At 65.2% G+C, this 57,671-nt stretch carries 46 protein-coding genes, 1 tRNA gene, 2 pseudogenes and 2 riboswitches (1 of these 51 running past the window's edge); of the genes and pseudogenes, 16 read left to right on the top strand and 33 right to left on the bottom strand.

Going from position 1 to position 57,671, the window contains the following annotated elements; translation table 11 throughout:
- Positions 1 to 1,679: the 5' portion of an aspartate-alanine antiporter gene (aspT, locus tag AC1DT6_RS05715; RefSeq protein ID WP_477114548.1), read on the bottom strand. 10 nt of this gene lie to the left of the window's left edge; the window shows 1,679 of its 1,689 coding nt (coding positions 1-1,679); its start codon is at positions 1,677 to 1,679; the stop codon falls past the left edge of the window.
- Between the two features lie 243 nt (positions 1,680 to 1,922).
- Here aspT and gad point away from each other — a divergent pair, with 243 nt between their 5' ends.
- Positions 1,923 to 3,296: a glutamate decarboxylase gene (gene gad, locus AC1DT6_RS05710; protein WP_441634516.1), complete on the top strand. Its 1,374-nt coding sequence runs from the start codon at positions 1,923 to 1,925 to the stop codon at positions 3,294 to 3,296.
- 213 nt (positions 3,297 to 3,509) lie between these two features.
- Positions 3,510 to 3,953, top strand: a pseudogene (locus AC1DT6_RS05705) (bifunctional aspartate transaminase/aspartate 4-decarboxylase); the annotation flags it as partial.
- A gap of 30 nt (positions 3,954 to 3,983) precedes the next feature.
- On the opposite strand, the gene AC1DT6_RS05700 reads toward AC1DT6_RS05705, so the two are convergent.
- Positions 3,984 to 4,059, bottom strand: a tRNA-Arg gene (locus AC1DT6_RS05700).
- Between the two features lie 387 nt (positions 4,060 to 4,446).
- Between AC1DT6_RS05700 and AC1DT6_RS05695 the strand changes: the two genes are divergently transcribed.
- Complete coding sequence (locus AC1DT6_RS05695; protein ID WP_441634518.1) at positions 4,447 to 5,319, top strand: c-type cytochrome; 873 nt, start codon at positions 4,447 to 4,449, stop codon at positions 5,317 to 5,319.
- Positions 5,320 to 5,435: 116 nt separating this feature from the next.
- On the opposite strand, the gene hemN is transcribed toward AC1DT6_RS05695, so the two are convergent.
- Positions 5,436 to 6,869, bottom strand: a complete 1,434-nt coding sequence (gene hemN, locus AC1DT6_RS05690) for an oxygen-independent coproporphyrinogen III oxidase (RefSeq protein WP_441634528.1) — start codon at positions 6,867 to 6,869, stop codon at positions 5,436 to 5,438.
- Positions 6,870 to 7,264: 395 nt separating this feature from the next.
- Between hemN and AC1DT6_RS05685 the strand changes: the two genes are divergently transcribed.
- Positions 7,265 to 8,416, top strand: a complete 1,152-nt coding sequence (locus tag AC1DT6_RS05685; protein ID WP_441634520.1) for an ABC transporter substrate-binding protein — start codon at positions 7,265 to 7,267, stop codon at positions 8,414 to 8,416.
- 28 nt (positions 8,417 to 8,444) lie between these two features.
- On the opposite strand, the gene AC1DT6_RS05680 is transcribed toward AC1DT6_RS05685, so the two are convergent.
- Together AC1DT6_RS05680 and AC1DT6_RS05675 are read right to left on the bottom strand one after the other, a co-directional pair.
- Entirely contained in the window at positions 8,445 to 9,608 is a 1,164-nt protein-coding gene (locus tag AC1DT6_RS05680; protein WP_477102464.1) for an ATP-binding protein, read from the bottom strand.
- The gene (locus tag AC1DT6_RS05675) at positions 9,580 to 10,311 is read right to left on the bottom strand and encodes a response regulator (RefSeq protein ID WP_441634524.1); all 732 of its coding nucleotides are present in this window, start codon (positions 10,309 to 10,311) and stop codon (positions 9,580 to 9,582) included. Before AC1DT6_RS05675 ends, AC1DT6_RS05680 begins: the two co-directional genes overlap by 29 nt.
- Positions 10,312 to 10,708: 397 nt before the next feature.
- Here AC1DT6_RS05675 and AC1DT6_RS05670 point away from each other — a divergent pair, with 397 nt between their 5' ends.
- Together AC1DT6_RS05670 and AC1DT6_RS05665 are read left to right on the top strand one after the other, a co-directional pair.
- Positions 10,709 to 11,341, top strand: coding sequence for a hypothetical protein (locus AC1DT6_RS05670; RefSeq protein WP_477102463.1), 633 nt, complete (start codon positions 10,709 to 10,711; stop codon positions 11,339 to 11,341).
- On the top strand, positions 11,331 to 12,032 hold the full coding sequence (locus AC1DT6_RS05665) for an intradiol ring-cleavage dioxygenase (protein WP_441632271.1): 702 nt from the start codon (positions 11,331 to 11,333) through the stop codon (positions 12,030 to 12,032). Before AC1DT6_RS05670 ends, AC1DT6_RS05665 begins: the two co-directional genes overlap by 11 nt.
- A gap of 248 nt (positions 12,033 to 12,280) precedes the next feature.
- On the opposite strand, the gene AC1DT6_RS05660 is transcribed toward AC1DT6_RS05665, so the two are convergent.
- Positions 12,281 to 14,374 (bottom strand): UvrD-helicase domain-containing protein, encoded by a 2,094-nt coding sequence (locus AC1DT6_RS05660; RefSeq protein WP_477114547.1) that lies wholly within the window; start codon positions 14,372 to 14,374, stop codon positions 12,281 to 12,283.
- Positions 14,375 to 14,597: 223 nt separating this feature from the next.
- A riboswitch (glycine riboswitch) is annotated at positions 14,598 to 14,685 on the top strand.
- A gap of 21 nt (positions 14,686 to 14,706) precedes the next feature.
- Positions 14,707 to 14,846, top strand: a riboswitch (glycine riboswitch).
- A gap of 99 nt (positions 14,847 to 14,945) precedes the next feature.
- Between AC1DT6_RS05660 and gcvT the strand changes: the two genes are divergently transcribed.
- The 9 genes from gcvT to AC1DT6_RS05615 all read left to right on the top strand — a co-directional run bounded on the left by gcvT (position 14,946) and on the right by AC1DT6_RS05615 (position 23,815).
- Complete coding sequence (gene gcvT, locus AC1DT6_RS05655) at positions 14,946 to 16,073, top strand: glycine cleavage system aminomethyltransferase GcvT (RefSeq protein WP_441632267.1); 1,128 nt, start codon at positions 14,946 to 14,948, stop codon at positions 16,071 to 16,073.
- A 110-nt stretch (positions 16,074 to 16,183) separates the two neighbouring features.
- The gene (gene gcvH / locus AC1DT6_RS05650; RefSeq protein ID WP_035873078.1) at positions 16,184 to 16,564 is read left to right on the top strand and encodes a glycine cleavage system protein GcvH; all 381 of its coding nucleotides are present in this window, start codon (positions 16,184 to 16,186) and stop codon (positions 16,562 to 16,564) included.
- A gap of 101 nt (positions 16,565 to 16,665) precedes the next feature.
- Positions 16,666 to 19,587 carry an aminomethyl-transferring glycine dehydrogenase gene (gene gcvP, locus AC1DT6_RS05645; RefSeq protein WP_477114546.1) on the top strand — a complete coding sequence of 974 codons (2,922 nt, stop codon included), beginning with the start codon at positions 16,666 to 16,668 and terminating at the stop codon, positions 19,585 to 19,587.
- A gap of 111 nt (positions 19,588 to 19,698) precedes the next feature.
- Entirely contained in the window at positions 19,699 to 20,241 is a 543-nt protein-coding gene (locus AC1DT6_RS05640; RefSeq protein WP_477114545.1) for a DUF421 domain-containing protein, read from the top strand.
- 31 nt (positions 20,242 to 20,272) lie between these two features.
- On the top strand, positions 20,273 to 21,649 hold the full coding sequence (locus tag AC1DT6_RS05635) for an L-serine ammonia-lyase (RefSeq protein WP_441632262.1): 1,377 nt from the start codon (positions 20,273 to 20,275) through the stop codon (positions 21,647 to 21,649).
- An 85-nt stretch (positions 21,650 to 21,734) separates the two neighbouring features.
- On the top strand, positions 21,735 to 22,058 hold the full coding sequence (locus AC1DT6_RS05630; protein WP_441632260.1) for an EthD family reductase: 324 nt from the start codon (positions 21,735 to 21,737) through the stop codon (positions 22,056 to 22,058).
- An 82-nt stretch (positions 22,059 to 22,140) separates the two neighbouring features.
- Positions 22,141 to 22,458 (top strand): hypothetical protein, encoded by a 318-nt coding sequence (locus AC1DT6_RS05625; protein ID WP_441632258.1) that lies wholly within the window; start codon positions 22,141 to 22,143, stop codon positions 22,456 to 22,458.
- 79 nt (positions 22,459 to 22,537) lie between these two features.
- Entirely contained in the window at positions 22,538 to 23,275 is a 738-nt protein-coding gene (locus AC1DT6_RS05620) for an MBL fold metallo-hydrolase (RefSeq protein WP_441632256.1), read from the top strand.
- A 60-nt stretch (positions 23,276 to 23,335) separates the two neighbouring features.
- Positions 23,336 to 23,815 carry an OsmC family protein gene (locus AC1DT6_RS05615; RefSeq protein WP_441632254.1) on the top strand — a complete coding sequence of 160 codons (480 nt, stop codon included), beginning with the start codon at positions 23,336 to 23,338 and terminating at the stop codon, positions 23,813 to 23,815.
- A gap of 116 nt (positions 23,816 to 23,931) precedes the next feature.
- Here AC1DT6_RS05615 and AC1DT6_RS05610 read toward each other — a convergent pair whose 3' ends face one another.
- From AC1DT6_RS05610 to AC1DT6_RS05485, 26 genes are all read right to left on the bottom strand, one after another.
- Positions 23,932 to 24,153 (bottom strand): hypothetical protein, encoded by a 222-nt coding sequence (locus AC1DT6_RS05610; RefSeq protein ID WP_441632252.1) that lies wholly within the window; start codon positions 24,151 to 24,153, stop codon positions 23,932 to 23,934.
- A gap of 100 nt (positions 24,154 to 24,253) precedes the next feature.
- Positions 24,254 to 25,369 carry a YbdK family carboxylate-amine ligase gene (locus tag AC1DT6_RS05605; RefSeq protein WP_441632251.1) on the bottom strand — a complete coding sequence of 372 codons (1,116 nt, stop codon included), beginning with the start codon at positions 25,367 to 25,369 and terminating at the stop codon, positions 24,254 to 24,256.
- Entirely contained in the window at positions 25,369 to 26,583 is a 1,215-nt protein-coding gene (locus AC1DT6_RS05600; RefSeq protein WP_441632249.1) for a cation:proton antiporter, read from the bottom strand. The genes AC1DT6_RS05605 and AC1DT6_RS05600 overlap by 1 nt, the downstream gene beginning before the upstream one ends.
- A 160-nt stretch (positions 26,584 to 26,743) precedes the next feature.
- Complete coding sequence (locus AC1DT6_RS05595; RefSeq protein ID WP_441632248.1) at positions 26,744 to 28,657, bottom strand: tetratricopeptide repeat protein; 1,914 nt, start codon at positions 28,655 to 28,657, stop codon at positions 26,744 to 26,746.
- 202 nt (positions 28,658 to 28,859) lie between these two features.
- Positions 28,860 to 30,011, bottom strand: a complete 1,152-nt coding sequence (locus AC1DT6_RS05590; protein ID WP_045242258.1) for a branched-chain amino acid ABC transporter substrate-binding protein — start codon at positions 30,009 to 30,011, stop codon at positions 28,860 to 28,862.
- A 144-nt stretch (positions 30,012 to 30,155) separates the two neighbouring features.
- Positions 30,156 to 34,157 (bottom strand): trifunctional transcriptional regulator/proline dehydrogenase/L-glutamate gamma-semialdehyde dehydrogenase, encoded by a 4,002-nt coding sequence (gene putA, locus AC1DT6_RS05585; protein ID WP_477114544.1) that lies wholly within the window; start codon positions 34,155 to 34,157, stop codon positions 30,156 to 30,158.
- Between the two features lie 183 nt (positions 34,158 to 34,340).
- Positions 34,341 to 36,659 carry a primosomal protein N' gene (locus tag AC1DT6_RS05580; protein ID WP_441632243.1) on the bottom strand — a complete coding sequence of 773 codons (2,319 nt, stop codon included), beginning with the start codon at positions 36,657 to 36,659 and terminating at the stop codon, positions 34,341 to 34,343.
- A gap of 574 nt (positions 36,660 to 37,233) precedes the next feature.
- Positions 37,234 to 38,331 (bottom strand): uroporphyrinogen decarboxylase, encoded by a 1,098-nt coding sequence (gene hemE, locus AC1DT6_RS05575; RefSeq protein ID WP_477114543.1) that lies wholly within the window; start codon positions 38,329 to 38,331, stop codon positions 37,234 to 37,236.
- 96 nt (positions 38,332 to 38,427) lie between these two features.
- On the bottom strand, positions 38,428 to 39,384 hold the full coding sequence (locus AC1DT6_RS05570) for an alpha/beta hydrolase (RefSeq protein WP_441632239.1): 957 nt from the start codon (positions 39,382 to 39,384) through the stop codon (positions 38,428 to 38,430).
- A 56-nt stretch (positions 39,385 to 39,440) separates the two neighbouring features.
- Positions 39,441 to 39,863 carry a CoA-binding protein gene (locus AC1DT6_RS05565; RefSeq protein WP_035873322.1) on the bottom strand — a complete coding sequence of 141 codons (423 nt, stop codon included), beginning with the start codon at positions 39,861 to 39,863 and terminating at the stop codon, positions 39,441 to 39,443.
- Between the two features lie 5 nt (positions 39,864 to 39,868).
- Entirely contained in the window at positions 39,869 to 40,846 is a 978-nt protein-coding gene (locus tag AC1DT6_RS05560) for an RsiV family protein (protein ID WP_477114542.1), read from the bottom strand.
- 787 nt (positions 40,847 to 41,633) lie between these two features.
- The gene (locus AC1DT6_RS05555; RefSeq protein WP_035873030.1) at positions 41,634 to 42,050 is read right to left on the bottom strand and encodes a F0F1 ATP synthase subunit epsilon; all 417 of its coding nucleotides are present in this window, start codon (positions 42,048 to 42,050) and stop codon (positions 41,634 to 41,636) included.
- A gap of 139 nt (positions 42,051 to 42,189) precedes the next feature.
- Positions 42,190 to 43,593 (bottom strand): F0F1 ATP synthase subunit beta, encoded by a 1,404-nt coding sequence (gene atpD, locus AC1DT6_RS05550; RefSeq protein ID WP_441632234.1) that lies wholly within the window; start codon positions 43,591 to 43,593, stop codon positions 42,190 to 42,192.
- Positions 43,594 to 43,626: 33 nt separating this feature from the next.
- On the bottom strand, positions 43,627 to 44,502 hold the full coding sequence (gene atpG / locus AC1DT6_RS05545) for a F0F1 ATP synthase subunit gamma (RefSeq protein WP_477114541.1): 876 nt from the start codon (positions 44,500 to 44,502) through the stop codon (positions 43,627 to 43,629).
- Between the two features lie 74 nt (positions 44,503 to 44,576).
- Positions 44,577 to 46,118, bottom strand: a complete 1,542-nt coding sequence (gene atpA / locus AC1DT6_RS05540; protein ID WP_276287619.1) for a F0F1 ATP synthase subunit alpha — start codon at positions 46,116 to 46,118, stop codon at positions 44,577 to 44,579.
- Positions 46,119 to 46,170: 52 nt separating this feature from the next.
- Entirely contained in the window at positions 46,171 to 46,710 is a 540-nt protein-coding gene (locus AC1DT6_RS05535; RefSeq protein ID WP_441632230.1) for a F0F1 ATP synthase subunit delta, read from the bottom strand.
- Positions 46,711 to 46,712: 2 nt separating this feature from the next.
- The gene (locus AC1DT6_RS05530; protein ID WP_441632228.1) at positions 46,713 to 47,183 is read right to left on the bottom strand and encodes a F0F1 ATP synthase subunit B; all 471 of its coding nucleotides are present in this window, start codon (positions 47,181 to 47,183) and stop codon (positions 46,713 to 46,715) included.
- Positions 47,184 to 47,282: 99 nt separating this feature from the next.
- On the bottom strand, positions 47,283 to 47,549 hold the full coding sequence (gene atpE, locus AC1DT6_RS05525; RefSeq protein ID WP_006157246.1) for a F0F1 ATP synthase subunit C: 267 nt from the start codon (positions 47,547 to 47,549) through the stop codon (positions 47,283 to 47,285).
- Between the two features lie 63 nt (positions 47,550 to 47,612).
- Positions 47,613 to 48,476 carry a F0F1 ATP synthase subunit A gene (gene atpB, locus AC1DT6_RS05520; RefSeq protein WP_441632227.1) on the bottom strand — a complete coding sequence of 288 codons (864 nt, stop codon included), beginning with the start codon at positions 48,474 to 48,476 and terminating at the stop codon, positions 47,613 to 47,615.
- Positions 48,477 to 48,722: 246 nt separating this feature from the next.
- Entirely contained in the window at positions 48,723 to 49,259 is a 537-nt protein-coding gene (locus tag AC1DT6_RS05515) for an ATP synthase subunit I (protein ID WP_441632225.1), read from the bottom strand.
- Between the two features lie 344 nt (positions 49,260 to 49,603).
- Positions 49,604 to 50,506: a ParB/RepB/Spo0J family partition protein gene (locus AC1DT6_RS05510; protein ID WP_441632223.1), complete on the bottom strand. Its 903-nt coding sequence runs from the start codon at positions 50,504 to 50,506 to the stop codon at positions 49,604 to 49,606.
- A 37-nt stretch (positions 50,507 to 50,543) separates the two neighbouring features.
- The gene (locus AC1DT6_RS05505; RefSeq protein WP_035873008.1) at positions 50,544 to 51,317 is read right to left on the bottom strand and encodes a ParA family protein; all 774 of its coding nucleotides are present in this window, start codon (positions 51,315 to 51,317) and stop codon (positions 50,544 to 50,546) included.
- A 68-nt stretch (positions 51,318 to 51,385) separates the two neighbouring features.
- On the bottom strand, positions 51,386 to 52,093 hold the full coding sequence (rsmG, locus tag AC1DT6_RS05500) for a 16S rRNA (guanine(527)-N(7))-methyltransferase RsmG (protein WP_441632221.1): 708 nt from the start codon (positions 52,091 to 52,093) through the stop codon (positions 51,386 to 51,388).
- The gene (gene mnmG / locus AC1DT6_RS05495; RefSeq protein ID WP_441632219.1) at positions 52,094 to 54,034 is read right to left on the bottom strand and encodes a tRNA uridine-5-carboxymethylaminomethyl(34) synthesis enzyme MnmG; all 1,941 of its coding nucleotides are present in this window, start codon (positions 54,032 to 54,034) and stop codon (positions 52,094 to 52,096) included.
- Positions 54,035 to 54,232: 198 nt separating this feature from the next.
- Positions 54,233 to 55,093, bottom strand: a complete 861-nt coding sequence (locus AC1DT6_RS05490) for an N-formylglutamate amidohydrolase (RefSeq protein WP_441632217.1) — start codon at positions 55,091 to 55,093, stop codon at positions 54,233 to 54,235.
- A 4-nt stretch (positions 55,094 to 55,097) separates the two neighbouring features.
- The gene (locus tag AC1DT6_RS05485) at positions 55,098 to 56,093 is read right to left on the bottom strand and encodes a tripartite tricarboxylate transporter substrate binding protein BugE (RefSeq protein WP_441632215.1); all 996 of its coding nucleotides are present in this window, start codon (positions 56,091 to 56,093) and stop codon (positions 55,098 to 55,100) included.
- Positions 56,094 to 56,216: 123 nt separating this feature from the next.
- On the opposite strand from AC1DT6_RS05485, the gene AC1DT6_RS05480 reads away from it, so the two are divergent.
- A complete protein-coding gene (locus AC1DT6_RS05480) occupies positions 56,217 to 57,161 on the top strand; it encodes a LysR substrate-binding domain-containing protein (protein WP_441632213.1) in 945 nt (314 codons plus the stop codon).
- 264 nt (positions 57,162 to 57,425) lie between these two features.
- Here AC1DT6_RS05480 and AC1DT6_RS05475 read toward each other — a convergent pair.
- A pseudogene (locus AC1DT6_RS05475) lies at positions 57,426 to 57,671 on the bottom strand (ABC transporter ATP-binding protein); the annotation flags it as partial.

Genomic DNA, 57,671 nt, shown 5'->3' with positions numbered 1-57,671 from the left:
ATCATGATGACCACCATGCCCGAGATCGTCAGCAGTGTATTGCCGACGGCATAGGGCACCGTGTACCCCAACCCAGGGACCTGGCTCTTGGCGCCATCGCAGATCATGCCCAGCGCTGCCGTGGTGGCACGCGCGCCTGCGCAGGCGCCGAGCAGGATCGCCGGGTGGAAGCGGAACACGAACTTGGCGAGGAGCATGCTAACGGCCAGCGGGATCGAGGTCGCAAGGATGCCCCACAGGAGAAGGCTGATGCCAAGCTTCTGCAAGCCGGCGATGAAACCCGGGCCCGCGGAGATGCCCACCACAGCGATGAAGACGTTGAGGCCGACCGAACTCATGAACCAGATCGTCGGCTCGGGGATGCGGCCGAACGTCGGGTGTATCGCCCGGAACCATCCGAAAATGATGCCCGCAATCAGCGTACCGCCTGCGGTGGAGATGGTTAGCGGAATACCGCCGACCTTCAACACGCTTGCACCGATCAGCGCACCGGCCATGATCGCCAGTGACATCAAAGCCACATCCGTCACGTTGGTTGGCCGGTCGACGTAGCCCAGATGCGTTGCGGTGGCGTTGATATCCTGGATACGGCCCACCAGCGTGATCACGTCGCCGCGATAGAGTTTCGTTTTCGGCAGCACCGGTATCACGGTTTCAGTCGGACCCCGCTTGATATTCTTGAGAAACACGCCACGTGCCCACGGCCAAGTTGCCAACTCCTTCAGTGAATGGTCATCGACCTCCTTGTTCGTGATGTAGATGTCGACGCCMTCTGTCTGCACATTGAGCAGTTCCGCATCGTCGACTTCCCTGCTGCTAGGACCCAAGCGTTCGATCAACTGATTGCGCTTACCGCCGATGGCGACAATATCGCCGGGCGCGAGGCTCGTGTTCAGGTGCGCCTCGATGATCTTGCCATCCCTGCGAATGCGTTCGATAAAGGCGCGATGTCCTTCCGGGGTGCTGGCCTCGATGTCCCCGACCGCCCTGCCGATAAAAGGACTGTCCGGCGCCAATGAATAGGCACGCAATTCGAACTCATGCCATTCCGTGCCAACTTCTCCCGACTCTCCCGCACCAAGTTGTCGCTCGTAATCCCTGCAAGCGGCTACCAGATCAATGCCCAGCAGCTTCGGGCCGATCTGGGCCAGGATGATCGCCGAACCCACGGTGCCGAAGATGTAAGTCACAGCGTAGGCAATCGGCATGCCTTCCAGCAGTTTCCTGGCCTCATCCGGCGGCAGCCCGAGCCGGTTGATCGCGTCAGTGGCAAGCCCCATCGATGCGGAAATCGTTTGCGACCCGGCGAAAAGCCCCGCCGCCGAACCCAGGTCGTATCCCGCCAGGATTGCCGCTCCGACCACCGCCGTCAGTGACAGCACGCAAGAGATCACTGCGAAGATAACCTGCGGTATCCCGTCCTTGGCGATGCCTCGCACGAACTGCGGTCCGACGCTATAGCCCACGGCGAACAGGAACATCAGGAAGAACACAGCTTTCACATTGACCGAGATCTTGACGCCCAGGGTCCCGATGACAATGGCTACGAGCAACGTTGAGGTTACCGCTCCCAGGCTGAAGCCCCTGAAGCTCTTCCCGCCCACCCAGTAACCGACCCCCAACGCAAGGAAAATGGCGATCTCAGGATAGGCTTTTAGCGTTGACACGAACCAGGACATGGCTACGGCTCCCGTTTGCTGCCAAACACGCGTTTTCAGGCATCGCGCTCGTCTTGGTTAAGCTAGCCCATACCGGCACTTGAACATTGATCCATGACAAGGAGCGGAGCGCGACCTCATCTATTGTGGAGTTGATCCGTCGCCTGTGCGCGTGAGAGACAGTCATACATGCGTGTTCTCGGGCGAAAACAATCTCCCACCGGACAAATCGGCCGATGGGTTAATCACTGCGAGAGGTGAATAATGGCCGCCAATCCGGATAAGGTTACTGCTTACGACGAGTTCAATATCAAGATCCCGGAGGATCACTTTCCTAAGTTGGGAATTTCCGCACGCGCCGCTGCGGCGCTCGTGGTCAGCGAGGAATGGACCGATGCGAACCCGATGCTGAACATGTCGTCCTTCGTGACGACCTGGGCCGAGCCAGAAGCCAGGGAGGTTGCCGCTCGAAACATCTTCAAGAACTATATCGATCACGATATGTATCCGCAGGTCTTCGAGATGGAGCAGCGGATGGTGCGCTGGCTGCACCAACTCTGGAACGGGCCCAAGGGCGTGGAGCCATATGGCACTGCAACAGTGGGCTCATCGGAAGCCTGCATGCTGGCTGGCCTGGCACACAAGTGGAACTGGCGGCAAAGGCGTCAGGCGGAGGGCAAAGATGTTTCGCGCCCTAATATGGTGACGGGTGGCAACGTTCAGATCGTCTGGAAGAAATTCCTGCGCTACTTCGATGTGGAACCGCGTATCGTGCCGCTCAAGCCGGGAAACTATCGGCTGACCGCCGAGGATCTCGACAGCTATGTAGACGAGAACACCATTGCCGTCGTCGCCATCGCCGGACAAACCTTTACCGGGGAAGATGACGACATCCAGGCGATTCACGACTGGCTGGATGACTATGAGAAGCGCACCGGAACTTCCGTCCCGATGCATATTGACGGCGCTTCCGGCGGCTTTGTGAACCCCTTCCTTTATCCCGACTACAAGTGGGACTTCAGCCTGCCACGCGTGTTATCCATCAATGCGTCCGGACATAAATACGGCCTGACGCCTCCCGGTCTGGGTTGGGTGATTTTCCGGGAGCGCAAGATTTTCAACGAGGATCTGGTGTTCTACGTGAATTACCTTGGCGGCGAAATGCCAACAGCCACGCTCAATTTCAGCCGCAACGCCTTTCAGGTTGCGGTGCAGTACTACCTGTTCCTGCATCTTGGCTTCGACGGCTACAAGAGAATCATGACGCACACGCTGGACAATGCGATCGCGCTGCGGAAGGTGCTGGTCGATAGTGGGTACTTCGACATCATGAACGAGACGCAACGTATCCCCGTGGTCGCAGTGACGCTGAACAAGAAGATCAAGAATTTCAACGAATTCGATGTCTCAAACAAGGTCCGCGAGCATGGCTGGGTTCTCTCCGCGTATTCCATGCCACCGAATGCCGAGACCGTGACCAGTCTTCGGGTTGTCATCCGGCCACATATCAATCAGACGGTGGCGATGTTGCTGGCAAACGATATTGTCAAAGCCTGTCAATACCTTGAGACGCACGGTGGTAACGCGACTCCTCCCGAACTCCATGCGAAAGAGAAGACCACTCAGGTCAAATGCTAGTTGTCAGCGCAATGTCCGGGCAAGCGTATTTGATTTGGCATGCCCGGGTATCGCCCCGTCTCATAGAGTAGGCCGGAGGCTCCGGCCGATTACTGGTGGGTGGTCCCCGTTGGATCCCGCCCGTATCCCCAGACGCGGCTTCAGGCCGGTGGATAACACCATCGCATGCCAGAACTCTTGCGTTGCGCGGTGCAATATTCTGGGCGATATGCCATGAGTCGACCGGATATGTCGAAGTTCGCAAACCTCTCGCCCTTTGAACTCAAGGACGAGCTGATCAAGCTGGCGGGCAGCGTTTCGAACCGGCTGATGCTCAACGCCGGGCGTGGCAATCCGAACTTCCTTGCAACGGTTCCACGCCACGGCTTTTGGCAGCTTGGGCTGTTTGCCATGATTGAATCGGAACGGTCATTTTCGTATCTCGCGGAAGGCGTCGGCGGCTTTCCCCGGCGCGCTGGCATTGCGGAGCGCTTCGATCTCTTCGCGCGCTATTACCGCGACGCCCCAGGAGTCAAGTTCCTGACCGGCGCCATCTCCTTCGTGCGCGACCAGCTTGGGCTGGATGGCGGAGATTTCCTCTATGAAATGTGCGAGGGCATCCTGGCTTGCAACTATCCGGTACCGGATCGCATGCTCAGGCTCAGCGAGAAAATCGTCTGCCGTGGCAGCAACTGCAAGGTGGAATCTTGGTGCGCCCGGCTGGGATCGAACCAGCAACCCCTGCCTTCGGAGGGCAGTACTCTATCCATTGAGCTACGGGCGCACAGGGTATGACGGGGTACTTCGCAGGCAGCGCGCGAGTGCCGCTGCCGGAAAGTCGCATAGGATACCGTGTTTGTCCGCGGACGTCCATGTCCGGCTCAATCAGGGTGGCGTGGTGACGTCTCTTCCAAGCCGCTTTTGCCTCATGCCATAGGCCTTTGAGGCTATAATCGCGAGTTATTTGTGTAAAAACGGGGCTGCGCAACGTCCACATCAGGTCGGTGGATGGCGGTGGCATACCCCGCTGGCTGGCCCCTTTGGGGACAGTTGACGCCGGATAACAGTCCGATGCACGCAATTGGCCAGGGGGAATTGGCCACCGAGCAAGCGGCCACATAAGCAGCCGATCGCGAGCGGCCACAGGTTTCCTGCAAATTGAGAGTTGAGTATGAGCGACGTCCACAACGCACACGACGAACACGAGTCTCCCATCAAGACCCCCAAGCAGCTGATCGCTGTGGTGATTGCCGCCTTCCTGGTGCCAATCATCGTGATCATCCTGCTGGTCAATTTTGTCGGACACGGCGCCAAGGAAGGCGCGGGCTCCACCGCTACCGTGGAAGCCGTCAATGACCGCATCAAGCCGGTCGCCTCGCTCGAACTGAAGGATCCGAATGCAGCGCGCGTCTATAAGACGGGCGAACAGGTCTACAAGGAAGTCTGCGCCGCCTGCCACGCCACCGGTGCTGCCGGTGCGCCCAAGTACGGCACCGCCGGCGACTGGGCTCCGCGTATCGGCCAGGGCTTCACCGGCCTGCTGAACTCCGTGCTGCACGGCAAGGGCGCCATGCAAGCCCGCGCCGGCACCACCGCCGACGATTACAGCGACTACGAACTGGGCCGTGCCGTGGTCTACATGGCCGACGCCGGCGGTGCCAAGTTCCCGGAGCCCGCAGCGCCCGCTGCTGCCGCTCCGGCTACCGCCGCTGCCTCGGATGCCGCTGCCGCGCCTGCCGCAGCAGCAGCCCCGGCAGCTCCCGCTGCTGCTGCCGCACCGGCTGCTGCTGCAGCGCCGGCTTCCGCCGAAGTGGGCAAGAAGGTCTACGACCAGGTCTGCGCCGCCTGCCACGCCGCCGGTGTTGCCGGCGCGCCGAAGCTGGGCGACAAGGCTGCCTGGGCGCCGCGCCTGAAGGAAGGCATGGACGCCGTTCACGCCTTCGCCCTGAAGGGCAAGGGCGTGATGCCGCCGAAGGGCGGCTACGCCGGCCCGGACGCCGACGTGATCGCAGCGGTCGACTACATGGCCAACGCGTCGAAGTAACCGGCCGGAAATCATCCCGGGGCCACCACGGCGCAAGCGGTGGAACGGACCCGGAGAACAAAAAGCCCGCGGCTCGCCGCGGGCTTTTTGTTTGCCTGCTGCCGGGCGTCAGTGGCTCAGACCACGCGCGAGTAGCGCAGTGGCGCCGGCAGCGGCGTACCTGCATCGGCGCCCGGGGTTCCCGCTGGTGCCACTGCCGGCACCGCGTCCGCAGCCCGCCGCGCGTCTTCACGCAGGAAGCCGTCGAAGACCATCGCCAGCCGGCGCACCAGCAAGCGGCCCAGCGGGGTCACTTCGATGCGGCCGGGCTCGCATCGCACAAGGCCTTCCCCGGCGAGCCGCCCCAGGTCCGCCATCTCGCCAGCGAAGTGCGCGGCAAAGTCGATGCGATGCCGGGCTTCCACCGCTGCAATATCGAGCACGCCGTTGCACATCAACGCACCGATGACTTCACGCCGCAAGTGATCCTCATCGCGCATGGCGAAGCCGCGCATCACCGGCAGCACGCCGCCGTCGAGCACGCGGTAATAATCGTCCAGCGTGCGCGCGTTCTGTACATAGCGGCCCGCCACCGCACCGATCGACGAGACGCCAAATCCAAGCTGGTCATGGCCGGCGTGGGTGGAATAGCCCTGAAAGTTGCGCTGCAGCCGGCCCTCGCGCTGGGCCACGGCCAGCGCGTCGTCCGGCAGCGCGAAATGATCCATGCCGATATAGACATAGCCCGCGGCGGTGAGCTGTTCGATGGTGCCGACCAGGATGTCGAGTTTTTCAGCGGGCGCCGGCAGCGCGCGCTCGTCGATGCGCCGCTGGGGCTTGAACACGTGCGGCAGGTGCGCATAGCTGTACACGGAGAGCCGGTCCGGGCGCATCGCCAGCACTTGCTCCACGGTGGCGGCGAAGCGCGCCGTGGTCTGGTGCGGCAGGCCGTAGATCAGGTCCATGCTGACCGAGCGGAAGCCGAGCCGGCGCGCGGCGTCGACCACTGCCCGGGTTTCGGCCTGCGATTGCACGCGGTGGATCGCTTGCTGCACCTCGGCGTCGAAATCCTGCACGCCCAGGCTGATGCGGTTGAAGCCGAGTTCGGCCAGCAGCGCCATCTGCGCGTCGCCGATCCGGCGCGGGTCGATCTCAATGGAGTGTTCGCCCTCGGGCAGCAGGTTGAAATGCTGGTGCAAGGCATCCATCACGCGGCGCATCTCCGCCGGGTCGAGGAAGGTCGGCGTACCGCCGCCCCAGTGCGATTGCACCACCTCGCGCCGCGCGCCGAGTTGTTGCGCTACCAGCGCCATCTCGCGCGCCAGGTAATCCACATAGCGGGCGCTGCGGCGATGGTCTTTGGTAATGATCTTGTTGCAGCCGCAGTAGTAGCAGATGTTCTCGCAAAACGGCACATGCACATAGAGCGACAAGGGCGGCTGCCGGCCGGCATCCACGCCAGCGCTGGCCGCGCAATCGGCCAGTGCTTGCCGGTAGTCCTGCTCGCCAAAACCGCCATGGAAGCGGTCCGCCGTGGGGTAGGAGGTGTAGCGCGGGCCGTTGATGTCCATGCGGCCGGCCAGCTCGCGGAAGTCCGACAAGGCATGCCGGTCCGGGGCCGAGGCGGCCCGGCCCAGTTGCTTGCTCTTGCAGGCGGCGCCGCAATTGCCGGAGCAGGTGTTCGGCGGACTGGCAATGGAAACGGGGACGGATGCGGTGGCGCGGGCGAGATCAGCCATGGGGCGGCCTTCGTGGTGGATTGGATGGCTCATCGTAGTGGGGGCCGCTCCTGCGCGCGTTGACCGGCGTCAAGTCGTGGCCCATGGCACCAGGGCCCTTGGCCGGCCACCAGCGGCCAGGCCGTCACCAGCGTGCGCCGCGTCATGCTAGCGTCACCTGGACCGGATAGGCTGCCCCGCGCTTGCCGGCTTTCCATCCACCAGCTCAATCCGTCCCTTCGGCCCCCATGCACGCTTCTCCCCTGATTGCGCAGGCGCATTGCGCGCCACAAATGCCGCGCCGCCGCCTGCTGGCCGCCCTCGGCAGCGCTCTGCTGGCGCCCGCCACGTTACTGGCGCAGTCACCCCCGCGACGCCCGCTGGTGATTGGCCACCTGGTGGATCGCGGCGGCGCGCAGGCCGATCTCGCGCGCGACTACCTGGCCGGCGCCAAGGTCATGTTCGACGCGGCCAACGCCGGCGCGCGCGAGCCGCGCGTGGTGCACGTGGTGCGGGAAGTCGAAACCGATCCGCGTGCGGCCACCGCGCAGGCGCTGTCGCTGGTCGACGGCGAGCGCGCCGAACTCCTGTTCGGTCCCAGCGACGCCTTGTTGCCGGTGCTGGCCGCCTCTCCCGAGCTGGCCCGGCGCGGCGTGCAGATCGTCGCGCCCTTATCGGGGCTGTCGCTCGCGGCCGATCATGTCTGGTACACGCGGGCCGACTACCGCGCCGAACTGGATGCGGCGATTCACCAGTTGCGCAGCTACGGGCTCAAGCAGCTGGTGTTGGCCGTGGCGCCGGATTTCGCTGCAGGAAGCCTGGCCGCAGGCACGCCGTGGCGGCGCCGGCTGGAGCAGGAGCCGGGCCTGCAAGCGCTGACGCTGGAAGCCGGCAAGGGCAGCGACAGCGGCGCGGCGGCGTCGCGCATCGCCGCGGCGCGCCCGGCGGCGGTGATCATGGCCGGCGACACGCTGGCCTACGGCAATCTCGGCCGTGCGCTGGCCGCGCGGGGGTGGTACGGCTTCCTAGTGGGCTTGTCCGCGGTCAACCCGCTGGCGGCGCGCGAGATCCTCGGCGCCGGCTATAACGGCGGCATCGTGCTGACGCAGATTGCGCCGGGTCCGCAGGACCTGACCCTGCGCGTGGTCAAGGAGCACGTGGGCCGGATGAAGCAGTTCCTGGACGAGCCCGCTTCACCCGCCACGCTGGCTGGCTACATCGGCGCGGCCTGGCTGGTGCGGGCTGCGTTGTCCGCGCCGCGCGCCGCCACGCCGGCCGACCTGCGGCGTGCCCTGCAGGCCCGCGTCGATGTGGGCGATTTCGTGCTGGATTTCACGCACGGATCGCGCGGCTCTCAATACGTGCAGCTCGCGGCGATGGGCAGCGGAACGGCCCGCTGAATGGTAGCGGCCGCGCACTAGCTGCCGCTCAGGCTCGCGGCAGCACGATCCGCACGCGCAGCCCGCCCTCCGGCCGGTTGGCCAGGCTCAGTTCGCCACCGTGGCGCGAGACGATATCCGCGGCGATCGACAGGCCCATGCCGACCCCGCCGGTGGCGCGGTTGCGCGAGGATTCGAGCCGGTAGAACGGCTCCAGCACGCGCGCCATTTCTTCCGGCGGAATGCCGGGGCCGTCGTCGCAGACGTCGATGACCACGCGCTCGGCGCTGTCGGCCAGCGCGATGCGCGCGCTGCCGCCGTAGCGGTGCGCGTTTTCCACCAGGTTGACCACGGCCCGGCGCAATTCGGCGGGATAGGCCAGCAAAGGCTCGGCGCCGCCGGACAGGCTGACGTCCTGTCCAATCTCCGTGGCGTCGTCCACCACCGCCTGCAACAGGGCATGCACATCCACCCGCTGGCGCGGCGCGGCGGCGCCGTCGCGCTCGCGCAGGTAATACAGCGTGGCATCGATCAGCCCGTTCATCTCGGCGAGGTCCTGGCGCAGGCGATAGCGCACCTGATTGTCGTCGACCCCTTCGATACGCAGGCTCATGCGTGTCAGCGGCGTGCGCAGGTCGTGGGACACCGCGGCCAGGAAACGCGATTGCTGCGCCAGCTGGGTGCGGATGCGCTGCTGCATATGGTTGAAGGCCTTGGCGGCGTCGCGGGCCTCGGCCGGGCCGCTGTCCTCATCCAGCGGCGGCGCGTGCACGTCCTGGGCCAGCCGGCCGGCGCTGCTGGCAAGGCGCTGGACGGGCCTGGCCAGCAGGCGCGCTCCCACCCACGACGCAGCCACGATGGCCGCAAGCTGGAACAGCAGCCCCAGCCGGGGCGGGCCAAAGCCACGGCTGCCGCGCGGCCGGCGTGGCGGCGGCGGACCGCCTTCGCTGCTGCCCGTGCCCGCTTCGGCGCCGGACGGGGGGACTCCCCCGCGGCCCGGTTCGCCCGGCGGTGGGGGCGGAGGCTCGTCGCCGGGGACGAAAGTGAATCCGCTGTGCCCGGGGTGAGGAAAGATGCTCTCGATGACCGTGACGCCGAGCAGGTGCACGGCCAGCATGATCGCCGCCATCACCAGGAACAGGCGGATGAACATGGAGTCATGGCGGGCCACCCAGGCCGGGCGCTCAGCCTTCGGCGGTGCCGGTAAAGACATAGCCTTCGCCTCGGACGGTACGGATCAGCGCCGGGTCGCGCGGGTCGTCGCGCAGCTTCTGGCGCAGGCGCGAGACCAGCAGGTCGATGCTGCGGTCGAAGACATCAAGATCGCGGCCACGCGCCTGGTTGATCAGCAGTTCGCGGTCGAGCACGCGGTTCGGGTGTTCGATAAAGGCCAGCAGCAGGCGGAACTCGGCATTGGACAAGGGCACCACGGTGTCCTCGCCGTCCACCAGTTGCCGCAGCGTGGTATTGAGGCGCCAGTGGCCGAAACGCAGCTCATGGCCGCCCACCGCCGGGGGGCGTTTCACGCCGCCGCCACGGCTGCGGCGCAGTACGGTGTGGATGCGCGCCACCAGTTCGCGCATCTCGAAGGGCTTGGTGACGTAGTCGTCGGCGCCCACTTCCAGCCCGACCACGCGGTCGGCCAGTTCGGTGCGCGCGGTGAGCATGATTACCGGCAAGTCGCCGCGCTCGCGGATTTCGCGGCAAAGCGCCAGGCCGTTTTCGCCGGGCAGGGAGAGGTCGAGCACCACCAGGTCGTAGTCGCGCACGGCCAGCGCGGCGCGCATGGCGGCACCACCCTCCGCGCCATCGGCTTCGATGCCGAAGGTGGCCAGGTACTCGGCCAGCATGGAGCGGATCTGCGGATCGTCGTCGACGATCAGCAAGTGCAAGGGCGTAGCGGGGGAAAGATCCATCGGGTTTCGCAGGAGGCTATTGCGGCGGTTTGCAGCGGAGTTCGCGGCAGGTTTGCGTCGAATCGGGGGGGAACCGGGCTCGGCCGGGCAGCGGCCGCCGCCAGGGATTCACTCTACCAGCCCGGCGTTGCGCCCTGATAGGCGCGTTGTGGCCGCTTTGTATCAGGCACGATACAAAGCCCGCCGCCCGGCGGCCCGCTTTGTACGGCATTGCTTCGGCGCGCTGACCAAGCGCTCAAGCAAACGGGGGCCTGGCTTTTTAAGATGGCATGTCGCCAACCCGCCGCTTTGCACCCGGCAGACCCGCACCGGCGGCCCGGCGCCCCGCTATGCTTGAGCCATCCGCATGGTATCGGCAGCCCGGACCTCTCCCCGCAAGACTTCCACGGAGATTCCCATGACCCAGCCACAAGCCTCGTTACCCCGCTTGTTACCCTCGATCCGTGCCCTGCTATCGCTTGCCGCGCTGTGCGCGGCGTGCGCGCTGGCCTTGCCTGCCCATGCGCTGCAGACCGGCGCGCCGGCCACGGCCGGGCCTGGCCGGCCAGGCCCGGCCGACTCGCTGCGTGACGCGCTGGCACTCACGCCGGCGCAGACAGCCCTCTGGCAAGCCGCCCGCGCCGCCGCGCGCGAGGCGCATGCGCATGCACTGGAACTGCGGGCGCGCTTTATCCGCGAGGAGGGACAGTCCGATGCCACCGGCACGGCCAATGCGCCGGAGCCGTCGCTGCGCGCCCGGGCGGCGCGCGAAGACCACCTGCACGACGCGCTCGACAAGGACCGCCGCGCCGTGCGCGACCGCTGGATCGCCTTTGACGAAAGCCTGGATGCCGGCCAGCGCAAACGCCTGCGCGCCATGCCGGAAGCGGGCCGCTGGCCGGGGCCGGGCGGGATGCCTGGCCTCTTCGCCGGCGGCGCGATGCCCCCGCATGGGCCCGCGCCCATGCCCTGCGCCTTCGGCGCGGACGGCCCGGGCAACGTACCCGGTGCTGCGGGACCTCACCGACAAGGAGCACACGATGCGCAGTAAGCTTGACTCCCCCGGCAGCCGCCGCCGCTTTCTCGGCGGTGTGCTGGGCGGCTCGCTCGGCGCGGGCCTGATCGGGCTGGCGGGCGATACCGCCGCGCAGTCCGCGCCGGCCGCCTGCCTGCTTACGCCGACACTGACCGAGGGCCCTTTCTATATTGACCAGGCGCTGATGCGCAGCGATATCCGCGATGGCCGGCCCGGCCAGTTGCTTCGACTGCGGCTGGTCGTGGTGGATACCGACCGCGGCTGCGCGCCGGTGGCCGGCGCGCTGGCCAGCATCTGGCACTGCGATGCCGGCGGCAGCTATAGCGGCTATGACCAGGCCGGCATGCACGCCGCGCCCACCAGTGCCGCTCGCTTCCTGCGGGGCGTGCAACCCACCGGAGCCGATGGCAGCGCGCAGTTCCTGACGATCTACCCCGGCTGGTACGCGTCGCGCGCGGTGCATATCCATCTGAAGATTCATGTCGGCAAGGAGGAAGTGCTGACCTCCCAGATGTTCTTTGACGAGGCGCTGAACCGCGAAGTGCTTCTCGGCCACCCCGCTTATCGCGCTCGCGGCGCCTCGCCGTACCGGAACAGCCAGGACCCGATTGCCGGCGCGCATCCCGGCCTGGTGCGGGTGCGCCGCTTGCAGGATGCGGCCGGCACGCTGGAGGGCGAGTTCACGATCGGTATCGCGCGAACCTGAGGCAGCCCCCGCTCCTGCCCATCAAAAAAACGCCCCCGGACACTAGAGTACGGAGGCGCGTAACAGGGAAGAAGTCGGGCATCACGGCCCGGCCACCCCGCTCCGAAGGGACGAAGCAGTGCGGCGCCCGGACCAGAACGACAGCCCAGGCACGATCCATGGTAATGAGGCATCAGGCCGGGGTCTTGTCCCGCTTGTAGGGCAATGTATCGGCAGTGTAGGTTCGGGCTTTGTACGTCCGGCGTCGGCTACGCCGCGGTCTTGCCGGGCGTGCCCAGCAAGGCCTTGAGTCCGGCCAGGCGGTCTTTCGGACTCATGGCCGGGGTCTCGTCCTTGATCTCCGGCGCTTCCTCTAGCTTCATCTCGCCGATAAACCGCGAGGGCTGGCATGAGTAGGTGTCGCGCGCGCGCTTGCGCTTCTTGCACCAGCTGATATGCAGGCTGCGCTGGGCGCGGGTGATGCCCACATACATCAGGCGGCGCTCTTCCTCGATTTTCTCGTCGGTCATGTCCTCGTCTTCGCGGCAGTGCGGCAGGATGCCCTCTTCCACGCCGACCAGGAACACGTGCGGATACTCCAGTCCCTTGGAGGCGTGCAGCGTGGACAGGCGCACGGCGTCGGGATCTTCCTCGCGGCCTTCAAGCATGCTCATCAGCGCCACCGTCTGCGTCAGCTCCAGCAAGTTCTTGCCTTCGTCGCCAAAGCCGTCGGCGGTGTCGAAGCCAGTGGCTTCGCCTTCACCCGTGGCCTCGGGCTTGGTGCCCTTGCGCTTGAGCCAGTCGAGGAATTCCAGCGTGTTGGTCCAGCGCGACTGCGCCTGGCGTTCGTCGAACATGTCGTAGAGGTAGGCTTCGTAGTGGATGCCTTCCATCAGGTCGTCCAGCACTTCGGTGGCGGGGTCGCTGGCCGCGCGCCCGGCCAGCCGCACCATCGCCTCGCAGAACACGCGCAGCGGCTCCATCTGGCGCGGCTGCAGCTTGCCCTCGATGCCGCCCATCATGGCCGCCTCGAACAGCGAGACCTTGGCCTGCCCGGCGAAGGTGCCCAGCACTTCCAGCGTGGTGTTGCCCACGCCACGTTTGGGCGTGGTGATGGCGCGGATGAAGGCGGGATCGTCGTCCGGGTTGGCGATCAGGCGCAGGTAGGCGCAAATGTCCTTGATCTCGGCCTTGTCGAAGAAGCTCTGCCCGCCCGACAGCACATAGGGAATGCGCTCGCGGCGCAAGATCTGCTCGAACAGGCGTGCCTGGTGGTTGCCGCGGTACAGGATGGCGTAGTCGCGGAACTGCGCGCGCCGCTCGAACTTGTGCGCCGACAGGCGGAACACCACGGATTCCGCCTCGTGCTCCTCATCGTTCATCGGGTTGATGGCGATGGGGTCGCCCATGCCGTGCTCGCTCCACAACTTCTTGTCGAACAGCTTGGGATTGTTGGAGATGACCGCGTTGGCCGCTTCCAGGATGCGCACGGTGGAGCGGTAGTTCTGCTCCAGCTTGACCACCTTGAGGTCGGGAAAATCGGTCTGCAGCAACTTCAGGTTGTCCAGCGTGGCGCCGCGCCAGCCATAGATGGCCTGGTCGTCGTCGCCCACCGCCGTAAAGGCCGGGGCGCGCAGGTGCGAGCCGCCGGCGAGTTGCTTGAGCAACTGGTACTGGCWGGCGTTGGTGTCCTGGTATTCGTCCACCAGGAAGTAGCGCAGCCGGTTCTGCCAGCGCAGGCGCACCTCTTCGTTGCGCGCGAACAGCTCGGCCGGCAGGCGGATCAGGTCGTCGAAATCCACTGCCTGGTAGGCATGCAGCGTGGCCACATAGTTGCGGTAGATCAGCGCCGCCTGGTGATCGTCGGGGTTTTCGGCCTGGGCGATGGCCGTCTCGGGATCGACCATGCCGTTCTTCCACAGCGAGATGGTGCTCTGCACGCTGCGGATCAGCTTCTTGTCGGTGCTGGCAAGCTGCTCCTGCACCATGCCGAAGCAATCGTCCGAATCCATGATGGAGAACCGCGGCTTCAGGCCTACGTGCTCCGCCTCGGCGCGCAGGATCTGCACGCCCAGCGAGTGGAAGGTGCTGACGGTGATCTGCTTGATCGGAATCCGCTTGCCCTCGCGCGTGGTCTTGCCTTCCATCAGCTTGGCGATACGCTCCTGCATCTCCTTGGCGGCCTTGTTGGTAAAGGTCACCGCGGCGATGTGCTTGGGCTGGAAGCCCTTGTCCTCGATCAGGTGGGCGATCTTCTGCGTGATCACCCGGGTCTTGCCCGAACCGGCGCCGGCCAGGACCAGGCAGGGGCCATCGAGGTAGCGAACGGCTTCGGATTGGGCAGGATTAAGTCCGTGGGTCATGCGAGGGCTGGTGGTGAGGCTGGGTGGCGGGATGTCCGGCAAGGGCGGGCGCGAGGCTCCGCGCGGCACATGGGCAGCACATGCGCGGCCACGGGTGAAGCCTGCGGCACAGGAAAAGCCATCGGAGCCGCAGATGTTAACATGCCCGCGGGCCGCCCCGTCCTCCCGGCCAGCCCGGCAATCGCCCGCGTTGACAAGCCCCCGAGGCTGGCTGTAGAGTCGCGCCATCCGACCGGGAGAGCGCGCAGATCTTGCGCCGCCGAAGGGGTATCACCCGAAAACTCTCAGGCACCATGGACTGGTCGGATCGGCTTGCAACATGCACACGATGCACGCCGTACTCTGGAGAGCGGCACCCGCCATTGCTGAATCAATGGTGAGCGTGCCCACCGAAGGGGCGCGCAAGGCCTGGGTCCTGGTTTAGCCGGGGCCGCCTTGTAATCTCTCAGGTATCGAGGACAGAGGGGTCATCCGCCGCAGCGGATTTGGCAGCGCTATTGCGCGCCGAATCCTGCGGCGGATGGCCCTTTTTTCGTTTTCGAACCGAGATTAGCCTTCCCCCGAGGATTCCATGACGCTCCAGGCCACGCCCCTCAACGCTATCCACCGCGCCCTCGGCGCCCGCATGGTCGACTTCGGCGGCTGGGACATGCCGGTCAACTACGGCTCCCAGATCGAGGAACACCACGCCGTGCGCACGGACGCCGGCATGTTCGACGTCTCCCACATGTGCGTGGTCGATCTCAATGGCGAGCATGTGCGTGCCTTCCTGCGCGGCCTGCTGGCCAACAATGTGGACAAGCTGCAAACGCCGGGCAAGGCGCTGTACTCCTGCATGCTCGACGAAAAGGGCGGCGTCATCGACGACCTGATCGTCTACTACTTCGCCGAGGATCACTTCCGCCTGGTGGTGAACGCCGGCACCGCCAACGCAGATATCAAATGGATCGCCGCACGCAACGCGGCCACCAATAGCGGCGTGAGCATCACGCCGCGCCGCCACGACAACGCGCCCGGCGGCGTGGACCCGCTGGCCATCGTCGCGGTGCAGGGCCCGAACGCCCGCGCCAAGGTGTGGAGCGCCTTTCCCTCGACGCAACCCAGCGAATCCCTGAAGCCGTTCAACGCCGTGGTGGTGCAGGATCCGGCGCTCGGCGAAGTCATGGTGGCGCGCACCGGCTATACCGGCGAAGACGGTTTCGAACTGGTGGTACCGGCCGAGAACGTGGCCGGCCTGTGGGAAAAGCTGATCGCCGCCGGCGTGCGCCCGGCCGGCCTGGGCGCGCGCGACACGCTGCGCCTGGAAGCCGGCATGAACCTGTACGGCCAGGACATGGATATCCACACCTCGCCGCTCAATGCGGGCCTGGCCTGGACCGTGGACCTGCAAAGCGAACGCGACTTCACCGGCAAGGCGGCACTGGTCGCCGGTGGCCAGACCCAGCAGTTCGTCGGGCTGATCCTGCGCGAAAAAGGCGGCGTGCTGCGCGCCCACCAGAAGGTGATCACCCCCGCCGGCGACGGCGAGATCACCAGCGGCACCTTCAGCCCCTCGCTGTCCCAATCCATCGCTTTTGCCCGCCTGCCTCGCGACGTTGCCATCGGCGCCGAGGTGCAGGTCGAGATCCGCGACCGCAAACTCGCCGCGACTGTGGTTAAACTGCCGTTTGTGCGTAATGGCAAGGCACTCGTGAGCTGAACGCTCGCACCCGGTCACAGCGCGCCCGCCGGCGGGTACCCATCGATCATCGTGTATCGGAACCTCCGCCCGGCTGGCGCTGAATAACAAATTGAATCTGGAGCAATCCCATGAATTTCCCCGCCGACCTGAAATACACCGAGTCCCATGAATGGGTGCGCGTCGAAGCCGACGGCACGCTGACCATCGGCATCACCGACCACGCGCAGGACGCGCTGGGCGACATCGTCTTCCTGGAACTGCCGGAAGTGGGCAAGTCGGTCGGTGCCGGYGACGCGCTGGCCGTGGTGGAATCGGTCAAGGCCGCGTCCGACATCTACGCCCCGGTGGCCGGCGAAGTGATCGCCGTCAACGATGCCGCCGCCGCCGCGCCCGAGAGCGTCAATGCCGACGCCTTCGACGCCTGGCTGTTCAAGCTCAAGCCGGCCAACAGCGACGACGTGAACGGCCTGATGTCGGCCGACGCCTACAAGGCCAACGTCGGCGCCTGATGCCAGATCGTCATTCCCGCGCCACGGGAATGACGGACAAAGACTGCCGCGACGCGGACCGGGCCGACCACCCGCCGCACCGCTCCCACGAGATTCTTGCCATGAACGCCCCCCTGCCCATGACTGCCGCCCAAGTTGCCCGGCCCACGCTGGCCGAACTGGAGGCGCGCGACGCCTTCGCCTCCCGCCATATCGGCCCCGATGCCGCCGAGCAACAGCACATGCTCAAGGTGCTCGGCTATGACAACCGCGCCGCGCTGATCGACGCCGTCATCCCCGCCGCCATCCGCCGCCGCGACGGCATGCCGCTGGGCGAGTTCACCGAGCCGCTGACCGAGGAAGCAGCGCTTGCCAGGCTGCGCGGGCTGGCGAACAAGAACAAAGTACTCAAGAGCTTTATCGGCCAGGGTTACTACAACACCCTGACGCCGGGCGTGATCCTGCGCAATATCTTCGAGAACCCGGCCTGGTACACCGCCTACACGCCCTACCAGCCCGAGATCTCGCAAGGCCGCCTGGAAGCCATGCTGAACTTCCAGCAGATGGTGACCGACCTGACCGGGCTGGACATCGCCAACGCGTCCATGCTGGACGAAGGCACCGCGGCCGCCGAGGCCATGACCCTGCTGCAGCGCGTCAACAAGCACGCTTCCRATACCTTCTACGTGGCCGAYGACGTGCTGCCGCAAACGCTGGAAGTGGTACGTACCCGCGCCCTGCCGCTGGGCATCGAGGTCAAGGTCGGCCCCGCTTCGGAAGCCGCCGGCGCCCATGCCTTCGGGGTACTGCTGCAGTACCCCGGCGTCAATGGCGATGTCGCCGACTACCGCGCCATCGCCGATGCCGTGCACGCCGCCGGCGGCCTGGTGGTGGCTGCCGCCGACCTGCTGGCGCTGACCCTGATCGCCGCGCCCGGCGAATGGGGCGCCGACGTGGCGGTGGGCAACTCGCAGCGCTTTGGCGTGCCGCTCGGTTTCGGCGGCCCGCACGCCGGCTACATGGCGGTCAAGGATGCCTTCAAGCGCTCCATGCCCGGCCGCCTGGTGGGCGTGACCATCGACGCGCAAGGCAACAAGGCCTATCGCCTGGCCCTGCAGACGCGCGAGCAGCATATCCGCCGCGAGAAGGCCACCTCGAACATCTGCACGGCGCAGGTCCTGCTGGCCGTGATGGCCTCGATGTACGCCGTGTACCACGGCCCGCAAGGCCTCAAGCGCATCGCGCAGCGCGTGCACCGCCTGACCGCCACGCTGGCCGGCGGCCTGCAGCAGCTCGGCTATGCGCGCACCAACGCCGACTATTTCGACACGCTGACCCTGGAAACCGGTTTCAACACCGAAGCCCTGCACGCATCGGCAACCGCCCGCGGCATCAACCTGCGCCACGCCGGCGCCACCCGCATCGGTATCTCGCTGGACGAAACCACCTCGCGTGAAGACGTCGTCACCCTGCTGGAAATCTTCGCCCACGGCAAGCCGGTGCCCGATTTCGACGCGCTGGAAGCCGCCGCGCAGGACGCCTACCCGGCCGGCCTGGCGCGCCAGAGCGCCTACCTGACCCATCCGGTGTTCAACACGCATCACGCCGAGCACGAGATGCTGCGCTACCTGCGCATGCTGGCCGACAAGGACCTGGCGCTGGACCGCACCATGATCCCGCTGGGCTCGTGCACCATGAAGCTCAACGCCACCAGCGAGATGATCCCGGTGACGTGGCCCGAGTTCAGCAAGGTGCACCCGTTCGCGCCGCTGGACCAGACGGTCGGCTACCGCGAGATGATCGACCAGCTCGAAGCCATGCTGTGCGCCGCGACCGGCTACGCCGCGGTGAGCCTGCAGCCCAACGCCGGCTCGCAAGGGGAATACGCCGGCCTGCTGATCATTCACGCCTATCACGCCAGCCGTGGCGAAAGCCATCGCGACATCTGCCTGATCCCSTCCTCSGCCCACGGCACCAACCCGGCCTCGGCGCAGATGGCCGGCATGAAGGTGGTGGTGGTGGCCTGTGACGAGAACGGCAACGTCGACCTGGAAGACCTGGCGAAGAAGGCGGAACAGCACAGCAAGAACCTCGCCGCCATCATGATCACCTACCCGTCCACGCATGGCGTGTTCGAGCAGGGCGTGCAGCAGATCTGCGATATCGTGCACAAGCACGGCGGCCAGGTCTACGTGGACGGCGCCAATATGAACGCCATGGTCGGCACCGCCGCGCCGGGCCAGTTCGGCGGCGAYGTSTCSCACCTGAACCTGCACAAGACCTTTTGCATCCCCCACGGCGGCGGCGGCCCGGGCGTTGGCCCGGTGGCGGTCGGCGCGCACCTGGCGGACTTCCTGCCCAACCAGGACAGCGTGGGCTATCGCCGCGACGACCAGGGCATCGGCGGTGTTTCCGCCGCGCCGTTCGGCTCGGCCAGCATCCTGCCAATCTCGTGGATGTACATCGCCATGATGGGCTCGGCCGGCCTGACCGCCGCCACGGAGAACGCCATCCTGGCCGCCAACTACGTGGCCCGCCGCCTGTCCCCGCACTTCCCCGTGCTCTATACCGGCCAGCACGGCCTGGTGGCGCACGAGTGCATCCTGGATCTGCGCCCGCTGCAGAAGAGCACCGGCATCTCCAACGAGGACGTGGCCAAGCGCCTGATGGACTACGGGTTCCACGCCCCGACCATGAGCTTCCCCGTACCGGGCACGCTGATGATCGAGCCGACCGAAAGCGAAGCCCTGCACGAGCTGGACCGCTTTATCGACGCCATGATCGCCATCCGCGCCGAGATCGGCCGTGTGGAGGACGGCAGCTTCGACCGCGAGGACAACCCGCTGAAGAACGCGCCGCACACCGCCGCCGTGATCACCGCCGATGCGTGGGAGCACAAGTACACGCGCCAGGAAGCCGCCTACCCGGTGGCCGCGCTGCGCACGCAGAAGTACTGGCCGCCGGTCGGCCGTGCCGACAACGTGTACGGCGACCGCAACCTGTTCTGCGCGTGTGTGCCGATGAGCGAGTACGCTGAGGAGTAAGCTGGTGGATGCCGGGGTTGCGGCCGTCGCGGCAACCCCGGCACTTCGCCAGCGCGCTATGCTCGGTGTGGATGCGCGGCCACCCGGCCGTGCCCGGCAAACGGAGCACGCATGTGGAATCTCAGCGCCCCATGGTGGGAATTCGTCCTGCGCGGACTGATCGTCTACGGCAGCCTGCTGGTGTTGCTGCGGCTTTCCGGCAAGCGCCAGATCGGCCAGCTCACGCCGTTTGACCTGGTGCTGCTGCTGGTCCTGTCCAACGCGGTGCAGAACGCCATGAACGCGGGAGACAACTCGGTCACCGCCGGCCTGATCCTGGCCGTGACGCTGATCGCGGCCAATCTCGGGCTGGCCTGGCTAAGCTGGCGCAGCCGGCGCTTCGAGGATGTGGTCGAAGGGCGCCCCGAGATACTGATCCACGAAGGCAAGGTGTTTCCCGACGTGATGAAACGCGCCTTCATTACGCGAGACGACCTGCACAAGGCGCTGCGCCATGYCGGCTGCGAGCGCGTGAGCGATGTGCATTTCGCCATCCTCGAAAACGACGGCACCATCAGCGTGATGGCGAAGAAAGACGCCCCACCCACCCCCCAGGACGCTGCCACCTCGCTGTGGCGCGCCCCCGATAACGACATCGGCAACTCGTCGGTCTGAGACCGGCGCGTAGCCAACCAGGAGCCTTGCCGTGGCTGTCAGCGTTTTCGACCTGTTCAAGGTGGGCATCGGCCCCTCCAGTTCCCACACCGTGGGCCCGATGCGCGCGGCCCTGATGTTTGCCCAGGGCCTGGCGCGCGACGGCCTGCTGCCGCAAGTGGCCAGCGTACGCATCGAGCTGTACGGCTCGCTCGGCGCTACCGGGCGCGGCCACGGCACCGACAAGGGTGTGATCCTCGGCCTGCAGGGCGAGGCGCCGGACACCATCGATCCCGACACCATCGAGCTGCGCCTGGCCGCGCTGCGCGCCAGCCGCACGCTATCGCTGCTGGGCACGCACCCCGTGCCCTTTGTCGAGAAGGAACACATCGTCTTCTACCGCCGCGAGGCCATGGCCGAGCATCCCAACGGCATGAAATTCCATGCCTTCAATGCCGGCGGCGAGCCCATCCGCGAGGGGCGCTACCTGTCGGTGGGCGGCGGCTTCGTCATCACCGCCGGCGCGGCCAACACGCAGATCCTGGAAGCTGACCAGCAACTGCCGTACCCCTTCCGCAGCGGGCGCGCCATGCTGGAAATGGCGGCCGCCAGCAAGAAGAGCATCGCGCGGATGATGATGGAGAACGAGTGCGTGTGGCGCAGCGAGGCCGAGGTCAACGCCGGCCTGCTGCAGATCTGGGCCGTGATGCAGGCCTGTGTGGCACGCGGCTGCCGTACCGACGGCGAGCTGCCGGGACCGTTCAAGGTCAAGCGCCGCGCCCCCGAACTGTTCCGCAACCTCACCGAGCACGCCGAGCGCGCGCTGGCCGATCCGCTCTCGGTCATGGACTGGGTCAACCTGTACGCGATCGCCGTCAATGAGGAAAATGCAGCCGGCGGCCGGGTGGTCACCGCGCCAACCAACGGCGCGGCCGGCATCATCCCGGCCGTGCTGCATTACTATGACCGCTTCGTGCCTGGCGCCAACCCGCAGGGCGTGATCGACTTCCTGCTTACCGCCGGCGCCATCGGCATGCTCTACAAGCTCAATGCCTCGATCTCGGGTGCCGAGGTGGGCTGCCAGGGCGAAGTCGGCGTGGCCTGCTCGATGGCCGCCGGCGCGCTCGCCGCGGTGATGGGTGGCACGCCCGAGCAGGTCGAGAACGCAGCCGAGATCGGCATGGAACACAACCTTGGCCTGACCTGCGACCCGGTTGGCGGGCTGGTGCAGATTCCCTGCATCGAACGCAATGCCATGGCGTCGGTGAAAGCCGTCAACGCCGCGCGCATGGCGTTGCGCGGCGACGGCATGCATTACGTGTCGCTGGATTCGGTCATCAAGACCATGCGCGAGACCGGCGCCGACATGAAGACCAAGTACAAGGAAACGGCGCGCGGCGGGCTGGCGGTGAATATCGTGGAGTGCTGAGCCCGCTTCCCGTTCCTTCTTCCACTGCCACGCTTTCTGCTACGCTTGCCGGGCATCCACCCACTTCACCCACTTGGAGTCCGGCATGGTCAGAATCAGTTTTCTCTACCCGCACAGCAAGGGCGGCAAGTTCGACATGGACTACTACCTGCAGCGGCACATGCCGCGCGCCATCGAACTGTTCAGCGCGCAACCCGGCTACCGGGGCGTGGCGGTGGAGCGCGGGCTGGGCGGCGGTGCGCCGGGCTCGGATCCGGCCTACACGGTGATGTGCCATTTCCTGTTCGAATCGGTGCAGGACTTCGTTGCCGCCGCAAAGGCCGCCGGCACCGAGCTGCAGCTCGACATCCCCAACTACACCGATGCGGTGCCGGTGGTGCAGATCAGCGAAGTGGTGTCCGTCGCTTGACGCGATTGCCGCCCCAGCCGCAGCAGCCCACCCAACTTATCCACAACCGTTTCGTCCACCCCAGGCCCGGCCTGCCCGGCAGATGGCTGGCCCGGCTGGTGTCCTCGCCGCGCTTGCTGGCGGCTTCGCTGGCTGCTTCGACTCCTGGGAATCCGTGGTCGCCTTCCTGTGCCTGCAGGACAGTGCGATCTCGCACGTAGAGGATGCCGGCCGCATCGCCCACGCCGGTATCGACCTGCCGATCGATCTCGCCGCCGTGCAGCCGCTGGAAGCGGTCATTGGCGAGTGCGATCTGCCGATGCTGCGCGAGCTCGGCGTGCCGCCCGGCGAGTGCGCGCAGCCGTTCTGCTTCCTGGTGCCGGCGGTGCCCTTCCGCGTGCTGTGGGAGCGGCTGCTGTGAGGCCATGAAGCCACGCGCGGATAGCCATGAATCCGTGCGGTAGCGCTATCATGTCCGTTCCCACTCAGGCGGTGCAGCCATGCAGACCTTCCATCAGCTGTTCGACGAAACCTCCTCCACCTTCACCTACCTGCTGATCGACGCCGCCACACGGGAGGCGCTACTGATCGATCCGGTGGATCACCAGCTAGACCGCGACCTGGCGCTGCTGCAGGCCAGCGGCGCCACGCTGGCGTGGGTGGTCGAGACCCATGCCCACGCCGACCACATCACCTCCGCGGGCCATGTTGCGCTGCAAACCGGCGCGCACACCGCCGCGCCCTCGGGCTGCGATATCCAGCCCGCGCAGAAGCAGCTGATCGACGGCGACACGCTGCGGTTCGGCACGCAGACGCTGCGCGCCATCCACACGCCCGGGCACACCGCCGGCAGCATGAGTTACCTGTGGGAAGAGCCCACCCCCGCCGGCGTGGTGCGCCGCATCTTCACCGGCGACGCGCTGCTGATCGACGGCTGCGGCCGCACCGATTTCCAGTCCGGCGATGCCGGCACGCTATACGACAGCCTCACGCAGAAACTCTTCGCGCTGCCCGACGACACCGTGGTCTATCCCGCCCACGACTACAAGGGCCGCACCGAATCCACCATCGGCCAGGAGCGCGCGCACAACAGCCGCGTGGCCGGCCGCACGCGTACCCAGTTCATCGAGATGATGGCGCAGCTGAACCTGCCGAAGCCCAAGCTGATCGACGTGGCCGTGCCCGCGAACCAGCGGCTTGGCTTGCGCGATGGGGAGCAGGTCCCGCACGGGGCATAGGCGGGCGCCGCCGAAAGCGCATTGGCCACGGCAAGATAATGCAGACAGGAGAGACAGGACATGGCCCAGTACACCGCAGAAATCCTATGGCTACGTGGAGAACAGGATTTCCTCGGCAACCGCTACAGCCGGAAACACACGCTGCGATTCGATGGCGGCATCGAGGTGCCGGGTTCGTCGTCGCCGCATGTCGTGCCGCTGCCCATGTCGGAGGCCGCGGCGATCGATCCTGAAGAGGCCTTCGTCTCCGCACTGTCCAGTTGCCACATGCTGTGGTTCCTGTCCATCGCCGCCAAGCACAAGTTCTGCGTGGACCGCTACTTTGATGCGGCAGTCGGGACCATGGCGAAGAACGCGGAAGGCAGGATGGCCATCACGGTGGTCACGCTAAGACCCGAAGTCACCTTCTCCGGGGAGCGGCGACCGAGCCGCGATGAAATCGCCCACCTGCATCACACGGCGCACGATGCGTGCTTCATTGCGAACTCGGTCAAGTCGGAGGTGCGCTGCGAGCCGGTGTACGTGGGCGCGCAGGCCTGATATCGCGGCGCCAGCGCAGGAACGGCGCGCGACAGGGGCAATGGGATGCGACTGCCACGCCAGGTGGCAGCGGTTGAGGATCGGCGTCGGCTTCCGGCCTCGCGGTGCGGACCGGGCTAGTCCCAGATGCAGCGGACCGCCGCCGCGGCGATCACCGGCACGGAAAGGACCAGCGGAATCGCGAAGTAAGGCACCTCGAAATTCACGACATGTTCATAGATGAGCCAGCCGATGCCGATGGCTAGCGTGACCAGTCCGACAATCGCAGCGAGAGCGTTCACGGCCCGGTCCGAAGGACGTCCGCGCGTCCGTTCTGCTTTGGTGGAAAGCGCTTTCATCGTAGCTCCGAAGGTTGTCGTCACGGGCATCTGATGCGTTAATTCTAGTCCTGCTCCGCCGGTTTGCGCGGGTTGCCTGCACGTGGTAACCGTAGCGCGCTCAGGTCGCCCAGCTATCGCAAGTCTGCCGCACCGTTTCGCGCAGACTCCGCGTGCTGGCGTCGATCTGGCGCACGCGCTCGGCATCGCCGTTGCGGCTTTGCGCCAGCGCGCGGATATTGGCCAGCGCATCGAGCGATCCCAGCGCTTCGGCATGGGGGACCAGCGCATCGCAGATCGAGATGATGTGATCCGCGATCGGCATGCGCGTGAGCTCGTTGGGATGCACATACTCGCCTTCCAGCCCGAAGCGGCAAGCCTGGAAGCGGTTGAAAGTGTAGACGAGGTAGTCGTCTTCCTGCGGCATGAAGGGGCGCGAGAGGAGCAGGTAGCGCGCAAGCGCCTGGATGTAGGCGGCGATATCGCAAGCACGGCCCACCGTGAGCGGCGTGTCCATCACGCGGACCTCGATGGTGCCGAACTCGGGCTTGGGACGGATATCCCAGTAGAAGTCCTTCATGCTCTCGATCACGCCGGTCTTGCGCATCTTCTCGAAGTAGGCGGTGAACGCATCCCAGGTGAGCAGGTGCGGCGCGCGCCCGCTCATGGGGAAGGCCGCGACCGAGTTCAGCCGCGCCGAGGCGAACCCGGTGTCCACGCCCTGCACATAAGGCGACGAGGCGGCCAGCGCGATGAAGTGCGGCACGTAGCGGCCGATGGCATGGAGCAGGAACAGCGAGTCGTCGGCGCTCGGGCAGCCGATATGCACGTGCTGGCCGAACACCGTGAACTGCTTGGCCAGGTAGCCATAGAGTTCGGAGATGTACTGGTAGCGCGGCGAATCGGAGATGGTGCGGTCGGCCCACTGCTGGAAGGGATGGGTGCCGCCGCCGCAGATGCCTAGGTTGAGCGAACGCGAGGCATCCACCATCAGGTCGCGCATGGTGCCGAGTTCGTCCAGCGCCTGTGCATAACTCGTGCAGATGCCGGTGCTGATCTCGATCATCGAGGGGCTGATCTCAGGCTTGATGTCGCCGGCATGCTGCGCGCCTTTCAGCGCACGCAGCAGGTCCGGCGCGAACGGCGCCAGGTCATAGTCGTGACGATTGACGAGTTGCAGCTCCAGTTCCACGCCGAAAGTCAGCGCTTCGGAGTGCTTGAACGGTTCGAGTGACATCAGCGCCCTCCTCCATTGCTTCTGACCTCGCCCGCAAAGCGAAGTGCCCAGGCCGCCATCGTGGGCCCCATCAATTGTTCGATCGCCAGCGTGCACAGGATAATGGCCGCCAGCGGCTCGCCGGTGTTCGGATACAGCAGCGCGACATCGCTCATCAACAGGTACGCCAGACCCGACATGGGCGCCAGCGCGAGACCGAGCGCCACGCACTGCTTCAGGCTCAGGCCCGAGAAGGAGCCCAGCGAGACCACGCCCACCAGCTTGGCGAAGTGGCGCAGCAGTACCAGCACACAGGCGGCGCCGCCGCCGATGGCCCAGTCGTGCGCGGTCAGCGGCAGGCCGAGCGACACCACCATCACGATGATCAACAGGCTGCCCGCGCTGCCGAAATGCGCCGGCCACACGCGCGGCTGGCTGTCCTGGTGCTTGAAGACGACGCCGGCCAGCATCAGCGTGAGCGGCATGGAAAGCTTGAGTACGCGCGTGAGCGCCAGCGTGAGCAGCACCAGTCCCACCAGCACCAGGAAGCTGTAGTGATCGTCCGAGGCCATGCGTGCGTAGATGCCGTGCCCGAGCTTGCCGACGATCCAGGCCAGCAGGCAGGATCCCACCAGCAGGTAGAGCGGATGCAGCAGCGCGGCGCCGAGATTGCCGTATTCGGAATGCAGCCAGCCCGTGGCCAACTGGACGATGGTGGCGGCGTAGATGCTGTTCAGGGCCGCCATGGCGAGCAGCCGTTCAGTCACCTGCCCTTCCGCGCGCAGTTCATTCTTGAGTTGCAGCACGATGGTCGGCGAAGTGCTGACGGCGATACCGCCGGCCAGGATGGCCACGGCCGGGCTCACGCCGATCCATTGCAGCACGGTGGCCACCAGGCCCCAGGTCAGCAGGCTTTCAAAGGCACTGGTGAAGAGCAGCCAGCGGTTAGCCCGCAGCCAGGTGAGCGAGAGCCGGTGCCCCAGTTCGAACAGCGCCAGCGCCAGCGCCATATCGATCAGGACGCGGCTCTGCGCGATCATGTCTTCGTCCACGATGCCGCGGCCAAGCATGCCGGCCAGCAGGCCCGCGGCGGCATAGCCGACGATCCGGGGCAGCCGCAGGTACGTGCGGCATATCTCTCCCGCCAGGCCGGCGCCCACCAGCGCCAGCCCGACCCAGAAAAGCCCGCCCGGTACCAGGGGCAGGCTTGGAAACAATTGGCTTAGTCCATTCATGGGCTACATGGTAACGGAGGCGCACGAAAATCCCTGTCGGATTTTGTCCGACAGAGAATGGAATTTGCAGGCAACGTGATGCGTTCAGGCGTAAAAAAACGCCATCTTACCGGGATGGCGTTTTTTTTTGCATCAGGGTCGGAGCGCTTCCGTACAGACGCTACACGCCCCAGAACTTCCATGCCGGCCGGGTCGCGCGCAAGCTGGCTTCCACGCGAGCGTACAGTGTGCGCGATTTGCCCTGCGCGGCGCCACCCGCGCGGGCCTTCTCGAAATAGCCCAGCGCGGTCTCGCGTTGCTCCAGCCCGAGCGCGGCCTCGACGGCACCGAGATAAGCATCGCCTTCCCAGCCGTCGCGCGCGGCAAAGGCCGCCTGGAAATCCGTCAGCGCCTCGGCGTACTGCTTCTCGCCGGTGCGGATCAGGGCACGCTGCAAACGCGGGAAAGCCTGGTCACGGGGGTCGTCGGCAGTCAGCCCGATGGCTTGCTCGAACAGCGGCAGTGCACGGTCGGGGGCGCCAAGGTCACGCCAGATCATGCCGAACTCGTTGCACAGCCACGCGTCCTCGATCAGCAGCGCGCGGCGTTGCAAAGCCTCGATCTCGGCCAGCGCATCGGTACGGTCATGCTGGTCCATGCCGCCCGTGGCATTGCGCAGCAGCCCGGCGAAGTGGGCGCGGGCGTGCGCCAGCGCGTGCGCGGCCTGGCTGCGCTCTTCCACTGGCAGGGCATCGGCGCGGGCATCCATATGCGCCAGCGCATCGCGGGCTGCCGAAGTCACTTCCGCACCGCCGATCGCCTTCCAGGTGCTCATCAGCCGGCTGAAGATCCAGCCCACATTGGCGGGATCGCGCTCCAGCGGGTAGCGATTGAGGACATCGCCCGCCACTTCCACGGCTTTCTGGTGCTGGCCGGCGGCCTCCAGGCATTCGAGCAGGTCGATCCAGTGCTCGATGAATTCGCTGACCGCGATGCCCTTCTCGTGCAGGGCGATGCGCTCGGCGAGGTTGGCGGCACCTTCCAGCCGGGTGGCCAGGTTGTGGCACAGCATCGAATAGATATGCGGGTCGGCGTCGTCGTAGCCGCCCTCGCCGCTGGCAAAGTACGACTCGAAGCGCGCCACGCCCAGGCGATACGCCTTGATCAGGTGCGGCGTCAGCGCGGCCTCGGCGGCCGGCACGGCATCCATGAACTCGGCCAGCGCCACGCCGGCGTTGTAGTAGCCGGTCGCGTCGGTGGCGTTCTCCACGAAAGCGAAGCGCAGCCACGGCTCGGCTTCACCGGACTGGTGGCGCCATTCCAGTTCGCGCACCTGCGCCTTCGGGTCCGGCGCCTGGCGCTGGTAGGTGGCGAAGTCGTCCCAGGCGCCGTCCAGCTCGCCGGCCCGGTAGCGCAGCGGGGCACGGATGCGGCGGGCTTGCGGATGGTCCGGCTGGCTGGCCAGCACGATCCCCGCCTGTTCGGCGGCCAGGGCGTCGCCCGCGGCTTCGTCGAGTTCGAGCAGTTCGGGGTTGTCCAGGCCGATCCGTGCCAGGCACAGGCGCAGCATCGGCTCGGCCTGCTCGCCGGCGGCGTTCACGTGGGCCACTGCCTGGCCCAGAATGTCAGCGGCGCCCAGGTCGGGGGCGCGGTACAGCAAGTCGTACCAATAAGCGCCAGCCCGGGCGAAATCCCCCAACCGGTAGTGCACCAGGCCCGCATGCAGGCGCGCGCTCCACTCCCCCGAGGACAAGCCGTTGCGCAGCGCCGCTTCTTCCAGCCAGGGCAGCGCCTCCTGAGGGCGGTCCATCCCCAGCAGCAGCATGCCGTAGCGATGCGCGATCACGCCGCGCGAGGACCAGCGGTGCGCCGGATGCAGCGGCAGACCGGGCAGCTTCGCCAGCGCGGCGTCGAGCACGGCGAAAGCCTGCTGCGCGTCGCCGCGGTCATAGTGCAGGCGTGCCCGCAGGCAATCGAAATCCACCACTTGCGGCTGCGCCTGCGAGAGCTGGTCGAGGATGACCAGCGCTTCATCGTAGCGCTCGGCGTTGGCTAACTCGATGGCGTGGTCGTAGCTGACTTCCTGCACGGACACGGACTGCTCCTTCTGGGTGGATGTGCGAGTGCGGGATTATGCGCCATCGCGGCCCCCTCCCGCACGTGAGAAAAAGGGGGGAGATTCCCGTCGCAAGCACGATACTGGTCAGCGGCGTCGCCCCGATGTACGCAGAAACGGCAACGCCACCCAAAGGTGGCGTTGCCGTTTCGCCACTGGGCGCGAGCCCAGGCCGGGTGGCTTACTTGCCGCCAACCGTCTCCAGCACGGTCCACTTGCCGCCAACCACCTTGTAGACGGTGATACCGCCGTCCTTCAGGTCGCCACGCGCGTCGTAGGCCAGTGTCTTGGTGGTCACGCCTTGCATGTTGGTGGCCGCCAGCACCGGCAGGTAGCGCGCCGGATCGGCCGAACCGGCCTTGATCATGGCGGTCATCATGGCCGTGGCGCCGTCATAGGCGTACGGCGAGTAGGTCTGCACCTTGCCGCCGAAGCGCTTCTCGTACTTCTTCTCGTAGGTGGCGCCACCGGGCATCTGCTCCAGCGGCAGGCCGGCCAGCGATACTACCGTGCCCTCGGCGGCAGGGCCGGCCAGCTTCAGGAAGTTGTCGGTCTTCGACATTTCGCCCGATACCACCGGCGACTTCATGCCGAGCTCCTTGACCTGCTTGGCCATCGGCGCGGATTGCGTTTCCGCGCCGCCGAAGAAGATCACGTCCGGGTTGCTGCGCTTGATATTGGTCAGCACGGCCTTGAAGTCCACCGCCTTGTCGTTGGTGAACTCGCGGCGCACGATCTTGCCGCCTGCAGCCTTGGCCGCCTTCTCGAACTCGTCGGCAAGGCCCTGGCCGTAGGCGGTGCGGTCGTCGACGATGGCGATGTTCTTGGCGCCCAGCTTCTTCACCACGAAAGCACCGATCACCGAACCCTGCTGGGTGTCGGAGGTCATCATGCGGAAGGTGGTCTTGAAGCCCTGGCGGGTGTACTCGGGCGCGGTGGCCATGGCGATCTGGGGAATGCCGGCGCGGTTGTAGACCATCGAAGCCGGGATGCTGGTGCCCGAGTTGAAGTGGCCCAGCATGCCCTGGACACCGTTGTCCACCAGCTTTTGCGCCACGACCGAGCCGGTCTTGGGGTCGGCCGCGTCGTCTTCGGAGAGCAGTACGAACTTGACGTCCTTGCCGCCGATCTTGGGCTTGGTGGCGTTCATTTCCTCAATGGCGAGGACGATGCCGTTTTGCATGTCCTTGCCGTATTGCGCCTGGCCGCCGGTCATCGGCGCGGCAAAACCCAGCTTGATTTCCTGCGCCTGGGCGAAGGCGGCCGAGGTGGCGCACAGGCCTGCAACGGTCAGGGCAACGGTCAGGGCCGTCTTGTGGAAAGTCGAGTTCATCAGTTCTCCTTGGTGGCTTTTGGATAGCCTTGCTGCGCTTTTGGACGCGTCCGGGTGTGGCGCGAAACGCTCCCCGATTTTTCAAATACGCGAGGTCTGCGGGATCGCCGCTGCCTCGCGTCGCTTCGATCGACGGCCGGCCGGTCAGCCGATCGTCATCAAACTGGCATTGCCGCCCGCCGCCGCCGTGTTGACGGACAGCGAACGCTCGATCAACAAACGCTCGATGGCCACATTCGGTTCACCGTGAGCCAGGCCTTGCACCGAAATGATCRGACCCTGACGCGTGGCCAGTTTCTCGCACACGGTGCGCAACTGGTCGGAATCGCCGTGGTGCAACACCGCATCGAAATTCGTGTCGCCGGCAGCCCAGTCGGGCACCAGGCGGACGCGCGATTGTACTGCCTTGGGCAGCCGTGCAAACAGCGCCCGCGCCATGGGGCTTTCGGGCCATACTGCCTGGCTGCCGGCGGCCAGCACCGCTGCCAGCTGGGTGGCCAGGTCGGCCTCCTGCTGGGCCAGGCACAGCACGGCCGCGCGCGGCAGCAGCGTATAGGTGTTGCGTTCGCCGGTCGGGCCGGGCAACGTGACCGACAGGCCGGCTGCCGAGGCGGCCGCAAAGCGTTCGCACACCGTCGCCAGTTCGGGGAGTGCCGCGCTCTCGTGCTGGGCCCATTCCTTGAGCGTAGCCAGTGCATCGGCCAGCGCGCGGCGCACCGGGCTGGTTGCATCGGCGCCGCCGAGCGTATCGGAGGCGCGCACCACGCGGGCCACGGCGTCCTGCGGGCAGACCGATAGCAGGCGGTGCAGGTAGAGCGGGCCGCCGGCCTTGGGACCGGTGCCGGACAGGCCTTCGCCGCCAAAGGGCTGCACGCCGACCACCGCGCCGACGATATTGCGGTTGACGTAGAGATTGCCCACCTCCGCCCGCTCCACGATGTGTTCAATGGTCTCGTCGATACGGGTATGGATGCCCATGGTCAGGCCGTAGCCGGTGCCGTTGATCTGATCAAGCAAGGTGTCGAGCCCGGTGCGCGGATAGCGCACCACGTGCAGCACGGGGCCGAAGACTTCGCGCTGCAACTCCTCGATGCTGTCGAGTTCGATCAGCGTCGGCGACACAAAGGTGCCGTTGCGGCAGGCGGCGCTGGCCGCGCCGTTCGGATCGGCCTGGTGGACGCGGCGGCCCTTGGCGCGCATGGCGTCGATATGGCGCACGATATTGTTGCGCGCTTCCTCGTCGATGACCGGTCCGACGTCGGTCGACAGCCGGTCCGGGTTGCCCATGGTGAGTTCGTCCATGGCGCCCTTGAGCATCTCCAGCACGCGGTCGGCCACTTCTTCCTGCAGGCACAGCACGCGCAGCGCGGAGCAGCGCTGGCCGGCGGAGTCAAAAGCGGAATTCACCACATCGCCCACCACCTGTTCCGCCAGCGCGGAAGAATCGACGATCATCGCGTTCTGGCCACCGGTCTCGGCGATCAGCGGCACCGGGCGGCCGGCGGCGTCCAGCCGGCCGGCCACGCTGCGTTGCAGCAGGCGCGCCACTTCGGTGGAGCCGGTGAACATCACGCCCTTGACGCGGGCGTCGCCCACCAGCGCGGCGCCCACGGTCTCGCCACGGCCCGGCAGCAACTGCACCGCGCCGGCCGGCACGCCGGCTTCGCGCAGCAGGCGCACGGCCTGGGCAGCGATCAGCGGGGTCTGCTCGGCGGGCTTGGCCAGCACCGTATTGCCGGCGGCCAGCGCGGCAGCGACCTGGCCGGTAAAGATGGCGAGCGGGAAATTCCACGGGCTGATACAGACCACCGGCCCCAGCGGGCGGTGGGTATCGCTGGAGAAGGTCTCGCGTACCTGCGCGGCGTAGTAGCGCAGGAAGTCCACGGCCTCGCGCACTTCGGCGATGGCGTTGGAGAAGGTCTTGCCGGCCTCGCGCATGATGATGCCCATCAGGGACTGCATCTGCGCTTCCATCAGTTCCGCCGCGCGTTCGAGCGCGACCGCACGGACGTCCGCCGGGGTCGCCTGCCAGATCGGCGCGGCATTGACGGCGGCCTGCAGCGCGGCTTCCACCTCGGCCATGCTGGCTTCGGTGACATGGCCGACCACGTCACGCAGGTCGGACGGATTGCGCACAGGAGCGGGCTGGCCGGCGTCCGCGCCGGCAGCGGCTTCCACGCCCAGCAGCGGCACGGCACTGACGGCCTCGCTGGTACCGGCCAGCAGCGCCGAGGACAGCGAGGCAAGGCGATGTTCGTTGGAAAGGTCGATACCGGCGGAGTTGGGCCGCGATTCGCCATAAAGGCTGCGCGGCTGCGGGATACGCGGATGCGGCAGACCAAGCGCGCCTTCGTCGGCGTGCATGCGCTCGACCACGGTGACCGGATCGGCCACCAGTTCGTCCAGCGAGATGGTGTCGTCGGCGATGCGGTTCACGAAGGACGTGTTGGCGCCGTTTTCCAGCAGGCGGCGCACCAGGTAGGCAAGCAGCGTCTCGTGCGTGCCTACCGGCGCGTAGATGCGGCATGGACGGTTGAACTTGCCGTCGGCCAGCGGGCCGACCACCTGGTCGTACAGCGGCTCGCCCATGCCGTGCAGGCACTGGAACTCGTACTGGCCGGGATAGTAATTGTGGCCGGCGATCTGGTAGATGGCCGCCAGCGTGTGGGCGTTATGGGTGGCGAACTGCGGGTAGATGGCGTCCGGCACCGACAGCAGCTTGCGCGCGCAGGCCACGTAGGACACGTCGGTATAGACCTTGCGGGTATAGACCGGATAACCCTCCAGCCCGTCCACCTGGGCGCGCTTGATCTCGCTGTCCCAGTACGCGCCCTTGACCAGACGGATCATCAGGCGGTGGCGGCTGCGGCGTGCCAGGTCGATCAGGTAGTCGATCACGAAGGGGCAGCGCTTCTGGTAGCCCTGCACCACGAAGCCGATGCCGTTCCAGCCAGCCAGCTCGGGCTCGAAGCACAGACGCTCCAGCAGGTCGAGCGAGATTTCCAGGCGGTCGGCTTCCTCGGCGTCGATATTGATGCCGATGTCGTACTGCCGGGCCAGCAGGGTCAGGGACTTGAGGCGGCCATACAGTTCGCTGACCACGCGCTCGTGCTGCGCGCGGCTGTAGCGTGGATGCAAGGCCGAAAGCTTGATCGAGATGCCGGGGCCTTCATAGATGCCGCGCCCGCGCGAGGCCTGGCCGATGGCGTTGATGGCCTGCTCGTAGGAGGCCAGGTAGCGCTGCGCGTCGGCCTCGGTCATGGCCGCCTCGCCCAGCATGTCGTAGGAGTAGCGGAAGCCCTCGGCCTCGTACTTGCGTGCGTTGGCGAGCGCCTCGGAAATGGTCTCACCGGTGACGAACTGCTCGCCCATCAGGCGCATCGCCATGTCCACGCCCTTGCGGATCAGCGGCTCGCCGCCCTTTCCGATGATGCGGGTGAGCGCCTTGGACAGACCGGCCTCGGTATGGGTGGCCACCAGCTTGCCGGTGAACAGCAGGCCCCAGGTCGCGGCGTTGACGAATACGGACGGGCTCTGGCCCAGGTGCGACTGCCAGTTGGCGCCGCTGATCTTGTCGCGGATCAGCGCGTCGCGGGTGGCCTTGTCGGGAATACGCAGCAGCGCTTCGGCCAGGCACATCAGCGCCACGCCTTCCTGGGAAGACAGCGAGAACTCCTGGATCAGACCCTGTACCAGCCCTTCCCGGCCCGTGCCGACCTTGCGTTCGCGCAGCCGCGTGGCCAGGGTCCGGGCCATGGCCAGGGCGGCTTCGGCCTGTTGGTGCGGCAGGCGGGCCTGTTCCAGCAGCACCGGCACGCACTCGGGTTCCGGGCGGCGGTAAGCAGCGGTGATGGCGGCACGCAGCACCGACTGCGGCTGCACGCTCTGGGCAAACTCCAGGAAGGGTTGCACCGCGCCTTCGCCGGTCCCCGCGTCGAAGCCGTCGGCGCCATCCGCCGCACCCTCGCCCCCCATGCCCGCGGCACTGGTCTCATGCGGGACGTTGCCTCGCTCGACCTGCTCCAGATACGTAAATATTGCCTGCTTGATCAGCCAGTGCGGCGTGCGGTCGATTGACTGGGCAACGCGCTTGAGGCGCTCGCGGGAGGCGTCGTCGAGTTTGACGCCAAGGGTGGTGGTGGCCATGCGCTTGATTCTCCGTAAGACGCGAACGCTGGTTCCCGATACCGCGAGGAAACCTGCAGATGGCGCGATCATACTCTGGGGCAAACCAAAGGTGCAACTAGGTACAACCACCCATGCCAATCCAAAAATGTGGGTTGCACCGTACCTGGCGCTGCGCTGGCCTCAGCGCGTTCCGGAACGGATTCAAATTCGCAGCGGATCGATCTCCAGTTGCCAGCGCACGCCCTTGGCATCGGCCATTGCATCACCAAAAGTTTGCACCCACTCGCTGATAAACCGCTGCAGCGCAAGGCGTGATGTGCTCTCTACCAGCATCTGCGCACGCTCCCGGTTGAATACGCGCACCATCGACATCGGCACCGGGTCATGGAGTTGCACCTCCGGCGCCATGGGGCATGCATCTGCGCGGTTGCGCGCGCTTTGCAGGAAAGCCAGCGCGCGTTCCAGCTGGGCATGCTCGGCCGTGACCAGCACCTGGTAAGCAAACGGGGGCAACCCGGCCTGCCGGCGCTCGCGCAACTGCGTGGCCGCGAATCCATCATAGTCATGGCGTACCAATGCCTGCAATGCCGATGCGTCGGGATAGCGTGTCTGGATCAGTACTTCGCCAGCCAGCCCTGCCCGTCCGGCGCGGCCGGCCACCTGCATCAGCGAGGCGAACAAGTGCTCGGCGGCGCGGAAATCATGGCTGAACATGGCGGCGTCGGGATGGACGATGCCGACCAGCGTCACACGCTGGAAATCGTGTCCCTTGGCCACCATCTGGGTGCCGACCAGGATGTCGACCTCGCCCGCGTGCACTTCGTCGAACATGGCCTGGGCGCTGCCCTTGCGGCGCGTGGAATCGGCGTCGATGCGGGCAATGCGCGCTTGCGGGAAACGCGCGGCCAGGGCCTCCTCGATGCGCTGGGTGCCCCGCCCAAGCGGCGCGACGTCCACGTTGCCGCAGTCCGGGCAGTGATGCGGCACCGGTGATTCCAGCCCGCAGTGATGGCAGCGCAGGCGGCGCTCGGGCCGGTGCAGCACCAGGTAGGCCGAGCAGCGCGGGCAGCCGGAAAGCCAGCCACAGCTGTCGCAGGCCAGCACCGGCGCATAGCCGCGCCGGTTGAGAAAAAGCAGGCTCTGCTCGCCACGCTTCAGGCGAGCCTCGATGGCGTTGAGCAAAGGCACCGACAGGCCTTCGTAGAGCGCGCGCTGGCGCTGGCGCTCCTGGTTGATATCGATCAGGCGCACTGTCGGCAGCGTGGCGTCGGTCTGGGCGCGCTCGCGCAGCACCAGCTTGCGGTAGGTGCCCTGCTCGGCGCGCCACCAGGACTCCATCGACGGTGTGGCCGAGCCCAGTACCACCGCGGCGCCAAGCTGCTTGGCGCGCCATACCGCGAGGTCGCGGGCCGAGTAGCGCAGGCCTTCCTGCTGCTTGTAGGAGGTATCGTGCTCCTCGTCGACCACGATCAGCGCCAGGTGCGGCAACGAAGCCATGACCGCCAGGCGCGTGCCCAGCACGATGCGGGCCTCGCCGCGGTGCGCGGCCAGCCATTGCAGGGTGCGCTCCTGGTCGGCCAGGCCGCTGTGCAGCACCGCCAGCGGCAGATGCGGGAAACGCGCGGCAATGCGGCCCTGCAACTGCGGGGTGAGGTTGATTTCGGGCACCAGCATCAGTACCTGCGCCTGCGCATCCCGCGCCAGCACTTCGGCCATGGCGTGCAGGTACACCTCGGTCTTGCCGCTGCCGGTCACGCCGTGGAGCAGGAAAGGTGAGAATCCCGTGGCCTGCACGATCGCTTCCACAGCCACGCGCTGCTCGTCGTGCAGCGGCGGCGCGGCGGACGGCTCGCTTGCCGCAGGCGTGCCCAGCAAAGGCCGGTCGGCACGCTCGGAGGTCACCCAGCCGGCCCCGGCCCACTCCGCCAGGCGCGACGGGGCGGCGCTGCACAGCGCACGCGCCTCGGCAGCGGATACCGCCGGCCCGTCCTCCGCGGCGGCTACCAGCGCCTGTGCCAGCGCCAGCACGGTACGCGCACGCGCCGGCACCGCCGCCAGCAGGGCCGCGCCTTGCCCCGGGACTACGCGGTAATGCTCGCTGCGGGCACGCAGGGCCAGCCGCGCCCAGCCGTCGGCTTCGCGCAGCGCCGGAGGCAGCGCAGGCAACATGACTTCGCCCAGGCAGCGGTGATAGTAGCGGGCGGCAAACGCCGCCAGGGCGACCCAGTGCGCGCCGAGCGGCGGCAGCCAGTCCAGGTGCTGGGCGACGGGACGCAGGCGCTCGGCAGGTACGTCCGAGTGCGCCGAACGCGATACCGCCACGCCCACCAGCATGCGGCGGCCAAACGGCACGGCCACCAGATCGCCTGGCTGTACTTCGGGACCGGCAAGGTAGTCGAAAACGTCGTCGGCCGGTGTATCGAGCGCCACCTGCACCACGGCGAGCGGGGCACCATCCCTGCCCGCAACGCTTGCCGGTGCCGCTGCCGACCCGGCTTCCCCGGGGATCGCCGGGGACATCACACTGCGCCTCCCGACCCGGACACGGAGCGCAGCAGCAGGTACGTTCCACAATGGGGCAAAGAGGCCCGAAGCGTGTGCAGACCGGCGCCAGGCCGCATTTCGGCCAAATTAAGTGTGCGGCGCAACATCAACTTAAAGTAACGCTTCAAATGTGCCCCTAAGTCGATGATAGATGGCTGGTTTTCCCGGCCTCGGGCACCGCCTGTGGATAACTTTGTTGAAAACTCGCCCGGAGTTCCCGCAAACGCCCGTAAAACAAGGCTCCCATGGGCATTCCAACCCGACCTTGCCTGGATGCAATCCCTTGTAAATCAAGGACTTGCAGACCTCCCTCAGATGAGTTAAGGACTAACCCGCTCTTGCACTGCGGAAAACCCATTGATGTGCATAAGTCAAGCCTTGACAAGCGCGAACCAGCACCGAAAGGACGAAATATTGCAAAATAGTTTACTTGACAGCGCTTCTTGCAAGCCTCACCCGGCACGCGGGCATCCCTGCGCGGCGCGCGAGGCCTGCTCGCTGCGCCGCACAGATGGCAGCCCTGGGCGGGCGGTAAGACGTGCACCCCCTGTCACGTCGCGGCGACGCGCAGTTGCCGGCTGTAGCGATGTACCTCGTCCACCAGCACCGTCACATTCTCGGGCGGCGTGAACTGGGAAATCCCGTGACCCAGGTTGAAAACGTGACCGTCGCTGCCGCCGCCGGCGGCATAGCTGTCGAGCACGCCGCGCACCTGCTCGCGAATCGCGGCCTCCGGCGCAAACAGCACATTGGGGTCGATGTTGCCCTGCAGGGCCACCTTGCCACCAGTCCGGCGGCGCGCCTGGGTCAGGTTGACCGTCCAGTCCAGTCCCAGCGCGTCGGCGCCGATGCCGGTGAGTTCTTCCAGCCACAGGCCGCCGCCCTTGGTGAACACGATGGCCGGCACCTGCTGGCCGTCGTGCTCGCGCTTCAGCCCAGCCAGCACCTGGCGCATATAGGCCAGCGAGAAGGCCTGGTACATGCCATCGGCCAGCGTACCGCCCCAGGTATCGAACAGCATCACCGCCTGCGCGCCAGCCTCGATCTGCGCATTCAGGTAGGCCGCGACTGCCGCGGCGTTGATCTCCAGGATGCGGTGCATCAGGTCCGGGCGGCTGTACATCATGGCCTTGACCGTGCGGAAATCCGAGGAGCCGGCGCCTTCCACCATGTAGCAAGCCAGTGTCCAGGGGCTACCCGAGAAACCGATCAGCGGCACGCGCTGGCGGCCGTCCTGCACCAGGGCGCGGCGGATCTCGCTGACCGCGTCGAACACATAGGAGAGCGAGGCCATGTCCGGCACCGCCAGCTTCTTGACATCGCCCTCGGTACGCAGGGGATGCGCGAAGCGCGGTCCTTCGCCTTGCGCGAACGACAGGCCCAGGCCYATGGCGTCGGGCACGGTAAGGATGTCGGAGAAGAGGATGGCCGCATCGAGCGGATAGCGCTCGAGCGGCTGCAGGGTGACTTCGGTCGCGTAGGCCGGGTTCTTGGCCAGGCCGAGGAAGCTGCCGGCGCGAGCGCGCGTGGCGTTGTATTCAGGCAGGTAGCGCCCCGCCTGACGCATCAGCCACAGCGGGGTGTACTCGGTGGGTTGCCGGCGCAGCGCGCGCAGGAAGGTATCGTTCTGCAATGCGGTCATGGTCATCCTCGTAAGACCGCCATTTTACGGGATGGCCAGTCGCTGCCGGCAGTCTTGGCGTGGCGCGGCGGCCCGGGCGCCCATTCCGCGGGGGCCGCCCGCTCAGATATCCGCCGCCAGTTCCTTGAAGGCCTGCGCGGCGCGGCGCATCCATTCGCGCGCGCGCGGGACATCGGGCTGCAGGCGGGCAAAGCCGTGCGTCATGCCGCTCGCTTCCAGCGTGATCACCGGTGCGCCGTAGCGCACCAGGTAATCGGCATAAGCCAGGCCGTCGTCACGCAGCACATCGTGAGCGGCGACCATCACTACGCTGGCCGGCGGCAGGTGCTTCGGCGCGGCGCCCATCAGGTGGATGCGCGTGTCTTCGATGGCAGCGCCTTCGGCGAGGCGCCCGGCACCGATGAATTCGGTCCAGAACCAGGCCATTTCGTCGCGTGTGAGGCCAGGACCATCCGCGAAGGCGCGATAGCTTTCGGTCGCCAGCACCGGGGCCGTCACGGGGTAGACCAGCAACTGGGCGTTGACCAGGCCCGGACGCGCATGCGCATTGGCCCAGCGCGCCGCCTGCGCCGCCAGGTGGCCGCCCGCGCTGTCGCCGGCCACGGCCAGGAAGCCCGCGTCCAGGCGCAAGCGCACGCGCTGCTCGGCGAACCACAGGACGGCTTCCAGCGCGTCGTCGCAAGGCGCCGGAAATGGAAATTCCGGCGCCAGCCGGTAATCCACGCTCGCCACCGCGCAGCCCGTGTCGGCAGCCAGCAGCGCTGCCACGCTGTGGTGCGTGTCATGCGAGCCGACCACCCAGCCGCCACCATGGAAGTAGACGATCAGGCGCGGCTCGGCCACGGCCTCGGGCCGGAACAGGCGCGCGGCCAGGGTGCGGCCCGGCAGCGGGATCTCCAGATCGGCGGCAACGACGCCTTCCGGATCCGGCATGATCGAGGTGGCTGCGATCTCGGCGAAGCGTGCGCGGCGGCCGGCCGCATCGGCCGGTGTGGGTTGGCCGGCGTAGCGCTCGGCGAGACGGCGATAGTAGTCGAGGAGCTGGGGATCGATGGCCATGGCTGCTTGCGAGTGGAATTTGTCTGGTCTGTGCTCGACCGGCTAGTGTAGCGGGATCAGGACGCGAGGCGCATCAGCTCGATCTTGCTGCAGCGGTCCTGCACCGCCAGCAGGCCGGCGGCGCTGGCCCGGCCGAAGGCGACGTCATTGACGATGCCGAGCTGAAACCAGACCCCGCGGGCGCCGATCGCGATGGCGTCCTCGACCACCGGAGGCACGTCGGCGGCGCGACGGAAGATATCGACCCATTCGATACGCTGCCCCGACTCAGCCAGCACCGCGGCGGCATCGGCCAGGCTGGCGTGGCAGGTTTCCCCCAGGATGCGCTCGCCGGCATGGCGCGGGTTGACCGGCACGATACGGTAGCCGTGGCGCTGCAGGAAGGTAGCCACTTCGTGACTGGCGCGGTCGGGGTGGTCGGAGAGGCCAACCACAGCCACGGTCTTCATCGCCAGCATGCTGTGTATGGCCTGATGCATCTCGCTCACGTCTGTTCCTTCTCGTTGGGTTCCGGGGATTTGTCGCGGCCGGTGGCAGGCGGGCGGGCACAACTGCCCAGCCGCGCGAAAGGCACCGCCACCTGGTATGCGCCCTGTGCAAACGGCCCTACCGCGTAAGGCGCATAGTGCATTACCAGGCCACCGCGGTACAGGATAAATGGAGTGCGCGTATCACGCAGGGCTTGCACATCAAGCGCGCCGCGTTCGGGCTCGGCCGCGCCCTGCCGCTTCAGCTCGACCTGCAGTTCGTCGTTGAGTTTTTGCAGGCAAGCCTCGCCCGGCTGCAGCAGGTCTGCAAGCCGGACAGGCGTATAGACAGACCGGGCCGGCGCCGCGGATGCCGCTGATGCGGATTCGGCAGTATCGCTCCGCCAGGTGCCGCCGACAAAGTCGAGACTGCCGTGGGCACCGCCGCTATAGCGCCAGGTGGTACGCAGCAGGCTGACAACGCCGCCGTCGAGGCGCATCAGCTCGATCCCGCTGCGGCATTCCTGCTCGCCCTCACCGCATCCGCTGTCACGCAGCGATGCAATTAGCGCATCGAGTCGGGGGCGGCCAGTCTCCGGAAAGCGTTCGGTAAGTTGCGCGCCTGCCACTTTCACGGTGCGCTCACGGTAAATCGCCTTGCGGGTCAGCGTTAGTGTCTGCCGGCGGGTACCATCGATACTCATCCACTGCCCGGTGGCACTCAGCCCATCGGCGGAGACGGTGCCTTCGAAACGTGCACCAGCGCGGGGCTCGGGATACTCAGCCGGCGCCTGGACGTCGTCGCGCTCGCGCACGCTCAGGCGCCCCTGCGCTGTCAATTGGCCATCGAGTTGACGTGGTGCGGCGGCAAGCATTGAATCGTAACGGGCCGTTCCTTCGACCCGCTCGGTCCCGGCGCGCGAGAAAATCGTCAGCGCTACCTRCACGCCGCCGTCAAGCTCGCCCTGCCACAGCACGCCATTGGGCGCTTGCAACTCGGCGGCGCAAGCAAGACCGCCAGCAAACAGGGAAGCGGTTGACAGCGCCGCAATGCCAAGCTGGACAAGGCCTCTTGTGGTATGTGCGGAAGCAGGAGCGACGGGGGAAAAARCGGAGTGAGGCGGCATGGCAATCGATGGCCGGACCGCAAAGCGGATGGCGAGTTCAGCGAAATCTATCGGACCCGCGCCACGTGGTGATGTTCCCGCCGCCTGGCGGCGGAGCAGATGCAATGCGCGCTAAAACGCCTATTTAGACGCTTTTTTAGTTACCGCGCTTTCAACTTCTTGCAAACCGATACATTTTGTTACTGCCATCCCCAAAAGTTTCCCCCACAATGCTTTAACACAATCAGTTTTTTGTGAAAGGCGTTCCCTCCCCCAAACAGAAAGGGAGGGCGCATTGAAGAAAGCCTAAGGAAGCATTCCCACCTAGATTGACCGGATCGCAGACGATGCTGCGGTCGGTGTACCAGGTTGAGATGATGTTGGCGCGTGCCGGTTCTGGTTGGTGAGATCGTCTGAATGCGATCAATACTGTCCGACCGGATGTTGGACCACCAAGAAAGTGGTTTGCGCCTGTTGGTTGACCTGGACCTTACCCGTTCCTTCGAATTGACCCCTCGAAGGGATTTTCCCGTCCGCGCGGAGCCTCCCCGGCCCGCGCGCTTTTTTTTGTCCTGAGCCGACAGAATAGTCGTTGGGATTCAAAAAAGGCAGCCGCGAGGCTGCCTTTTTTTTGCCGCTGCCAAAAAAACAACAGCTGCGGCGGTACTGCTTCTTCTTACCGTTTCCGACGCAGGCGCGCGATGGCAGCCAGTTGCGCAGTAGCAACAGCCAGCTCGCCTTGCGCACGTGCCAGGTCGAGATCGCTGCTCTGATTCTGCATCAGCTCCTCGGCGGCGCGCTTGGCTTCCTGCGCCTTGGCTTCGTCGAGGTCGCCGCCGCGGATCGCGGTGTCCGCCAGCACGGTGACGTGCTTGGGCTGGACTTCGAGAATCCCGCCGGCCACGAACACGAACTCTTCGCTGCCGTCTTCCTTCTCGATGCGCACCGCGCCCGGCTGAATACGCGTAATCAGCGGCGTATGGCCCGGCAGGATACCCAGCTCGCCCGACTCGCCCGGCAGCGCCACGAACTTCGCCTGACCGGAGAAGATCGACGATTCGGCGCTGACGACGTCTACAAGAATGGTTGCCATGTGAATTCCTTTAGTCCCTGAAAGCTTCGGCTTCCCGTTGCCAGGAAGCAAGTATTCCGCGCTCAGGCTGAGCGCGGCCGCCGCCGACATTGCTGTCCGCGGCAACCGCCACTACGGCGCTGAAAGCGAAAGACGCCGCTTACTGGAGCTTCTTGGCCTTCTCGAAGGCTTCGTCGATCGAACCGACCATGTAGAACGCTTGCTCGGGCAGGTGATCGCACTCGCCGTCCACCAGCATCTTGAAGCCACGGATGGTTTCCTTCAGCGGCACGTACTTGCCCGGCGAACCCGTGAACACTTCCGCGACGTGGAAGGGCTGCGACAGGAAACGCTGGATCTTACGAGCACGCGACACAGCCTGCTTGTCTTCCGGCGACAGTTCGTCCATGCCCAGAATCGCGATAATGTCGCGCAGTTCCTTGTAGCGCTGCAGCGTTTGCTGAACGCGACGGGCCACGTCGTAGTGCTCCTGACCCACGACTTGCGGGTCGAGCTGACGCGAGGTCGAGTCGAGCGGATCGACGGCGGGGTAGATACCCAGCGCGGCGATGTCACGCGACAGCACGACGGTCGAGTCCAGATGCAGGAAGGTGGTAGCAGGCGACGGGTCGGTCAAGTCATCCGCAGGCACGTACACGGCCTGGATCGACGTGATCGAGCCGGTCTTGGTCGAGGTAATGCGCTCTTGCAGCTTGCCCATTTCCTCGGCCAGCGTCGGCTGGTAACCCACTGCGGAAGGCATACGGCCCAGCAGTGCGGACACTTCCGTACCGGCCAGCGTGTAGCGGTAGATGTTGTCGACGAAGAACAGGATGTCGCGGCCTTCGTCGCGGAACTTCTCGGCCATGGTCAGGCCGGACAGTGCCACGCGCAGACGGTTGCCCGGCGGCTCGTTCATCTGGCCGAACACCATGGCCACCTTGTCGAGAACGTTCGAGTCCTTCATTTCGTGGTAGAAGTCGTTCCCTTCACGGGTACGCTCGCCCACGCCGGCGAACACCGACAAACCGCTGTGCTGCTTGGCGATATTGTTGATGAGCTCCATCATGTTCACGGTCTTGCCAACGCCGGCGCCACCGAACAGGCCAACCTTACCGCCCTTTGCGAACGGGCAGACCAGGTCGATCACCTTGATGCCGGTTTCCAGCAGGTCAACCGAAGGCGACAGTTCGTCGAACTTCGGAGCCTTCTGGTGGATACCGCGCCGCTCGTCCGATGCGATCGGGCCGGCATCGTCGATGGGACGACCCAGCACGTCCATGATGCGGCCCAGGGTGCCTTGACCAACCGGCACCGAAATCGGGGCGCCGGTGCTCTTCACCGCCATGCCGCGGCGCAGGCCGTCCGACGAACCCAGGGCAATGGTACGCACCACGCCGTCACCCAGCTGTTGCTGCACTTCGAAGGTCAGGCCCTTCTCGGCGAACGAGGCTTCGTTGCTCTCTTCCAGCACGAGCGCGTCGTACACCTTCGGCAGCGCGTCGCGGGGGAACTCGATGTCCACCACGGCGCCAATACACTGCACAATATTTCCGATACTCATTTCGTATCTCCGATAGCTTGAATACTTGACGCCTTAGACGGCTGCGGCACCGCTGACGATTTCCGACAGTTCCTTGGTGATCGCTGCCTGACGGGTCTTGTTGTAGACCAGTTGCAGTTCGCCGATCACGTTCTTGGCGTTGTCGGATGCAGCCTTCATGGCCACCATGCGCGCCGACTGCTCGGACGCCATGTTTTCGGCCACGGCCTGGTACACCAGCGCTTCGACGTAGCGGACCAACAGTTCTTCCACCACGGTCTGGGCGTCGGGCYCGTAGATGTAATCCCACGAGTAGGCGCGCTTTTCATCTTCGGTCTGGGCAAACTTGTCGGCGGGGAGCGGCAGCAGCTGCTCCACCATCGGCTCCTGCTTCATCGTATTGATGAACTTGGTGTAAGCCAGGTACACAGCGTCCACCTCACCATTGGTGTAGGCGTCGAGCTGGACCTTGATCGCACCGATCAGTTTTTCCAGATGCGGGGTGTCACCGAGCTGCACCACGTGCGAAACCACCTTGGCGCCGATGCGGCCCAGGAACTGCATGCCCTTGGAACCAATGGCGGTGCTTTGCACCTGCACGCCGCGGCCTTGCAGCTCACGCAGCTCATTGGTCACCGCGCGCAGCACGTTCGTGTTCATGCCGCCGCACAGCCCCTTGTCGGTCGTCACCACGATCATGCCGACGCGCTTGATGTCGCGCGCCACCATGAAGGGGTGCTTGAACTCGGGGTTGGCTTCAGCCAGGTGCGCCGCGATATTGCGCACTTTCTCAGCGTAAGGACGGGCGTTACGCATCCGTTCCTGCGCCTTGCGCATCTTGGACGCGGCGACCATCTCCATCGCCTTGGTGATCTTGCGCGTGTTTTGCACGCTCTTGATCTTGGTTCGAATTTCTTTCGTTCCGGCCATATCTTCCTCTCCATTCGTGCTGCGGCGGCACCGTCATGGCAACGGCGCCGGCGCAGTTTCGTGGAATTGCGCGGTTAGAACGCGGCGGACTTCTTGAAATCCTCGATCGCGGCACGCAGCGTGGCTTCATCTTCCTTCGACAGATCCTTGGTATCTTCGATGCGGTTGATGAGGTCGGCGTACTTGGTCTTCAGATGGTCGTGCAGGCCCTTCTCGAACGCGAGAATGTCCTTCACTTCCACGTTGTCGAGGAAGCCGTTGTTGGCTGCGTACAGCGACGCGGCCAGCTGCCACACCTGCAGCGGCAGGTATTGAGCCTGCTTGAGCAGTTCGGTCACGCGGCGGCCGCGCTCGAGCTGCTTGCGGGTGGCATCGTCCAGGTCGGAAGCGAACTGCGCGAACGCAGCCAGTTCACGATACTGGGCCAGGTCGGTACGGATACCGCCGGACAGCTTCTTGATGACCTTGGTCTGGGCGGCACCACCAACGCGCGACACCGAGATACCGGCGTTGATTGCGGGGCGGATACCTGCGTTGAACAGGTCGGTTTCCAGGAAGATCTGGCCGTCGGTGATCGAGATCACGTTGGTCGGCACGAAGGCGGACACGTCGCCAGCCTGCGTTTCGATCACGGGCAGCGCGGTCAGCGAGCCGGTCTTGCCGGTCACGGCACCCTTGGTGAACTTCTCGACGTAGTCGGCGTTCACGCGGGCTGCGCGCTCGAGCAGACGCGAGTGCAGGTAGAACACGTCGCCGGGGTAGGCTTCGCGGCCCGGCGGGCGGCGCAGCAGCAGCGACACCTGGCGGTAGGCCCAGGCTTGCTTGGTCAGGTCGTCATAGACGATCAGCGCGTCTTCGCCGCGGTCGCGGAAGTACTCACCCATCGTGCAGCCGGCGTAGGCAGCCAGGTACTGCATGGCGGCGGAGTCCGAAGCCGTTGCCGCGATCACGATGGTGTACTCCATCGCGCCGAGCTCTTCGAGCTTGCGCACCACGTTGTTCACGGTCGAAGCCTTCTGACCGATTGCCACGTAGACGCAGAAAACGCCCTTGCCCTTCTGGTTGATGATGGCGTCGACAGCGACGGCGGTCTTGCCGGTCTGGCGGTCGCCAATGATCAGCTCGCGCTGGCCACGGCCGATCGGCACCATCGCGTCGATCGACTTCAGGCCGGTCTGCACCGGCTGGCTAACCGACTGGCGTGCGATCACGCCAGGGGCAACCTTCTCGATCACGTCAAATTCCTTGGCGTTGATCGGGCCCTTGCCGTCGATCGGCTGGCCCAGCGTGTTGACCACGCGGCCCAGCAGTTCCTTGCCAACCGGCACTTCCAGAATGCGGCCGGTGCACTTGACCGGGTCGCCTTCGGAAATGTGTTCGTAGTCGCCCAGCACCACGGCGCCGACAGAGTCGCGCTCGAGGTTCAGCGCGAGGCCGAAGGTGTTGCCGGGGAATTCCAGCATCTCGCCCTGCATCACGCCGGACAGGCCGTGCACGCGGCAGATACCATCGGTCACGGAAATCACCGTGCCGGTGTTGCGCACTTCAGCGTCAGCGCCAAGACCCGAGATGCGGGACTTGATCAGCTCGCTGATTTCTGAGGGGTTCAGTTGCATCACAATGCTCCTAATTCTTCAATCCGTCGGCCGGTATGCGCGCTTACGCGCATCATGCGGTCAGCGCCACTTGCATTGCTGCCAGGCGCGCACGCACGGAGGTGTCGAGCACTTCGTCGCCGACCTTGACGCGCACGCCGCCAATCAGCGACGGGTCCACCGCAACCGAAGGCTGCAGCTTGCGGCCGAACTTGCGTTCGAGTGAGGCGACGAGGTCGGTCAGGGTTGCGCCCTCGATAGGGAAGGCACTCGTGATCTCGACATCTGCCGACCCTTCACGGTCGTTCTTGAGCGCATGGAACTGCTCGGCGATTTCCGGCAATACCGACAGGCGGTGGTTAGCCACCAGCAGGCTGACAAAGCGCCTGGCTTCGTCGTTGACCGGAGACTTCAGGGCCGACAGGAACAGTGCGGTCAGCTTGTCGCCTTGCACGTTCGGATCGCCAGCCACCGCCTTCAAGTCGGGATTGGCGGCAACTTGCCCCATTTCCGACACCAGCTCGGACCATGCATCCAGATTGCCGCTCGACTCGGTCGCGACGCGGAACAGCGCCTCTGCGTAGGGACGGGCAATGGTTGCGGTTTCAGCCATGATTAGAGCTCAGCCTTGAGTTGATTGAGCAGATCCGCGTGGACCTGCGCGTTCACTTCGCGCTTGAGGATCTGCTCGGCACCCTTGACGGCCAGCACGGCGACCTGGTCGCGCAATTGCTCGCGCGCGCGGGTAACTTGCTGATCGGCTTCGGCCTTGGCCTGGGCAATGATGCGTGCGGCTTCTGCCTGGGCGTTCTGCTTGATCTCGTCAGCCGTCAGCTGGGCGCGCTTCTCGGCGTCGGCGACGCGTTGGGCACCTTCGGTGCGGGCTTCGGCCAGGGCCTGGTCCACACGCTTGTTGGCGAGTTCGAGCTCAGCCTTGCCTTTTTCGGCGGCGGCGAGGCCATCGGCGATCTTCTTTGCGCGTTCGTCGAGCGCCTTCACCAGCGGCGGCCAAATGAATTTGGCAACTACCCACCACAGGATGAAGAACACGACCATCTGCGCAAGAAACGTTGCGTTCAGATTCATGGTGTGTTCCTTTCGGTAATCAAACTACAGATAAATGCGCAAGRGCGGCCAGGCTAAGTGGCCCGCGCCGCCCGTCAGCATCATGCAGACCGAAAAGAATTACTTGATGACAGCCAGCAGCGGGTTGGCGAATGCGAACAGCATTGCAACACCAACACCGATCAGGAATGCCGCGTCGATCAGGCCAGCCAGCAGGAACATCTTGGTTTGCAGCGGGTTCATCAGCTCGGGCTGACGTGCGCACGCTTCGATGTACTTGCCGCCCATCAGGGCGATACCCAGGCAGGCGCCGATTGCGCCCAGACCGATGATGATGCCGATACCGATGGCGGTCAGACCCTGGATGTTGGCGAGATATGCTTGCATGACGACTCCTTTAATTGAGAAGAGACTTAGAACCAAAAAACCGAAAAACCGAAAACTTGAAAATCAGTGGTGATCGTGAGCCTGGCCGATGTACACCAGCGTCAGCATCATGAAAATAAAGGCCTGGAGCAAAACGATCAGAATGTGGAAGATCGCCCAGACAGCACCGGCCAGTACGTGACCGACGAAGCCCAGCGCGGACAGGTCTGCGCTGAACGTCCAGATGGAACCCAGCAGCGCGATCAGCAGGAACACCAGTTCGCCGGCGTACATGTTGCCGAACAACCGCATGCCCAGCGAAACCGCCTTGGCCAGGAATTCGATCAGGTTCAGGACCAGGTTGAACGGGGCCAGGTACCACTTGGCGCCGAACGGGGCCGACAGCAGCTCATGTGCGAAACCGCCCACGCCCTTGATCTTGAAGCTGTAGTAAATCATCAGCACCAGCACGGCGCATGACATGCCCAGCGTGCCGTTCAGGTCGGCCGTGGCAACGGCGCGATGGTGCGGCAGGTGGATGTGGAAGATGCCCAGCAGGCCGTTCAGGCCGGTGACCCAGTCGACCGGGATCAAGTCGACGGCGTTCATCACGGTGATCCAGCAGAACACCATCAGCGCCAGCGGAGCGATGAAGGAACGGTCGCCGTGGATGATGCCCTTGGCCTGGTCGTCGACCATCTCGACGATCATTTCGACGAATGCCTGGAAACGGCCCGGCACGCCGGCGGTGGCGCGGCGCGCTGCGGCGTACAGGAACAGGCAGGCGATGGCGCCGCACAGTACCGACCAGAACACGGTGTCGTAGTTGATGATGCTGAAGTCAACCACGGAGGCTTGCTTGCCGCCGACCGAGTTGAAATTCTGCAAGTGTTCGGCGATATAGCCGGAGGGGGTGAGGGCCTGTTCGGCGCCTTGAGCAGCTGACATGTCGAAACGAACCGTAATATTGCGAAACCAGTTGCCGGCATTTTGCCGGTACGCTTCTTGCACCGCCTTCAGCATGATTTGCTGGTCACCGCGGGCAAGCTCGTTTGAACCTTATCTGCGCCGCGCTTCACTGTTGTGACGCGCCACGCCAAAAAACTCTTGATATTCTGTTTTCGTGCCCCACTTCGACAGGAAGCACACTTATTCGATCTACTGCGCCTGGCCACTTTGCCCTGAGGCACACCCTCAGCGAATCGCCAGCGCCACCCAGTAGGTCTTGAGCGCAAGCAGGAACGTGACCAGCATCGGAACCCAGCGCAACTCGCTGTACAGCACCACCACCAGCACAAACAGTGCGGCGGTGGCAAACACCTTGATCGCCTCGCCGACCACAAGCCCGCTGATCGAGGGACGCTCGCGCGACATCCAGAGGCGCAAGGCGAAGAAGCCGCTGGGCACGAAACATACCGTGCCACCAAATAGTGCGGACCAACCCGCCGCCCCGGCGTTACCGCCGGCAAACAGTCGCCAGGCAATGGCCGACAAAACAGTAACCGCCATCTGCGCCAGCACGACCCTGCCGGGCGTCATGCGCGAAGGGCGCAGCGCGCGCTCGCCGAACAGCGTTTCCGCCTCGACGCGCGACAGCGGATCGACCGCCTCTTCCTCGCGCTCCGCCTCGTCGTCTTCCCAGGTTTCCCAGGCTGCATTACGTGCGACTTTAGGTGCGTTACGCGGCTGCCGGTCTTTATCCTGACCAGCATCATGACGATCTGAAACCACCTGCGTATTGCCTCTGCTTGTTGTTTAATCCGACCCGGAACTTTTCTGGACCGGCCGGAATTCAAACCGCACGATTTTACGAGGAATGCACCATGCGAGTCAATCTGCTTACAGACTCCTTGCAACAGTCCGCATTCCGCTTGCAATCTCCACGCGCCCATAGTGCGCGCGCGACCGACTGCCTCCAATAACGCGCCAAGTAATTGAAGCGCCTTGGGACAGCGGCGCACCATGGTCGTTTAACGCCCTTGCGTGGCGCTTACGAAGGGATCATCGCGGCCGGTCCGTGGCACTAAAACCACGCAGCCCGGCCGTTAATCGCGCACTATTTTCGGGAAGCCCACTCAGGCGGGAGACTGGCTCTCGCCGGGCTCGCGCAGGCGTGTCAGCACACCGTCGAGCGCATCGTTGCTGGTGAAGTGAATGGTGAGCTGGCCTTTGCCGCGGGTGCCCAGCTTGATCTGCACTGGCAAGCCAAGCACGTCGGATAGTTCTTCCTCAAGGCGCGTCACGTCGCGCGCCGGTGCGCCGTTGTTTGGTTTCTGCAACCTGAGGTCCAGGGGCTTGAGGGTGGAGGCTACCAGCTTTTCGGTCTCGCGCACCGACAATCGCTTATTAATGATTTGATTGGCGAGCGTGATCTGGTTGGCGCCGTCGACGGGTAGCAACGCGCGCGCGTGCCCCATGTCGAGATCGCCCGCCATCAGCATGGTCTGTACCGGCTGGGCGAGGTTCAGCAGACGCAGCAGGTTGGATACCGCGCTGCGCGAGCGCCCTACCGATTCCGCCGCCTGCTCGTGCGTGAAATTGAACTCGCGCACCAGGCGCATGATGCCTTGCGCTTCTTCCAGCGGATTGAGGTCTTCGCGCTGGATATTCTCGATGAGCGCCATCGCGGCGGCGGCTTCGTCTGCCACGTCCTTGACCAGCACCGGCACCTCGTCGAGCCCGGCGATCTTGGAGGCGCGGAAGCGCCGCTCCCCGGCAATGATCTCGTAGCGATCCGGCTCGGCCACGCGGCGCACCAGGATGGGCTGCATCAGACCCTGGGAGCGGATGCTCGCGGCCAACTCCTGCAACGCACCCTCATCCATGCGCGTGCGCGGCTGGTACTTGCCGGGCTGGAGCTGGTCCAGACGCAGCACCGAAGGCGCGCCCTCCTGCTTGACGGCATCGACAATTTCGGCCGGCCCACCCAGCAGGGCTTCCAGTCCGCGGCCCAGGCCCTTCTTCTTCACGGTGCTCATCTCGGTATCCTGTATACGTGAATCTCAGGCCCGGCGCTTAGCCGAGTTGCTTGACGCGCGCGATCATTTCCGCGCCGAAGTCGAGGTAAGCCTTGGCGCCCTTGGAGGACGGATCGAAGGCCACGCCGGGTACGCCGTAGGACGGTGCTTCCGCCAGCCGCACATTGCGCGGAATGACGGTCTTGAACACCTTGTCGCCGAAATGCGACTCAAGCTGGGCTGACACCTGCTGCTGCAATGTCACACGTGGATCAAACATCACACGAAGCAAGCCGATCACCTTCAGGTCGCGATTGAGGTTGGCGTGCACCTGCTTGATGGTGTTGACGAGATCGGACAGCCCTTCCAGCGCGAAGTACTCGCATTGCATCGGCACGATTACGCCGTTGGCGGCGCAGAGGCCGTTGAGGGTCAGCAGGGAGAGCGAGGGTGGGCAATCGATCAGCACGAAATCGTACTCGTCATCGACTTCGGCAAGGGCGTTCTTGAGCCGGCGCTCGCGCTGATCCAGCTCGACCAGCTCTACTTCCGCACCGGCCAGTTCACGGTTGGCAGGCAACACATCGTACTTGCCGGACTCGGAGTGCTGGCGCGCCTGTTTCACCGTAGATAGCCCGACCAGCACCTGATAGACGCTGTGTTCGAGCGACTGCTTGTCGATGCCGGATCCCATCGAGGCGTTGCCCTGGGGATCGAGGTCGACGAGCAGCACGCGCTGGTCCTGTGCCGCCAGCCCGGCGGCAAGGTTCACCGTGGTGGTGGTCTTGCCGACGCCGCCCTTCTGGTTTGCGATCACGAATACCTTGGCCATAAGCTCCTGCTGCTCCTGCTTGATTTCAACCTGCCGGGGGTGGGCGCCGGCGACAACCACCGGCCGGGTCAGCGGCGCGACAGCACCACCAGGTGACGCTCTGCGTCCAGCTCCGGCACGGTCAGGCGCGGGATTGCCTCGACCTGCCACTGTGCCATCAGCCCGGCCGCTTCCATGCGATCGATCTCGGGCTGGGGATAAACGCCCTTCATTGCTATCAGCTTGCCGCCCGGCGCCAGCAGGTGGCCGGCGAGCGAGACGAAATCGCTCAACTCTGCAAATGCGCGCGAGGTGATCACCGCATAGCCCTTGTTGTCCTCCAGCTTCTCGACCGGCCCCCAATGGGCAGCGGAATTGGACAATCCGAGCTGTGCCCGACACTGCGTGAGGAAGGCTGTCTTCTTTTGCACGATGTCGACCATCAGTACCGATACATCGGGACAGGCGATGGCAAGCGGCAGGCCGGGCATGCCGCCGCCCGAACCCACGTCGAGCACCCGGCGGCGCGCGCCCTCCTCCACCACGGCGGCGCGCGCCGCCTCCGCCAACGCCGGCACAGCGGCCAGCGAATCCAGCATGTGGTGGGTGAGCATCTCGTCAGGATGACGGATGGCGGTCAGGTTATAGACGCCGTTCCATTTGCGCAGCAGCGCGAGGTAGGCAAACAACTGGTCTATCTGTGGCGCGGAGAGAGCCAGCCCGATGGCGGACAGGCCGGCTTCCAGCCGACGGCGCTGGTCGGCATCGTCCACGGCGGTGTAACGTTGGTTCCTCACTCAGGCGGCCTCTTGGCTGGAGCCGGACTTGGTACGCCCCATGCCCTTTTTCTTCAGATGGACCAGCAACAGTGAAATCGCCGCCGGCGTCACGCCGGAAATACGCGATGCCTGGCCGAGTGTCTCCGGGCGGTGCTGGTTCAGTTTCTGGCCGACCTCAATGCCCAGGCCGCGCACTTCGGTGTAATCGAAGTCTTCTGGCAAGCGGGTGGATTCGTTGGCTTCCAGCTTATCCACCTCCGCAGCCTGGCGTGCGATGTAGCCGTGATACTTGATGCCGATCTCGATCTGCTCGCAAATCTGCTCGACCAGCAGGGGATCGGTATCCAGCGGCTGGGCCGGCGCGAACTTGCCATCCTGCAGTGCCATCAGTGCGTCGTACGTAACGGCCGGACGGCGCAGCAGGTCGGCGAGGTTGTACTCGCGCTCGATCGCCTTGCCGAGCAGCGGCACCGCATCCGCCTCGGGCAGCAGGCTCGGATTGACCCAGGTCCCCTTCAATCGCTCTGTTTCACGTGAAACAGCATCGCGTTTCCGGTTAAATGCATCCCAGCGCACATCGTCGACAACGCCAAGCGCCCGACCAGCCTCGGTCAATCGCATATCGGCATTATCTTCGCGCAGGCTCAAACGGAACTCCGCGCGGCTGGTGAACATTCGGTACGGTTCCGAGACCCCGCGGGTGATCAGATCGTCGACCAGAACCCCAAGATAGGCCTGGTCCCGCCGGGGAGTCCAGGCTTCGCGCTCCTTCACGAAGCACCCGGCATTGATACCGGCCAGCAGGCCTTGGGCCGCCGCCTCCTCGTAGCCGGTGGTGCCGTTGATCTGCCCCGCGAAGAACAGGCCGCGGATCGCCTTGGACTCCAGGGAGGCCTTCAGGGCACGCGGATCGAAGTAGTCGTACTCGATGGCGTAGCCAGGGCGCAGGATATGCGCGTTCTCCATGCCACGGATCGAATGCACCAAGGCGAGTTGCACGTCGAACGGCAGGCTGGTTGAGATCCCGTTGGGATAGAACTCGTTGGTCGTCAGCCCTTCCGGCTCCAGGAAAATCTGGTGGCTGTCCTTGCTGGCGAAGCGGTGGATCTTGTCTTCAATGCTGGGGCAGTAGCGCGGCCCTACCCCCTCGATCACGCCGGTGTACATCGGCGAACGATCGAGGCCGCCACGGATAATATCGTGGGTACGGCTATTGGTATGCGTGATCCAGCACGGCAATTGCTGCGGGTGCTGTTCGGCACGGCCCAGGAAGGAGAACACAGGCACCGGGTCGAGATCGCCGGGCTGCTCCTCCATCACGGAGAAGTCGATGGTGCGGCCATCAATGCGCGGCGGCGTACCGGTCTTCAAGCGGCCCTGAGGCAGCTTGAGTTCCTTCAGCCGCGCGGACAGCGATACCGACGCAGGATCGCCTGCACGTCCGCCGGTGTAGTTATCCAGCCCCACGTGAATCTTGCCGTCGAGGAAGGTGCCGGCGGTCAGCACAACCGCGCGCGCGCGGAACGTAATGCCAACCTGAGTGACGGCACCGACCACGCGGTCTCCCTCCACCACGAGGTCATCCACGGCCTGCTGGAACAGCATGAGGTTCGGCTGGTTTTCCAGCCGGGTACGGATCGCCTTGCGATACAGCACGCGGTCGGCCTGAGCACGGGTGGCGCGAACGGCCGGGCCCTTGCTGGAATTCAGGATGCGGAACTGAATGCCCGACTCGTCCGTGGCAGCCGCCATGGCACCACCCATTGCGTCCACTTCCTTGACGAGATGGCCCTTGCCAATGCCGCCGATCGACGGATTGCAACTCATCTGGCCAAGGGTCTCGATGTTATGGCTCAGCAGCAGCGTCTGGCAGCCCATACGAGCCGCGGCGAGCGCGGCTTCCGTGCCGGCGTGGCCGCCGCCGACAACAATGACATCGAATTCTTTTGGGTAAAGCATGGAGGCGCCTCCTCCGGGAGGCTGGCGGGAAATGAATCGGGATGCCGAATTATAGCGGCATTCGCTGTGGCGTCCCTGCGCCGCGGCATGTTTCACGTGAAACATGCCGCATGAATAACTCGGGTGTGTTCCACGTGAAACAAAAAAAGCCGGGCGCGATGGCCCGGCTTGGATACTGACTGGATTAACGTCTACGCATCATGCCCCGCCCTGCTCTCGCAAGTAGCTGGCAATGCGTTCGACCAGTCGGCCGAGATCCGCCTGAACCTGGCCGAACCCGGTGCTGCGCTCGCGCGTTGCCTCATCCATATACAGCGGTCGGCGAATCTCGATCTGCAAGCTGTTGCGCCGCTCGGCGGGGCGCCCAATTTGCGCTATCAGTTGCACGCCCTTGTACGGATCGTTACGCGCCACCGTATAGCCGAGCGCCCGCAATTCGGATTCCACTAGTGCGACGAAATCCGGCTCGCAGGTCGTGCCGTCGCGATCGCCCAGCACGAAGTCCGCCAGTGGACGCGGACTCTGGATCTTGAGCCGCTCATAGGCGTTGTTCGGCATCGAGTGCAGGTTCAGATGCCAGACCGCACCGAAGCGCTGGTAGGCCTCCTCCACCGCCGCCGATAGTGCCTGATGGTAAGGGCGGTAGTATCGATCAATCCGGCCGCGTACCTCTTGCAGCGAGAGCTTGCGGTCGTAGATCCGTGTGGCCGCATCCACATTGCGCCAGATCAGTCCATAGCCCAGGCGCGTCTTTTCACCTGGCGCCAGCGGCTCAGGCCAGGCGCCATCCAGCAGTTCAGGATCCAGATCGTCTAACATACGATTGGGATCGATATAGACGCGGGGGAAATTCGCAGCAATCAGCGTGCCGCCGATCCGCGGCACGGCTTCCCACAGCGATTCCACGTGGGTGTCCTCGCCGCTCCGAAGGCGCTGCCGCGGGATGGCCGCACCGAAGTCCTGCGGGTAGCACGTGCCGCTGTGCGGCGAATCGCAAACCAGCGGCAAGGCCTGAGCCTGCGGCGCGGACTGGACAAAGGGTTCGAAGCTATCATTCATGCAATCAATCCAGTTTGATATTGGCGGCCTTGGCGACGCGCGCATAGCGCGTCATGGCCTGCTGGATCTGCACCTTGAAGCCATCCGGCGTGGTCGGCACGAGCGTGCCGCCGGACTCTTCCACCTTGCGCTTGAACTCCGGGTTCTGCATGGCCTTGTGGATGGCGCTGTTGAGCTTCTCGACAATAGCCGGCGGCGTGCCCGCGGGTGCCACGATGCCGAACCAGCCGCCATCCCCCATCTCCTTGTAGCCCAGTTCCGCGTAGGTCGGCACGTTGAGCAACTGCGGTGAACGAACTGCGCCCAGCACAGCGAGCGCGCGCAGCCGGCCGGATTTCACGTGGGGCAGCGTGGACGACAGGTTGTCGGTGATCGCATTGACCTGCCCCGCCACCGCATCGTTGAGTGCCAGGCCGGCGCCCTTGTAAGGTACGTGCAGCAGGTCGATCTTGGCCAGCATCATGAAGTTCTCGATATTCACATGGCCCAGCGAACCCGCGCCCGGTGAAGCGAAACTGTACTTGCCGGGGTTGGCACGGACCAGGGCAACGAACTCCTGCATGGTCTTGGCCGGCACGCTCGGATGCACGGCGAACACACTGGGGATCGCCACCACATTGGTGACTGGCGCGAAATCCTTGATCGGGTCGTAATTCAGCTTGGGGTACACGGCCGGGTTGGAACCGTGCGTGCTGACGGTAGCCATGCCGATGGTATATCCATCCGGAGCCGCGCGCGCGACCTGCTCCATGCCAAGCGAGCCGCCGGCACCGCCCTTGTTCTCCACCACGATCGACTGGCCCAGTTCACGGCCGCCGAACTCCGCCACCAGGCGCGCCGACAGGTCAGTCGAACCGCCCGCGGCAAAAGGTACGACCAGGCGGATCGGGCGGTTCGGATAGTTGGCCTGCGCGAACGCGCCGCCAGCGGCAGAGAGGCTGGCGCATGCCGCCAGGCAGGACAGGACAAAATGCCGGCGCGGCAAACTGGCTCGGATCATGGGGTTTTCTCCTTGGAGTTATATGGGAAGGTGGCCAAGTGTCGGCAGTTTACCGGGTCCGCACAAACGACTATATTGCACGGTTGCATTACCAAAGCTCATTCTCGGCTCCGCCCTCCCCCAATGCGGCTACGCTCGCCCTCGATGTCCGAACTGCATGCCTTTGCCGCCGCCGCGCGGCTGGGCAGCTTTACGCGTGCGGCCGAGGATCTGTGTGTCACCCAGGGGGCGATCAGCCGCGCCATTGCCCGTCTCGAATCGCACTTTGGCCAGCCCCTTCTCCAGCGCAATGCGCATCGCCTGACCCTGACGGATGCCGGCCGGCAACTGCTCGACTCGGTGGCCGGCCCGCTGGCAGCCATTGAGCACGCCAGCGCCGCCCTGCTCTCTCGCGACCGTCAGCATCACCTCACGCTGTCCGCGGTGCCCACGCTGGCCAGCGTATGGCTGATACCAAGGCTGCCGGATTTCCACCGTCGCTACCCCGAGATCCGCCTGGACTTTGTGCCGTACCGGCGCAACGAGGATTTCACAGGCCCGGCGCCGGATGCTGCAATCCTGGCCGGCACCCCGGACCGCTGGCCAAGCCTGCAATGCGACTACGTGATCGGCAGCGAGATGGTACCCATCTGTCATCCCGACCGGGCCCGCGCCCGCCATGAGGCTGGACGATGGTCCGAGCCGGCAGAACTGCTGCAAGAACCCTTGCTCTACCACACCACCGCCCCTGCCAACTGGCAACACTGGCTGTATGCGGCAGGCGTACCCAGTGCTGCGCCGGCGCTTGCCACGGGCTTCGACCAGGTCTCGATTCTGGTCCAGGCGGTCAAGGCGGACATGGGGGTGGCCGTACTGCAGCGCTGTCTGGTACGGGATGAGATTGCCGCGGGGCTCGTGGTGGCGCCGTTCGATTTGCCGATCAGGCTGACGCGGGGGTACTTTCTGTGTGCGCCGAGGGAGAGGCGGGACCATCCCGCATTTGCCAAGTTTCGTGCGTGGCTACTTGGCATGGCGGCGCATGATCCCGACGTGCTGCAGGCCAATCAGGAAAATTCACCAGACAAATAACAGAAGGAAAAATTCTGTAAATTATTTTTGTTCGCCGAATAGTCACTCGCCTCTTGGTACGCGGATATCTACACAACGAATTGATCGCCAATTCGTATATGCATTTACATTCTTTCCATAGATATATAGCGTACCTATCGCTGCGCTAACCATGGATCAAGAACGCATCTGTGGGGTCCGGCTTCTTGCCATCCAATCCACAAATAGTAATGACTGGAAATGCCAGTTATTATTCGTCGTATAAATTCCGACAATCAATAAGGCCTAGGCCGCCTTCTTCGCCAGCCCCAGATACGTCTCGATCACCTTCGGATTCGCCGCCAGCTCCGCCGCCGGCCCCTCCATCGCCATGTCCCCCGTCTCGATCACATACCCATAGTCCGCCACCTGCAGCGCCGCGCGTGCGTTCTGCTCGATCAGCAGTGTCGCCACACCGGTCTTGCGCAGGTCGTTGATGATGTGGAAGATTTCCTTCACGATCAGCGGCGCCAGCCCGAGGCTTGAGGCTTG

Source organism: Cupriavidus sp. 01L45 (assembly GCF_056399885.1).
The sequence above is the reverse complement of the archived record's forward strand: the minus strand, read 5'-3'. Positions and strand labels throughout refer to the sequence as shown.

What these genes read in the sequence shown, in the direction of transcription:
- AC1DT6_RS05685 (WP_441634520.1), top strand. Translation starts at nt 7,265, where the DNA reads ATGCACGCTTCTCCCCTGATTGCGCAGGCGCATTGCGCGCCACAAATG.
- AC1DT6_RS05480 (WP_441632213.1), top strand. Translation starts at nt 56,217, where the DNA reads ATGCGGCTACGCTCGCCCTCGATGTCCGAACTGCATGCCTTTGCCGCC.
- AC1DT6_RS05485 (WP_441632215.1), bottom strand. Translation starts at nt 56,093, where the DNA reads ATGATCCGAGCCAGTTTGCCGCGCCGGCATTTTGTCCTGTCCTGCCTG.
- AC1DT6_RS05490 (WP_441632217.1), bottom strand. Translation starts at nt 55,093, where the DNA reads ATGAATGATAGCTTCGAACCCTTTGTCCAGTCCGCGCCGCAGGCTCAG.
- AC1DT6_RS05695 (WP_441634518.1), top strand. Translation starts at nt 4,447, where the DNA reads ATGAGCGACGTCCACAACGCACACGACGAACACGAGTCTCCCATCAAG.
- AC1DT6_RS05570 (WP_441632239.1), bottom strand. Translation starts at nt 39,384, where the DNA reads ATGGCCATCGATCCCCAGCTCCTCGACTACTATCGCCGTCTCGCCGAG.
- AC1DT6_RS05670 (WP_477102463.1), top strand. Translation starts at nt 10,709, where the DNA reads ATGACCCAGCCACAAGCCTCGTTACCCCGCTTGTTACCCTCGATCCGT.
- AC1DT6_RS05510 (WP_441632223.1), bottom strand. Translation starts at nt 50,506, where the DNA reads ATGAGCACCGTGAAGAAGAAGGGCCTGGGCCGCGGACTGGAAGCCCTG.
- AC1DT6_RS05605 (WP_441632251.1), bottom strand. Translation starts at nt 25,369, where the DNA reads ATGTCACTCGAACCGTTCAAGCACTCCGAAGCGCTGACTTTCGGCGTG.
- atpA (WP_276287619.1), bottom strand. Translation starts at nt 46,118, where the DNA reads ATGCAACTGAACCCCTCAGAAATCAGCGAGCTGATCAAGTCCCGCATC.
- AC1DT6_RS05580 (WP_441632243.1), bottom strand. Translation starts at nt 36,659, where the DNA reads ATGTCCCCGGCGATCCCCGGGGAAGCCGGGTCGGCAGCGGCACCGGCA.
- AC1DT6_RS05680 (WP_477102464.1), bottom strand. Translation starts at nt 9,608, where the DNA reads ATGTCTTTACCGGCACCGCCGAAGGCTGAGCGCCCGGCCTGGGTGGCC.
- AC1DT6_RS05630 (WP_441632260.1), top strand. Translation starts at nt 21,735, where the DNA reads ATGGTCAGAATCAGTTTTCTCTACCCGCACAGCAAGGGCGGCAAGTTC.
- AC1DT6_RS05620 (WP_441632256.1), top strand. Translation starts at nt 22,538, where the DNA reads ATGCAGACCTTCCATCAGCTGTTCGACGAAACCTCCTCCACCTTCACC.
- gcvT (WP_441632267.1), top strand. Translation starts at nt 14,946, where the DNA reads ATGACGCTCCAGGCCACGCCCCTCAACGCTATCCACCGCGCCCTCGGC.
- AC1DT6_RS05535 (WP_441632230.1), bottom strand. Translation starts at nt 46,710, where the DNA reads ATGGCTGAAACCGCAACCATTGCCCGTCCCTACGCAGAGGCGCTGTTC.
- AC1DT6_RS05610 (WP_441632252.1), bottom strand. Translation starts at nt 24,153, where the DNA reads ATGAAAGCGCTTTCCACCAAAGCAGAACGGACGCGCGGACGTCCTTCG.
- AC1DT6_RS05565 (WP_035873322.1), bottom strand. Translation starts at nt 39,863, where the DNA reads ATGCATCAGGCCATACACAGCATGCTGGCGATGAAGACCGTGGCTGTG.
- AC1DT6_RS05530 (WP_441632228.1), bottom strand. Translation starts at nt 47,183, where the DNA reads ATGAATCTGAACGCAACGTTTCTTGCGCAGATGGTCGTGTTCTTCATC.
- AC1DT6_RS05625 (WP_441632258.1), top strand. Translation starts at nt 22,141, where the DNA reads ATGGCTGGCCCGGCTGGTGTCCTCGCCGCGCTTGCTGGCGGCTTCGCT.
- atpB (WP_441632227.1), bottom strand. Translation starts at nt 48,476, where the DNA reads ATGTCAGCTGCTCAAGGCGCCGAACAGGCCCTCACCCCCTCCGGCTAT.
- hemN (WP_441634528.1), bottom strand. Translation starts at nt 6,869, where the DNA reads ATGGACATCAACGGCCCGCGCTACACCTCCTACCCCACGGCGGACCGC.
- mnmG (WP_441632219.1), bottom strand. Translation starts at nt 54,034, where the DNA reads ATGCTTTACCCAAAAGAATTCGATGTCATTGTTGTCGGCGGCGGCCAC.
- atpD (WP_441632234.1), bottom strand. Translation starts at nt 43,593, where the DNA reads ATGAGTATCGGAAATATTGTGCAGTGTATTGGCGCCGTGGTGGACATC.
- AC1DT6_RS05600 (WP_441632249.1), bottom strand. Translation starts at nt 26,583, where the DNA reads ATGAATGGACTAAGCCAATTGTTTCCAAGCCTGCCCCTGGTACCGGGC.
- AC1DT6_RS05590 (WP_045242258.1), bottom strand. Translation starts at nt 30,011, where the DNA reads ATGAACTCGACTTTCCACAAGACGGCCCTGACCGTTGCCCTGACCGTT.
- AC1DT6_RS05675 (WP_441634524.1), bottom strand. Translation starts at nt 10,311, where the DNA reads ATGGATCTTTCCCCCGCTACGCCCTTGCACTTGCTGATCGTCGACGAC.
- gad (WP_441634516.1), top strand. Translation starts at nt 1,923, where the DNA reads ATGGCCGCCAATCCGGATAAGGTTACTGCTTACGACGAGTTCAATATC.
- AC1DT6_RS05615 (WP_441632254.1), top strand. Translation starts at nt 23,336, where the DNA reads ATGGCCCAGTACACCGCAGAAATCCTATGGCTACGTGGAGAACAGGAT.
- AC1DT6_RS05505 (WP_035873008.1), bottom strand. Translation starts at nt 51,317, where the DNA reads ATGGCCAAGGTATTCGTGATCGCAAACCAGAAGGGCGGCGTCGGCAAG.
- AC1DT6_RS05555 (WP_035873030.1), bottom strand. Translation starts at nt 42,050, where the DNA reads ATGGCAACCATTCTTGTAGACGTCGTCAGCGCCGAATCGTCGATCTTC.
- atpE (WP_006157246.1), bottom strand. Translation starts at nt 47,549, where the DNA reads ATGCAAGCATATCTCGCCAACATCCAGGGTCTGACCGCCATCGGTATC.
- AC1DT6_RS05665 (WP_441632271.1), top strand. Translation starts at nt 11,331, where the DNA reads ATGCGCAGTAAGCTTGACTCCCCCGGCAGCCGCCGCCGCTTTCTCGGC.